General features: G+C 62.8%; 53 protein-coding genes (1 of these 53 running past the window's edge). 21 read left to right on the top strand and 32 right to left on the bottom strand.

Translation table 11 applies throughout. The annotated features are described in order from the left end of the window. Together BM269_RS27170 and BM269_RS27165 are read left to right on the top strand one after the other, a co-directional pair. Positions 1–1,641 carry the 3' portion of a TonB-dependent receptor gene (locus BM269_RS27170; protein ID WP_090445091.1) on the top strand. Its footprint begins 753 nt before the window's first position, so only the last 1,641 of its 2,394 coding nucleotides appear in the window; its start codon lies beyond the left edge, outside the window; the stop codon is at positions 1,639–1,641. Between the two features lie 46 nt (positions 1,642–1,687). Beyond that, the gene (locus BM269_RS27165; RefSeq protein WP_090445088.1) at positions 1,688–3,919 is read left to right on the top strand and encodes an ATP-binding protein; all 2,232 of its coding nucleotides are present in this window, start codon (positions 1,688–1,690) and stop codon (positions 3,917–3,919) included. Positions 3,920–3,926: 7 nt separating this feature from the next. Here the strand turns inward: BM269_RS27165 and proC are convergent, their stop codons facing one another. Beyond that, the gene (gene proC, locus BM269_RS27160; RefSeq protein WP_090445085.1) at positions 3,927–4,763 is read right to left on the bottom strand and encodes a pyrroline-5-carboxylate reductase; all 837 of its coding nucleotides are present in this window, start codon (positions 4,761–4,763) and stop codon (positions 3,927–3,929) included. Positions 4,764–4,767: 4 nt separating this feature from the next. Further along, positions 4,768–5,475, bottom strand: coding sequence for a YggS family pyridoxal phosphate-dependent enzyme (locus BM269_RS27155; protein WP_090445082.1), 708 nt, complete (start codon positions 5,473–5,475; stop codon positions 4,768–4,770). A 57-nt stretch (positions 5,476–5,532) separates the two neighbouring features. Between BM269_RS27155 and BM269_RS27150 the strand changes: the two genes are divergently transcribed. From BM269_RS27150 to BM269_RS27130, 5 genes are read left to right on the top strand one after another with little or no spacing between them, the layout of a single operon-like run. Further along, positions 5,533–6,576 (top strand): type IV pilus twitching motility protein PilT, encoded by a 1,044-nt coding sequence (locus BM269_RS27150; protein WP_090445079.1) that lies wholly within the window; start codon positions 5,533–5,535, stop codon positions 6,574–6,576. Between the two features lie 2 nt (positions 6,577–6,578). Next, positions 6,579–7,715, top strand: a complete 1,137-nt coding sequence (locus tag BM269_RS27145; protein ID WP_090445076.1) for a PilT/PilU family type 4a pilus ATPase — start codon at positions 6,579–6,581, stop codon at positions 7,713–7,715. Continuing rightward, the gene (locus BM269_RS27140) at positions 7,715–8,200 is read left to right on the top strand and encodes a glutathione peroxidase (RefSeq protein WP_090445074.1); all 486 of its coding nucleotides are present in this window, start codon (positions 7,715–7,717) and stop codon (positions 8,198–8,200) included. The genes BM269_RS27145 and BM269_RS27140 overlap by 1 nt, the downstream gene beginning before the upstream one ends. A 15-nt stretch (positions 8,201–8,215) precedes the next feature. After that, positions 8,216–11,284: an MHYT domain-containing protein gene (locus BM269_RS27135; RefSeq protein WP_090445071.1), complete on the top strand. Its 3,069-nt coding sequence runs from the start codon at positions 8,216–8,218 to the stop codon at positions 11,282–11,284. Continuing rightward, complete coding sequence (locus BM269_RS27130; protein ID WP_229204819.1) at positions 11,281–12,264, top strand: response regulator; 984 nt, start codon at positions 11,281–11,283, stop codon at positions 12,262–12,264. The genes BM269_RS27135 and BM269_RS27130 overlap by 4 nt, the downstream gene beginning before the upstream one ends. A 2-nt stretch (positions 12,265–12,266) precedes the next feature. Here BM269_RS27130 and glcF read toward each other — a convergent pair whose 3' ends face one another. Genes glcF through BM269_RS27115 form a run of 3 tightly spaced genes read right to left on the bottom strand, consistent with a single transcriptional unit; the run spans position 12,267 to position 16,039 of the window. Further along, the gene (gene glcF, locus BM269_RS27125; RefSeq protein ID WP_090445065.1) at positions 12,267–13,502 is read right to left on the bottom strand and encodes a glycolate oxidase subunit GlcF; all 1,236 of its coding nucleotides are present in this window, start codon (positions 13,500–13,502) and stop codon (positions 12,267–12,269) included. A gap of 1 nt (position 13,503) precedes the next feature. After that, positions 13,504–14,580 carry a glycolate oxidase subunit GlcE gene (gene glcE, locus BM269_RS27120; protein WP_090445062.1) on the bottom strand — a complete coding sequence of 359 codons (1,077 nt, stop codon included), beginning with the start codon at positions 14,578–14,580 and terminating at the stop codon, positions 13,504–13,506. 1 nt (position 14,581) lies between these two features. Continuing rightward, positions 14,582–16,039, bottom strand: a complete 1,458-nt coding sequence (locus tag BM269_RS27115; RefSeq protein ID WP_090445059.1) for an FAD-linked oxidase C-terminal domain-containing protein — start codon at positions 16,037–16,039, stop codon at positions 14,582–14,584. Positions 16,040–16,141: 102 nt separating this feature from the next. Between BM269_RS27115 and BM269_RS27110 the strand changes: the two genes are divergently transcribed. Beyond that, the gene (locus BM269_RS27110) at positions 16,142–16,696 is read left to right on the top strand and encodes a cob(I)yrinic acid a,c-diamide adenosyltransferase (protein ID WP_090445056.1); all 555 of its coding nucleotides are present in this window, start codon (positions 16,142–16,144) and stop codon (positions 16,694–16,696) included. On the opposite strand, the gene BM269_RS27105 is transcribed toward BM269_RS27110, so the two are convergent. Then, the gene (locus BM269_RS27105; RefSeq protein ID WP_090445053.1) at positions 16,693–17,589 is read right to left on the bottom strand and encodes a LysR family transcriptional regulator; all 897 of its coding nucleotides are present in this window, start codon (positions 17,587–17,589) and stop codon (positions 16,693–16,695) included. The genes BM269_RS27110 and BM269_RS27105 overlap by 4 nt on opposite strands. Positions 17,590–17,690: 101 nt before the next feature. Between BM269_RS27105 and BM269_RS27100 the strand changes: the two genes are divergently transcribed. Continuing rightward, positions 17,691–18,911 carry an SGNH/GDSL hydrolase family protein gene (locus BM269_RS27100; RefSeq protein WP_090445050.1) on the top strand — a complete coding sequence of 407 codons (1,221 nt, stop codon included), beginning with the start codon at positions 17,691–17,693 and terminating at the stop codon, positions 18,909–18,911. Here BM269_RS27100 and BM269_RS27095 read toward each other — a convergent pair. Then, positions 18,897–19,631: a M48 family metalloprotease gene (locus BM269_RS27095; protein WP_090445048.1), complete on the bottom strand. Its 735-nt coding sequence runs from the start codon at positions 19,629–19,631 to the stop codon at positions 18,897–18,899. The genes BM269_RS27100 and BM269_RS27095 overlap by 15 nt on opposite strands. Positions 19,632–19,716: 85 nt before the next feature. Between BM269_RS27095 and BM269_RS27090 the strand changes: the two genes are divergently transcribed. Beyond that, a complete protein-coding gene (locus BM269_RS27090; RefSeq protein WP_139232887.1) occupies positions 19,717–20,799 on the top strand; it encodes an early set domain-containing protein in 1,083 nt (360 codons plus the stop codon). Here BM269_RS27090 and BM269_RS27085 read toward each other — a convergent pair. The 7 genes from BM269_RS27085 to BM269_RS27055 all read right to left on the bottom strand — a co-directional run bounded on the left by BM269_RS27085 (position 20,796) and on the right by BM269_RS27055 (position 28,192). Continuing rightward, positions 20,796–21,185: a glutaredoxin family protein gene (locus BM269_RS27085; RefSeq protein ID WP_229204818.1), complete on the bottom strand. Its 390-nt coding sequence runs from the start codon at positions 21,183–21,185 to the stop codon at positions 20,796–20,798. The genes BM269_RS27090 and BM269_RS27085 overlap by 4 nt on opposite strands. Before the next feature lie 176 nt (positions 21,186–21,361). Then, positions 21,362–23,569 (bottom strand): zinc metalloprotease, encoded by a 2,208-nt coding sequence (locus BM269_RS27080; RefSeq protein WP_090445041.1) that lies wholly within the window; start codon positions 23,567–23,569, stop codon positions 21,362–21,364. Positions 23,570–23,616: 47 nt separating this feature from the next. Beyond that, positions 23,617–23,919: a hypothetical protein gene (locus BM269_RS27075; RefSeq protein WP_090445038.1), complete on the bottom strand. Its 303-nt coding sequence runs from the start codon at positions 23,917–23,919 to the stop codon at positions 23,617–23,619. 126 nt (positions 23,920–24,045) lie between these two features. Then, the gene (locus BM269_RS27070; protein WP_090445035.1) at positions 24,046–25,047 is read right to left on the bottom strand and encodes a hypothetical protein; all 1,002 of its coding nucleotides are present in this window, start codon (positions 25,045–25,047) and stop codon (positions 24,046–24,048) included. Between the two features lie 149 nt (positions 25,048–25,196). Further along, a complete protein-coding gene (dxs, locus tag BM269_RS27065; RefSeq protein ID WP_090445032.1) occupies positions 25,197–27,065 on the bottom strand; it encodes a 1-deoxy-D-xylulose-5-phosphate synthase in 1,869 nt (622 codons plus the stop codon). Next, positions 27,066–27,956: a polyprenyl synthetase family protein gene (locus tag BM269_RS27060; RefSeq protein WP_090445028.1), complete on the bottom strand. Its 891-nt coding sequence runs from the start codon at positions 27,954–27,956 to the stop codon at positions 27,066–27,068. It abuts the gene before it with no gap. Beyond that, positions 27,953–28,192 carry an exodeoxyribonuclease VII small subunit gene (locus tag BM269_RS27055; RefSeq protein WP_090445025.1) on the bottom strand — a complete coding sequence of 80 codons (240 nt, stop codon included), beginning with the start codon at positions 28,190–28,192 and terminating at the stop codon, positions 27,953–27,955. The genes BM269_RS27060 and BM269_RS27055 overlap by 4 nt, the downstream gene beginning before the upstream one ends. A 257-nt stretch (positions 28,193–28,449) precedes the next feature. On the opposite strand from BM269_RS27055, the gene BM269_RS27050 reads away from it, so the two are divergent. The 3 genes from BM269_RS27050 to BM269_RS27040 are packed head-to-tail and all read left to right on the top strand — an operon-like array spanning position 28,450 to position 31,328. Then, the gene (locus BM269_RS27050; RefSeq protein WP_090445022.1) at positions 28,450–29,550 is read left to right on the top strand and encodes an aromatic ring-hydroxylating oxygenase subunit alpha; all 1,101 of its coding nucleotides are present in this window, start codon (positions 28,450–28,452) and stop codon (positions 29,548–29,550) included. Beyond that, on the top strand, positions 29,550–30,464 hold the full coding sequence (locus tag BM269_RS27045) for a DMT family transporter (protein ID WP_090445019.1): 915 nt from the start codon (positions 29,550–29,552) through the stop codon (positions 30,462–30,464). Before BM269_RS27050 ends, BM269_RS27045 begins: the two co-directional genes overlap by 1 nt. 9 nt (positions 30,465–30,473) lie before the next feature. Next, positions 30,474–31,328, top strand: coding sequence for a sulfurtransferase (locus BM269_RS27040; RefSeq protein WP_090445016.1), 855 nt, complete (start codon positions 30,474–30,476; stop codon positions 31,326–31,328). Between the two features lie 134 nt (positions 31,329–31,462). Here the strand turns inward: BM269_RS27040 and BM269_RS27035 are convergent, their stop codons facing one another. Beyond that, complete coding sequence (locus tag BM269_RS27035; RefSeq protein ID WP_090445013.1) at positions 31,463–32,266, bottom strand: glycine-rich domain-containing protein; 804 nt, start codon at positions 32,264–32,266, stop codon at positions 31,463–31,465. A gap of 151 nt (positions 32,267–32,417) precedes the next feature. On the opposite strand from BM269_RS27035, the gene BM269_RS27030 reads away from it, so the two are divergent. After that, the gene (locus tag BM269_RS27030) at positions 32,418–32,603 is read left to right on the top strand and encodes a hypothetical protein (RefSeq protein WP_090445010.1); all 186 of its coding nucleotides are present in this window, start codon (positions 32,418–32,420) and stop codon (positions 32,601–32,603) included. Positions 32,604–32,606: 3 nt separating this feature from the next. On the opposite strand, the gene BM269_RS27025 is transcribed toward BM269_RS27030, so the two are convergent. The 7 genes from BM269_RS27025 to polA all read right to left on the bottom strand — a co-directional run bounded on the left by BM269_RS27025 (position 32,607) and on the right by polA (position 40,650). Beyond that, positions 32,607–33,071 (bottom strand): TssQ family T6SS-associated lipoprotein, encoded by a 465-nt coding sequence (locus BM269_RS27025; RefSeq protein WP_090445007.1) that lies wholly within the window; start codon positions 33,069–33,071, stop codon positions 32,607–32,609. Then, positions 33,068–34,792, bottom strand: a complete 1,725-nt coding sequence (locus BM269_RS27020; protein WP_090445004.1) for a serine/threonine-protein kinase — start codon at positions 34,790–34,792, stop codon at positions 33,068–33,070. Before BM269_RS27020 ends, BM269_RS27025 begins: the two co-directional genes overlap by 4 nt. Next, a complete protein-coding gene (locus BM269_RS27015; protein WP_170860496.1) occupies positions 34,789–35,559 on the bottom strand; it encodes a PP2C family protein-serine/threonine phosphatase in 771 nt (256 codons plus the stop codon). The genes BM269_RS27020 and BM269_RS27015 overlap by 4 nt, the downstream gene beginning before the upstream one ends. 10 nt (positions 35,560–35,569) lie before the next feature. Further along, positions 35,570–36,172 carry a type VI secretion system-associated FHA domain protein TagH gene (gene tagH / locus BM269_RS27010; protein ID WP_090444998.1) on the bottom strand — a complete coding sequence of 201 codons (603 nt, stop codon included), beginning with the start codon at positions 36,170–36,172 and terminating at the stop codon, positions 35,570–35,572. A 55-nt stretch (positions 36,173–36,227) separates the two neighbouring features. Continuing rightward, positions 36,228–36,941 (bottom strand): ZIP family metal transporter, encoded by a 714-nt coding sequence (locus tag BM269_RS27005; RefSeq protein ID WP_229204817.1) that lies wholly within the window; start codon positions 36,939–36,941, stop codon positions 36,228–36,230. Positions 36,942–37,071: 130 nt separating this feature from the next. Then, positions 37,072–37,767 carry a dienelactone hydrolase family protein gene (locus BM269_RS27000; RefSeq protein WP_373994409.1) on the bottom strand — a complete coding sequence of 232 codons (696 nt, stop codon included), beginning with the start codon at positions 37,765–37,767 and terminating at the stop codon, positions 37,072–37,074. Between the two features lie 129 nt (positions 37,768–37,896). Beyond that, entirely contained in the window at positions 37,897–40,650 is a 2,754-nt protein-coding gene (polA, locus tag BM269_RS26995; protein ID WP_090444989.1) for a DNA polymerase I, read from the bottom strand. A gap of 109 nt (positions 40,651–40,759) precedes the next feature. On the opposite strand from polA, the gene BM269_RS26990 reads away from it, so the two are divergent. The 3 genes from BM269_RS26990 to BM269_RS26980 are packed head-to-tail and all read left to right on the top strand — an operon-like array spanning position 40,760 to position 42,947. Continuing rightward, positions 40,760–41,176: a hypothetical protein gene (locus BM269_RS26990; protein ID WP_090444986.1), complete on the top strand. Its 417-nt coding sequence runs from the start codon at positions 40,760–40,762 to the stop codon at positions 41,174–41,176. 37 nt (positions 41,177–41,213) lie between these two features. Continuing rightward, positions 41,214–42,170, top strand: coding sequence for a homoserine kinase (locus BM269_RS26985; protein ID WP_090444983.1), 957 nt, complete (start codon positions 41,214–41,216; stop codon positions 42,168–42,170). Then, the gene (locus tag BM269_RS26980) at positions 42,171–42,947 is read left to right on the top strand and encodes a BPSS1780 family membrane protein (protein ID WP_090444981.1); all 777 of its coding nucleotides are present in this window, start codon (positions 42,171–42,173) and stop codon (positions 42,945–42,947) included. 21 nt (positions 42,948–42,968) lie between these two features. On the opposite strand, the gene BM269_RS26975 is transcribed toward BM269_RS26980, so the two are convergent. The 7 genes from BM269_RS26975 to BM269_RS26940 form a co-directional block, all read right to left on the bottom strand. Further along, positions 42,969–43,436, bottom strand: coding sequence for a DUF4275 family protein (locus BM269_RS26975; RefSeq protein ID WP_090444978.1), 468 nt, complete (start codon positions 43,434–43,436; stop codon positions 42,969–42,971). 352 nt (positions 43,437–43,788) lie between these two features. Then, positions 43,789–44,142 carry a hypothetical protein gene (locus tag BM269_RS26965; protein WP_090444976.1) on the bottom strand — a complete coding sequence of 118 codons (354 nt, stop codon included), beginning with the start codon at positions 44,140–44,142 and terminating at the stop codon, positions 43,789–43,791. Positions 44,143–44,283: 141 nt separating this feature from the next. Beyond that, entirely contained in the window at positions 44,284–45,006 is a 723-nt protein-coding gene (locus tag BM269_RS26960) for a hypothetical protein (protein WP_139232886.1), read from the bottom strand. A gap of 52 nt (positions 45,007–45,058) precedes the next feature. Continuing rightward, a complete protein-coding gene (locus tag BM269_RS26955; protein WP_090444970.1) occupies positions 45,059–45,436 on the bottom strand; it encodes a hypothetical protein in 378 nt (125 codons plus the stop codon). Positions 45,437–45,824: 388 nt separating this feature from the next. After that, positions 45,825–46,091, bottom strand: coding sequence for a hypothetical protein (locus tag BM269_RS29570; protein WP_170860495.1), 267 nt, complete (start codon positions 46,089–46,091; stop codon positions 45,825–45,827). A gap of 114 nt (positions 46,092–46,205) precedes the next feature. Further along, positions 46,206–46,478, bottom strand: a complete 273-nt coding sequence (locus BM269_RS29265; RefSeq protein ID WP_139232885.1) for a hypothetical protein — start codon at positions 46,476–46,478, stop codon at positions 46,206–46,208. Between the two features lie 65 nt (positions 46,479–46,543). Next, a complete protein-coding gene (locus tag BM269_RS26940; RefSeq protein ID WP_090444961.1) occupies positions 46,544–46,876 on the bottom strand; it encodes a hypothetical protein in 333 nt (110 codons plus the stop codon). Positions 46,877–47,308: 432 nt separating this feature from the next. Here BM269_RS26940 and BM269_RS26935 point away from each other — a divergent pair, with 432 nt between their 5' ends. Continuing rightward, positions 47,309–49,615: a UvrD-helicase domain-containing protein gene (locus BM269_RS26935; protein ID WP_090444957.1), complete on the top strand. Its 2,307-nt coding sequence runs from the start codon at positions 47,309–47,311 to the stop codon at positions 49,613–49,615. A gap of 62 nt (positions 49,616–49,677) precedes the next feature. Here BM269_RS26935 and BM269_RS26930 read toward each other — a convergent pair whose 3' ends face one another. Then, complete coding sequence (locus BM269_RS26930; RefSeq protein ID WP_090444953.1) at positions 49,678–50,151, bottom strand: hypothetical protein; 474 nt, start codon at positions 50,149–50,151, stop codon at positions 49,678–49,680. 258 nt (positions 50,152–50,409) lie between these two features. Here BM269_RS26930 and BM269_RS26925 point away from each other — a divergent pair, with 258 nt between their 5' ends. Next, the gene (locus BM269_RS26925) at positions 50,410–51,333 is read left to right on the top strand and encodes a DMT family transporter (RefSeq protein WP_090444950.1); all 924 of its coding nucleotides are present in this window, start codon (positions 50,410–50,412) and stop codon (positions 51,331–51,333) included. A 50-nt stretch (positions 51,334–51,383) separates the two neighbouring features. Here BM269_RS26925 and BM269_RS26920 read toward each other — a convergent pair whose 3' ends face one another. After that, entirely contained in the window at positions 51,384–51,821 is a 438-nt protein-coding gene (locus tag BM269_RS26920) for a hypothetical protein (protein ID WP_090444948.1), read from the bottom strand. A gap of 166 nt (positions 51,822–51,987) precedes the next feature. Next, positions 51,988–52,497 (bottom strand): GNAT family N-acetyltransferase, encoded by a 510-nt coding sequence (locus BM269_RS26915; protein ID WP_090444945.1) that lies wholly within the window; start codon positions 52,495–52,497, stop codon positions 51,988–51,990. A gap of 130 nt (positions 52,498–52,627) precedes the next feature. Between BM269_RS26915 and BM269_RS26910 the strand changes: the two genes are divergently transcribed. Next, positions 52,628–52,936, top strand: a complete 309-nt coding sequence (locus BM269_RS26910) for a DUF7709 family protein (protein ID WP_211482753.1) — start codon at positions 52,628–52,630, stop codon at positions 52,934–52,936. Between the two features lie 79 nt (positions 52,937–53,015). Beyond that, entirely contained in the window at positions 53,016–56,459 is a 3,444-nt protein-coding gene (locus BM269_RS30085) for an EAL domain-containing protein (protein WP_090444939.1), read from the top strand. Positions 56,460–56,603 lie beyond the last annotated feature (144 nt).

Genomic DNA, 56,603 nt, shown 5'->3' with positions numbered 1-56,603 from the left:
CACATGGCGCGCCCCGCGATCGGCCTGGTGGCCGGGGTACCGGTGGCGCCGGCCGATCCATCCACCTACCTCGACCCGCGCACGGCCCCGGTCCGCAACGACGCCATGCACAACGGCGAAACGCGCGACTTCCGCGGCAGCACCCTGCGCATCGAGGTGCCGCTGGGTTGGGCCACGTTCAATTCCACCACAGGCTACCGCCGCTTCGACTCGCGCAACCGCCAGGACAACGACGGCACCAACCTGCTCACGCATTACGTCGATACCGAAAACGCCGAACGCAATAAAAGCTGGCAGCAGGAGTTCCGCCTGTCCGGCAATACCGGCATGGCCGACTGGGTCACGGGCCTGAGCTTCTATCACGAGAAAGCCAGCCAGACCAGCCAGGTCAACACGAATACCAATTCCCTCGACACGATCTTCGGCAACGTGGCCAGCTTCCCCGTTTTCAGCCTGCTGGAAGGCGCGGCGGCCGCTGCTGGCATTCCAGCCGGCCTGCTGGGCAACCCGTGGCAGGAGAACATGCATGTCGAAGGCCGCTACAAGGCCAGCGCGCTGTACGGCGACGTGATCTGGCACCTGGCGCCCAAGCTGAACCTGACCACCGGCGTGCGCTACACGCGCGACGACAAGCGCTTCAGCTGGTATAGCCCGCCGCGCACGGCGGCCCGCCTGGACGACAGCATCACGCGCCTGCAAAACCTCGGCTTCTTCGACGCGCTGGTCGGCATGGGCGCGCTCACGCCCGAGCAACTGATGATGGCCCTGGGCGCCATGACCCAGAACATCGAGTTCACCAGCGCCGGCGCCGGCACGGCGCCGCTGTCCAAAAAGAACAAGTGGAACGACACCAGCCCGCGCGCGGTGCTCGACTACAAGCTCAATGACGACATGATGGTCTACGGGTCCATCGCCAAGGGCTACCAGGCGGGCGGCTTCAACGCGCTGCAGGTGAATGCCACCTACCAGCCGGAAAAGGTCTGGAATGCCGAAATCGGCATGAAAAACTACTACCGCCAGTACAAGCTGCTGGTGAACGCCTCGCTGTACAAGTACAAGTTCAGCAACCTGCAGTCGCTGGCCCTGGTCAATAACGGCTCCGCCATCCCGACCTACCAGGTCACCAGCAGCGACCAGGAAGCGCACGGCCTGGACGTCGAGATGCGCTGGCAGCCGCTGCGCGACCTGCGCTTGAACATGAGCACTGCCTATATCGACCAGACCTACAAGACCTTCACCACCAGCGACGGCATCAAGCTCGATGGCCAGCCGGTCGGCACGCCGAAATCGACCACCGCGCTGGGCGCCGACTACTGGGTGCGCGACGTGGCCGGCGGCGACCTCAATTTCACGCTGCAGCACGCCTACACCAGCGCCACCCGCTGCAATGCCGATGCACTGCAGGGCGCCTGCCTGAGCACGCCGCGCTTCCGCGTGGGCGGCGCCACCCAGCGTACCGACCTGCGCGCCGGCTACGAGGCGGCCAGCCATCGATGGGCACTGGCGTTGTATGCCAACAACCTGTTCGACAAGCGCTACGTGACAAGTATTGGCAATATGACCACGGGTTTACTGGGGACGCCCTATGCGATGGTGAATTCGCCGCGCCAGGTCGGGCTCGAACTTCGCGTAAACATGTGACGAGTTATAGTAAAATCAATCCCTTAGCCAAAACTTTTATGTTGCAATGTTCGTCCCCGCCAAGAGTTCTCCCGCCCAACCGGAACGGCCCGCGCAGTACCACGGGCCGGATGATTTCCTATCCCGGCGGCTGCATGGCCTGAACGAACAGGCTGACAGCCTGCAAATCTGGCGCAACAACCTGCTGAACGGGCTGTGCGCCGTTGCCTTCTTCCTCGGCATGCTGGTCGCGGTGCCCAGCGTCGTGGGCAGCATGAAGATGAACCAATGGCCGCTGATCGTGAGCGACATCGTCGCCCTGTTGTGCGTCGGCGCCTTGTATTTCTGCCGCGCCCCCTCTTTCCGCTTCCGGGCGCTGGCTTTCCTGGCCATCTGCTACCTGCTGGCGGTGGTGCAGCTGTTCTCCGTCGGCCCGCTGGTCCAGCCCTACCTGCTCGCCGTGCCGATCCTGTGCACCGTGCTGCTCGGCATCCGCCCCGCCATGGCGGCCCTGCTCTGGTGCAGCGCCACCTTGTTCGCGGTGGGCTATTTCGCCGGCATCGATCCGGGCTTGGCCAATGTCTTTGTCAGCATGCTGATGCACTGGTCGCTGGTGGCGTTGAATTTCACCCTGGTGGCAGCCGTGCTGGTGGTGTCCTGCGCCTACCTGCTGAACGGGCTGGAAGGCGCGCTGGCGCGCCAGCGCGCGGTGCAGCAGGCGCTGGAACAACAGGTCGCCACCCTGCAGGCGCGCGACCTGGAACTGCGCGAGTCGACCGCGGCCCGCAAGGCAGCGGAAGAATCGAACGAGCAGAAGTCGGAATTCCTGGCCATGATCAGCCACGAGGTGCGCACGCCGCTGGGCGGCGTGATCGGCATGCTGCAGCTGGCCAAGAAAGACCGCACCCTGTCGGCTGAAACGCGCAACAAGCTGCGCATCGGCCTGGGCAACGCCGAAGTGCTGCTGCACATCATTAACGACATCCTCGATTTTTCGCGCCTGGAAGCGGGCAAGATGCCGTTCGAAAGCATCGACTTCGATTTGCCGGCCCTGCTGCGCGATGTGGTGGCACTGCTGGCGGACCGCGCCGAAACCAAGGGCATTTCGCTGGTGGCGGAGATCGACCCGGCCTTGCCGCGCTGGTGGCGCGGCGATCCGGTACGGCTGCGGCAGGTGGTGATGAACCTGGTCGGCAACGGCGTCAAGTTCACCGAACGCGGCGAAGTGCGGATGACGGCCGGGGTGGCGCACAACGGCGGCATCGCGCTGACCGTCAGCGATACCGGCATCGGCATCGAACCGGATGCAATTTCCCGCCTGTTCCGCAAATTCGAGCAGGCCAATGCCGCCACTTCGCGCAAATACGGCGGCGCCGGCCTCGGCCTGGCAATCTGCAAGAACATTGTCGACGCCATGGGCGGCACGATCGAGGTACGCAGCGAGCGCGGCGCCGGCAGCGTATTCGAGGTGCATCTGCCGCTGCAGGCCGGACAGCCTGCAATGGAACGGGTGCTGCAGGCGCGCGCCCCGCATGCCCTGCGCCTGGAGGTCCTGTGCGCGGAAGACGGCAGCACCAACCAGATCATCCTGCGCGAGCTGCTGGGCGAAATGGGCCATGCGGTAACCATCGCCGAAGACGGCGCCGCTGCACTGGCGCGCCTGGCCGAACGCGATTTCGACCTGGTCATCATGGATAGCCGCATGCCGCGCATGGACGGCATTGCCGCCCTGCGCCTGTTGCGCGCCGGCGCGGCCGGCGTGCGCCAGCCTGCGATTCCGGTGATTGCGCTGACCGCGAACGCGGCAGCGGAGGAACGCGAGCGCTTCATGGAAGCGGGCGCCAATGGTTTCCTGCCCAAGCCGATCGACGAAGCGAACCTGCATGCGGAAATCGGCCGCCATGCCGGCTTGCTGCTGCATGCGCCGCGCCGGGACGAACTCGACGCCATGTTCGGAACCGCGGGCGGCAGCGTGCCGCCGGCGCCGGCGCGCGCCCTGAGCCCGGCCGCTTGCGCCGCCTTCAAGCAGGAAGGTCCGCGCCAGCTGGCCGCCATCCGGCAAGGCATCCAGGGCGGCGACATGCCGGCCGTCAGCCTGAACGCGCACAGCCTGCAGGGCAGCGCGGGCTTGTTTGGCGCACGCGAACTCAGTGCCCTGTGCGGCCTGGTCGAAATGCTGGCCGATGCCGGCAAGGTCGAGCGCATCGCAGCGCTGCTGACCGAAGTGGAAAGCGAACTGGCCGCCTTGCTGGCCAGCCTGGACCAGGTTGCCGCCAAGGGCCACCTGGCGCCGGCCTGAGCTTGCCTCAGCCGGCTGCGCCCAGCTGCTCGCCCAGTTCCTTGCCGCGCGCGGCGGCGGCTTTGACGGCGGCGATGATGGCGGCCTTGACGCCGCCCGCTTCCATACTGGACAGCGCAGCATGGGTGGTGCCGCCCTTCGAGGTCACTTTTTCGCGCAGCAGCGGCACCGGGTCGGGCGACTGCAACGCCAACTGGGCCGCGCCGGTGAAGGTGGCCATGGCCAGCTCCCGGCCCTGCTGCGCGCTCAGCCCCAGTTCCTCGGCCGCCTGCTGCATCGCTTCGATGAAATAGAACACATACGCCGGGCCGCTGCCGGAGACCGCGGTCACGGCATCGATCTTGGCCTCATCGTCCAGCCATACCGTGGCGCCGACGGCGCGCAGGATCTGGTCGGCCGCTTCACGCTGCCCGGCGCTGACGCCGGAAGATGCCACCATGCCGGTCACGCCCATGCCGATCAGCGCCGGCGTGTTCGGCATGGTGCGCACGATGGCCCGGTAGCCGCCCAGCCAGCGCGCCAGGTCGGCGGCGCGGATGCCGGCCGCGATCGACAGCACCAGCGGCGCCCGGCCGGCCGCCTGCGCCGCCTGCAGCAGCGGCAGCAATTGCTGCGTCACTTCGTGCATGACCTGCGGCTTCACCGCCAGCACCAGCACTTCGGCGGCGGCCACCGCCTCGCCCGCAGCGGCGGCGACGGTCACGCCGTATTCCTGGCGCAGCTTCTCCAGCGAAGCCGGGTTGGGGTCCACCACGTGGATATTCGCACCCGGGGTCAGTTTGCCGGCCAGCCCTGCGACCAGGGCAGCGGCCATATTCCCGCCGCCGATAAACGCAATCTTCATCTCTTTATCCTTTGCTGTAGTCGCGGGCGCCGAAAATGGCGCTGCCGACGCGCACGATGGTCGCGCCTTCGTGGATGGCGGCACGCATATCGGCCGACATGCCCATCGACAGCGTGTCAAGCGCAATGCCTGCGGCGCGCAATTGTTGGTGCAGTTCAGCCAGCACGCGGAAAGCCGCGCGCTGCTGGTCGAAATCGTCTTGCGGCTCGGGGATGGACATCAGGCCGCGCAAGACCAGGCGCGGCAGCGCGGCCACGGTGCGGGCCAGCGCTGCGGCGTCGGCGGGCAGCACGCCGCTTTTGCTGGCTTCCCCGCTGGTATTGACCTGGATGCAGACCTGCATGGGGTGCAGGCCCTGCGGGCGCTGCTCGCTCAGGCGCTGCGCGACCTTTTCACGTTCAATCGTGTGCACCCAATCGAAGTTTTCAGCTATAAGACGCGTCTTATTGCTCTGGATTGGTCCAATAAAATGCCACTCCAACGGCGTGCAGCCGCGCATCCGGGCCAATTCGTGGATCTTGTCCACACCTTCCTGCACATAGTTTTCACCGAAAGCACGCTGCCCCGCCAGCACCGCCTCGAAAACTGCCTGTGCCGGGAAGGTCTTGGAAACGGCCAGGAGCTGCACTTCGTTGGGCGTACGCTGCGCTTCGCGTGCGGCAACGTTAATTGCTTCAGTAACAACTTGCAAGTTGTGGGCTATTGTGGACATAATCGAATGAGACAGTGCCAAGCTTTTTTGGCTATTGAAAAAGCACAGGGATTATAAATGGACATTTCCGAACTTCTCGCATTCTCCGTCAAAAACAAGGCATCCGACTTGCACCTGTCGGCAGGGTTGCCGCCGATGATCCGCGTGCACGGCGACGTGCGCCGCATCAACCTGCCGCCGCTGGAGCACAAAGACGTGCACGGCATGATCTATGACATCATGAACGACGGCCAGCGCAAGGCATACGAAGAGATGCTGGAATGCGACTTTTCGTTCGCCATTCCGGGCCTGGCGCGTTTCCGCGTCAACGCCTACAACCAGGAGCGCGGCGCCGCAGCCGTGCTGCGTACCATTCCTTCCAAGATCCTCTCCCTGGAAGAACTGAATGCGCCGCGCATCTTTTCCGAATTCGCGCTCAAGCCGCGCGGCCTGGTGCTGGTCACCGGTCCGACCGGCTCCGGCAAGTCGACCACGCTGGCAGCGATGGTCAACCACCTCAACGAAAACGAGTACGGTCACATCCTGACCATCGAGGACCCGATCGAATTCGTGCACGAATCGAAGAAGTGCCTGATCAACCAGCGCGAAGTGGGCCCGCACACGCTGTCGTTCAACAACGCGCTGCGCTCGGCGCTGCGGGAAGACCCGGACGCGATCCTGGTGGGCGAATTGCGCGACCTGGAAACCATCCGCCTGGCGCTGTCGGCGGCGGAAACCGGCCACCTGGTGTTCGGCACCCTGCACACCTCCTCGGCCGCGAAAACCATCGACCGTATCATCGACGTGTTCCCGGCGGAAGAAAAAGAAATGGTGCGCGCCATGTTGTCCGAATCGCTGCAGGCCGTCATTTCCCAGACCCTGCTGAAGACCAAGGACGGTTCCGGCCGCGTCGCCGCCCATGAAATCATGATCGGCACCCCGGCCATCCGCAACCTGATCCGCGAAGCCAAGATCGCCCAGATGTACTCCGCGATCCAGACCGGCAACAACGTCGGCATGCAGACGCTGGACCAGAACCTGACGGACCTGATCCGTCGCAACCAGATCTCGCCGGCCGTCGCACGCGCCGCCGCCAAGATCCCAGACAACTTCCCAGGGTAATCATGGAACGCGACCAGGCATCAAAATTCATGTTCGACTTGCTGCGCCTGATGGTCAGCAAGAAGGGCTCCGACTTATTCATCACTGCCGGCTTTCCGCCGGCCATCAAGATCGACGGCAAGATGACGCCCGTGTCGGCGCAGGCGCTGACGCCGGCCCATACGTCCGACCTGGCCCGTGCGATCATGAACGACAAGCAGACCGCTTCGTTCGAGCAGACCAAGGAAGCCAACTTCGCGATCAGCCCGGGCGACCTGGGGCGTTTCCGCGTCTCCGCCTTCGTGCAGATGAGCTCCGTGGGCATGGTGCTGCGTACCATTAACAGCTCGATTCCCGAGTTCGACGAACTGGGCCTGCCGCCGGTGCTGAAGGACGTGATCATGTCCAAGCGCGGCCTGGTGATCATGGTCGGCGCCACCGGTTCCGGCAAGTCGACCACGCTGGCGGCCATGGTGGGCCACCGCAACGCCAACAGCTACGGCCACATCATCACCATCGAAGACCCGGTCGAATTCGTGCACCCGCACCGCAACTGCATCATCACGCAGCGCGAAGTGGGGGTCGATACCGAGGACTGGGAAATCGCCCTGAAGAACACCCTGCGCCAGGCGCCGGACGTGATCCAGATCGGCGAGATCCGCGACCGCCAGACCATGGACCACGCCATCGCCTTCGCCGAAACCGGCCACCTGGCGCTGGCCACGCTGCACGCCAACAGCTCCAACCAGGCGCTGGACCGTATCATCAACTTCTTCCCGGAAGAGCGCCGCCAGCAGCTGCTGATGGACTTGTCGCTGAACCTGAAGGGCATGATCTCGCAGCGCCTGATCCCGAAAAAGGATTCCAAGGGCCGTGCCGTGGCGGTGGAAATCATGCTGAACTCGCCGCTGATCGCGGACCTGATCTTCAAGGGCCAGGTGCACGAGATCAAGGAACTGATGAAGCGCTCGCGCGAACTGGGCATGCAAACCTTCGACCAGGCGCTGTTCGACCTGTACGAAGCCGGCCAGATCACCTATGAAGATGCGCTGCGCAACGCGGACTCGGTGAACGACCTGCGCCTGGCCATCAAACTGGAATCGAAGGAAGCGAAAACCCGCGACCTGGCGGCCGGCACCGAGCACCTGGGAATCATCTGATGACCTCGGTTTACGACTTCAGCGCCGACAGCCTGTCAGGCCAGCAGGTGGACCTGAAGCAGTACCAGGGCAAGGTGCTGCTGATCGTGAACACTGCCAGCAAATGCGGTTTCACGCCGCAGTACCAGGGGCTGGAGGAACTGCACCGGCAGTTCGCCGGCCAGCCCTTCGAGGTGCTGGGCTTCCCCTGCAACCAGTTCGGCCAGCAGGAACCTGGCAACGCCGGGGAAATCGGCGCCTTCTGCGAGACGAACTACGGCGTCACCTTCCCGCTGTTCGCCAAGATCGACGTCAACGGCGACAATGCGCATCCGCTGTACCAGCACCTGAAAAAGAATGCGCCGGGCCTGCTCGGCACGGAAGCCATCAAGTGGAACTTCACCAAATTCCTGGTGCGCAAGGACGGCAGCATCCATGACCGCTATGCGCCCACCACCAAGCCTGCCGAGCTGGCGGACGACATCCGGAAGCTGATAGCGCAATAAGGAAGGGGCGCCGTCATGGGCGAGATCAAGCACTACTTGATCCAGCTGTTCTCACCGCCTGCCGACCCGGCGCTACTCACCTACGGGATTTACACCCCCTCGCTGGTCATCCTGTCGGTGCTGGTGGCGGGTTTTTCCTCCGCCATGGGCTTGCAGATGGCCGGCCAGGCAGCACGCAGCAGCAAGCGCATGCTGCGCCTGGCCGCACTGATGACCGGCAGCATGGCCCTTGGCAGCGGCGTATGGGCCATGCACTTCATCGGCATGCTGGCCTTTAACCTGTGCACGCCGGTTTCCTACGATCCCGCCACCACCCTGCTGTCGATGCTGCCCAGCGTCGCCGCCTCCACCGTCGCCCTGTCGCTGCTGAGCCGCCACCGCATCGGCTTGCGCAGCCTGCTGGTGGGCGGCGCGCTGGTCGGCGCCGGCATCGGCGCCATGCACTACACCGGCATGGCCGCCATGCGCTCGGCATTGCAATTGCGTTATGACCCCTGGATGTTCGGCCTGTCCATCGTGGTGGCCGTCGCACTGGCCACCCTGGCGCTGTGGGTGCGCTTCGGCTTGCAGGGCCTGCAGGGTGTACGGCGGCAGCTGGGCGAAAGCGGCACCACCGCCCTGGCGGGGCTGATCATGGGTTGCGCCATTGCGGGCATGCACTACACCGGCATGGCGGCGGCGCGCTTCGTCGGCCGCGTGCCGCTCGATCCGGCCAGCGGCATTGCCAATGCCGGCTTCCTGGCGCTGGCAGTGACCCTGACCACGGCGCTGCTGACGGCGCTGGTGGTGTTCGCCAACGGCATGCTGCGCTACCGCGCCCTGTTCCATCACGTGAGCGACCTGGAACAGGCGCTGCGCGCCAGCGAAGAGCAATTGCGCTCGCTGGTGGCCAATATCCCCGGCATTACCTTCCGCTGCCGGAATGCGCCGGGCTGGCCGCTGGTGTTCGTCAGCGATGCCATTGAAAGCATGACCGGCTATCCCCCTTCCGACTTTCTCGGCGATCCGCCCAAGCGCCTGTTCGGGGAACTGGTGCACCCGGACGACTTCCCTGCGGTCGTGCAGGGAGCCCGCCGCGCCGTCGAACAGCGCCGCGCCTTCACGCTGGAATACCGCATCGTCCATCGCGACGGCAGCATCCACTGGTTCTGGGGCAACGGCAATGTGGTGCTGGGCCCGAGCGGCGAAGTCGAGCTGCTGGACGGCGTGGTGCTCGACATCAGCAACCGCCGCCTGATGGAGCAGGATTTGCGCTTCGCCAAGGAGCGCGCCGAGGGCGCCGCCGCGGCGCGCGCCGCCTTCCTGGCCAATATGAGCCACGAGATCCGCACGCCGATGAATTCCATCCTCGGCTTTACCGACGTGCTGCTGCACGGCGAACTGACCGCCGTGCAGCGGCGCCACCTCGACACCGTGCGCAATGCCGGCCGTTCGCTGCTGCGCCTGTTGAACGCCATCCTCGACACGGCCAAGCTGGACAAGGGCGCGGTGGAACTCGAGCTGCACGATTTCAGCCTGCTGGCCATGAGCGACGAGTTGTCATCGACCATGGGCAATGCGGCCAAGGCCAAGGGCTTGTCGATGGCGCTGCACTACGACCCTGCCCTGCCGAACTGGATCCACGGCGACGAACTGCGCGTGCGGCAGGTGCTGACCAACCTGCTGGACAACGCCATCAAGTTCACCAGCCAGGGCAGCGTGGCGCTGACCGCCAGCGCCGCACGCGACGGCGAACGGCGCATGGTGCATTTCGCCATCAGCGATACCGGCATTGGCATCGCGCCCGACCGCATGGGCGCCATCTTCGAGCCCTTCGTGCAGGCCGACGCGTCGATGAACCGCCGCTTCGGCGGCACCGGCCTGGGCACCACCATCTGCAAGCAACTGGTGGAGCTGATGGACGGGCGCCTGTGGGCCGACAGTACGCCCGGCAAGGGCAGCACCTTCCACGTGATGCTGCCGCTGCTGGCCGCGCGCGACGAGGCGGTGCGCAGCGCGGTCGCGCCGATCCTGCTGCCGCCGCTGCACCTGCTGGCAGCCGACGACGTGCCGCAGAACCTGGAAGTGCTGATGCTGCTGCTGGCAAAGCTGGGCCATACCGTGACCGGCGCCAGCGACGGCGCCATGGCGGCGCAACTGGCCTCGGAGGCGCAGTTCGACGCCATCCTGATGGACGTGCAGATGCCGGGCATGGACGGTCTGGAAGCCACGCGCCGCATCCGCGCCGACGAAGCGGCCAGCGGCCGCCCACGCACCCCGGTGATCGCCATGACAGCCAGCGTACTGGAACGCGACCGCGACGCCACGCGCGCGGCAGGCATGGATGGCTTCACCACCAAGCCGGTCGACGTGGCCGTACTGACGCAGGAACTGGCGCGCGTCCTGGGCATGCCTGCCGGTTCCCCGCAACTGGCGCCGGCCGCCGTTCCGGTGCGCGGCATGGTGCTGAATGCGGACAAGGGTCTGGCGCGCTGGGCCGGCCAGCACCAAGCCTACCAGCGCGCATTGCGCCGCTTCGCACAGGATTATGAAAGCGCAGAGCAGGAGCTGAGGTCCGCCTTGGCAGCCGGCCACCACGCAGCCTGTGCCGCGCTGGCCCACCGGCTGCGTGGCGCCGCCGCCAACCTTGGCATGGAACAATTGGCGGATGCCTTGTGGCGTCTGGAAAGCGGCTTGCAGGCACAGGACAGCCGCGCTGCATTGCCGGATTTGCTGGAACAGGCTGCGCAGCGCTTGACGCAAGCATTGGCAGCCGTGTGGACGCTGGACGATGTGCATGCCGAAGCCGCCGCTGCCGCCGATACCGCCGACGAAGACGCGGCGCGCCGCACCAGCGCCCCGGCCGCGCCGCTCGACCTCGCGCGCGTACGGGCGCTGGGCAATACCATGCTGCATTCGCTGGAGCGCGGCAGCTTCGACCAGCAGGAACTGGCAGCGCTGTCGGACGTGCTGCGCGGCTGCGCCGCCGAACAACAGCTGCAGGCTTTGCAGCGCGCACTGGACGATTTCGATGTCGCGGCCGCGCGCGATGCGCTGCAGGCGCTGCTCGACGAATGCCTGGACATGCAAAGGAAAACCCCATGACCCGACAAGCCAGCGTGCTTGCCGTCGACGACGAATCGACCAACCTGCAACTGCTGCGCCAGATCCTGCAGGACCAGTACCGGCTGCTGTTCGCCAAGGATGGCGCGCGGGCCATCGAACTGGCGGTCAACGAAAAACCCGACCTGATCCTGCTTGACGTGATGATGCCGGAGATGACGGGCTACGACGTGTGCCGGGTACTGAAAGCCAATCCCGCCACCAATGGCATTCCCGTGATTTTCGTCACCGCGCTGACCGATTCGACCGATGAAGTGGATGGCTTCGAGGCCGGCGCGGTGGACTTCATCAGCAAGCCGGTCAGCCCGGCCGTGGTGAAAGCCCGCGTCAAGCTGCACCTGTCCATGGTGCGCATGGAGGAGCTGCGCGCCAGCCGGCTGGCCATCGTGCAGCGGCTTGGCCTGGCGGCGGAATACAAGGACAACGAAACCGGCCTGCACGTGATCCGCATGAGCCATTACGCGCGTCTGCTCGGCACCGCCGCCGGATTCGACGAGCAGGAAGCGGACGACTTGTTCATGGCGGCGCCGATGCACGATATCGGCAAGATCGGCATCCCCGACAAGATCCTGCAAAAGCCGGGCCGCCTGACGCCGGAGGAATACCTGATCATGCAGACCCACCCCGGCATCGGGGCCCACATCATCGGCCAGCACGAAGGCGGCATGCTGGCCATGGCGCACGACGTGGCGCTGTCCCACCATGAAAAGTGGGACGGCAGCGGTTATCCCAACCGCCTGGCCGGCGAAGACATTCCCCTGGCGGGCCGCATCGTGGCGGTAGCCGACGTATTCGATGCGCTGACGTCCGTGCGGCCCTACAAGGCGGCGTGGGCGCTGGAAGAGGCGTGCGCCTGGATGCGCGACCAGCGCGGCCGGCATTTCGAGCCGCGCCTGGTGGACCTGTTCCTTGACCAGTTGCCCGAAGTGACGCGCATCATGGACAAGTGGGCCGAGCGCTGACGCTAACCGTGCAAGGCGCGGTCGACCAGTTCGATCCAGTGTTCGACCGGCGTTTGCGTGCCGGACTGCAGGTGGCCGATACAGCCGATATTGGCCGAGACAATCCGCTGCGCACCGGTGTCCGCCAGGTTGGCAAGCTTGCGGTCGCGCAGTTGCTGCGACAGTTCCGGTTGCAGCAGCGAGTAAGTGCCCGCCGAGCCGCAGCACAGGTGGGCGTCACGGCACATCGTTACTTCCACGCCGATCGCGCGCAGCAGGGCTTCCACCTTGCCGCGAATCTGCTGGCCGTGTTGCAGCGTGCAGGGCGGGTGCCACGCGACCGGTGTGCTTACTGCCTGGCGCGCGCCCGTGCGTTGCACCAGTTCGGCCTCGAACGCCGGCAGGATTTCGCTCAGGTCGCGCGTCAGCCCCGAAATGCGCGCCGCCTTGGCGGCATAGGCGCTTTCGTGCGCCAGCCAGTGGCCATATTCCTTGACCGTGACGCCGCAGCCGGAAGCGGTCATCACAATCGCCTCCACCTGCGCCTGCTCCACATAGGGCCACCAGGCATCGATATTGCGCCGCATATCGCCCAGCGCCGCGTCCTGGTCGTTCAGGTGGAAGCGCAGCGCGCCGCAGCAACCGGCGCCGGGCGCGGCGACCAGCTGGACGCCCAGGGTGTCCAGCACACGCGCGGTAGCGGCGTTGATATTGGGCGCCAGGCCAGGCTGCACGCAGCCTTCCAGCACCAGCATCTTGCGGGCATGCCCGGAGGCCGGCCATACCGTCGCCGGGCTGCGCGCCGGCAGCTTGTCCTGCAACGGCTTGCTGAGCAAGGGCTTGAGCAACTGTCCCGCGCGCAGGGCAGGCTCGAACAGCCAGCGGCGCGGCAAGGCTTCCTTCAGCACGTAACGCCGGATCCGGTCCGGCAGCCTGCGCGGTACGCGTTGCTCGACCACCTTGCGGCCGATGTCGGCCAGGCGGCCGTATTGCACGCCCGACGGGCAGGTGCTTTCGCAGCTGCGGCAAGTCAGGCAGCGATCCAGGTGAAGCTGGGTGCTGGCCGTGACGGGCGCCCCCTCCAGCACCTGCTTGATCAGGTAGATGCGGCCGCGCGGTCCATCCAGCTCATCGCCCAGCAGCTGGTAGGTCGGGCAAGTGGCGGTGCAGAAGCCGCAATGCACGCAGGCGCGCAGGATCGCTTCCGCCTCGTCGCCGTCCGGCGTGCCTTTGATGAAATCTGCCAGGTTCGTTTGCATATCAGTACATGCGGCCGCGGTTGAAAATGCCGGCCGGGTCGAAAGCGGCCTTCAAGCGCTCGTGAATGCGCGCAATGGCCGGCGCCAAGGGATGGAAGGCGCCCACGCCCGCCCCCAAATCCTCGCTCTCCACCCGGTAGCGGGTAGCGTGGCCACCCGCAGCAGCCGCGACGCGCCGGATATCATCGGCCACGCCGCGATCGACGCGCAGCCAGCGCTGCGCGCCGCCCCACTCGATCAACTGCTCGCCGCGCATGACCAGCGCGCTGGCGGCACCCGGTACCGAGAGGCGCCACAGCTCCGCCGCTCCCGCCTCCGCACTGGAGAAGAACTCGCCGCGCTGGTCGCGCAAGGCGTTCCAGAACGCGTCGCCGCCAGCCAATGCTTCGCCACCCATGCCGGCCTGCGCCGCCCTGACCGCCGCCTGCGCGCCGGACAGTCGCACGGTCAGCACGCCGGCATGCCAGCAAGTTCCCGACACCGGCAAAGGCCGCCCCGCCCACTCGTTCATCATGCGCAGCGCCCCGATTTCGTCCACCTCGAAGCGGATGCTCGCCTCGCAGAACGGCACCGGCAGCACCTTCAGCGACACTTGGGTAATCAACCCCAGCGTGCCCAGCGAACCGGCCAGCAGGCGCGAAACATCATAGCCGGCCACGTTCTTCATCACCTGGCCGCCGAAGGACAGCAATTCGCCGCGGCCATCCATCAGCTGCGCGCCAAGCACGAAGTCGCGCAGCGCCCCGGCGCTGGCACGGCGTGGACCGGACAAGCCGCTGGCCACCACGCCGCCAATGGTCGAACCGGGCCCAAAGCGCGGCGGCTCGAACGCCAGCATCTGCCCATGCTTCGCCAGCAGGGCTTCGATCTGCGCCAGCGGCGTGCCGCAGCGCGCCGTGATCACCAGTTCGGTCGGTTCATAGTCAACCACTCCCGCGTAAGCGCGCGTATCGAAGACCTCGCCCACCACGTTCTGGCCATACCAATCCTTGCTGCCGCCGCCACGCAGCAACAGCCGGGTGCCATCGGCGCTGGCCGCTTGTATGCGGGCGCGGAATTGTTCGAGGATCGCATCCATGTCAGAACCTCGGCAAGCCGGCATGCGGCAAACGCCCCGCACGCACGTGCATCTTGCCGAATTCCGCGCAGCGGTTCAGCGTGGGAATGGCCTTGTCCGGATTCAGCAGCGACCAGGGATCGAAAGCCCGTTTCACCGCAAAGAAGGCCGCCAGTTCGGCATCGCTGAACTGCGCGCACATCGAATCGATCTTCTCGATGCCCACGCCATGCTCGCCGGTGATGGTGCCGCCCACTTCCACGCACAGCGCCAGGATATCGGCGCCGAAAGCCTCGGCGCGCTGCAGTTCGTCGGGCCGGTTGGCATCGAACAGGATCAGCGGGTGCAGGTTGCCGTCGCCCGCATGGAACACGTTGGCGCATCGCAGGCCATATTTTGCTTCCATCTGTTCAATGCCCAGCAGCACCCGGGCCAGTTGCTTGCGCGGGATGGTGCCGTCCATGCAGTAGTAGTCGGGCGAGATGCGCCCCGCTGCAGGAAAGGCGTTCTTGCGGCCGGACCAGAACTTCAGGCGTTCCGCCTCGCTGCTCGAGACCAGTACCGCGCTGGCGCCGGCCGCTTGCAGCACGGCCGTCATGCGGGCGATTTCCTCTTCAACCTCGTCCACCGTGCCGTCGGCTTCGCACAGCAGGATGGCTGCTGCTTCGGTATCGTAGCCGGCACGCACGAAGGGCTCCACCATGCGCGAGGAAGTGCGGTCCATCATCTCCAAACCGGCCGGGATGATACCGGCCGCGATCACGTCGGCCACCGCGCTGCAGCTCGCCACAACGTCATCGAAGGACGCCATGATCACGCGCGCGCTGGCGGGCTTGGGCACCAGCTTGACGGTGACCTCGGTGACGATGCCCAGCATCCCCTCGGAGCCGACGAAGGCGGCCAGCAGGTCCAGGCCCGGCGCGTCGAGACCCTCCCCGCCCAGCTCCAGCACGTCGCCCTCGATGGTAGCCACGCGCACGCGCAGCACGTTGTGTACCGTCAGCCCGTATTTCAGGCAATGCACTCCGCCCGAATTTTCCGCCACATTGCCGCCGATGGTGCAGGCGATCTGCGACGAGGGATCCGGGGCGTAATACAGGCCGTAAGGTTCCGCCGCTTCCGAAATAGCAAGGTTGCGCACGCCCGGCTGCACCACCGCCGTGCGCGAATAGGCATCCACGCGCTCGATCCGGTTCATGCGCGCGGTCGACAGCACCAGTCCCTCGGCAATCGGCATGGCGCCGCCGGACAGGCCGGTGCCCGCGCCGCGCGGCACGATCGGCACCTTGAATTCGCGGCAGATCTTCAGCACCGCCAACACCTGCGCTTCGTCAGCCGGCAAGGCAACCGCCATGGGAAGCTGGCGGTAGGCCGACAGGCCGTCGCATTCGTAGGGACGGGTATCCTCCTGTTCCGACAGCACGCTGGATGGCGGCAGGGCCGCGCGCAGGGCGGCAACGAAGGCTATGCTGTTATTCATTAATCCATTGTAAGTTCAAATCCTGCAACGACGCGGAAATCCCCTCCCAACCATTGGTAATTTGTCGTATCCTGCCACCGTTATCGACAAAGTGAGGCTGCAATGGGTAATCGACTCTCGAAAATCGCCACCCGCACCGGCGACAAGGGCACCACCGGCCTGGGCGACGGCTCGCGCGTGGACAAGGACAATGTGCGCATCCAGGCCATCGGCGAAGTGGATGAGCTGAACTCCAACCTGGGAGTGCTGCTGGCCGAGCCGCTGCCCGACGAAATGCGCGATGAACTGGTCTCGATCCAGCACGACCTGTTCGACCTGGGCGGAGAACTGTGCATCCCGGGCTACCAGATGATCAAGGAAGAACACGTCGAGCGCCTCGATGCGCTGCTGGCGAAGTACAACGCCACGCTGCCGGCGCTGACGGAGTTCATCCTGCCGGCCGGTTCACGCGCCGCCGCCGTGTCGCACGTTTGCCGCACCGTGTGCCGCCGCGCCGAGCGCGCCATCGTCACGTTGGGCAAGGTGGAAACCATCAACGACTTCCCGCGCCAATACGTGAACCGCCTGTCGGACCTGATGTTCGTGCTGGCACGTGTGCTGAACCGCTTTGCCGGCGGCAGCGACGTGCTGTGGCACCACGACCGCAAGCGCGGCTAAAACCCTGCCTGCGCGGCAAAGCGCTGCTGCAGGTAATCGAGCATGAGCCGCACCCGGTGCGGCAGGTAGCGGCGGCTGGGGTACAGCAGGTTCAGTTCCTGCGCCGTCCCCTGCCAGTCGCGCAGCACCCGGCGCAGCTTGCGCTGGGCCAGCAGGTCGTGCACCAGCCACTCGGGGCACAAACCGATGCCCGCGCCCGCGGCCAGCGTGTCGCGGATGACCAGCGCGTTGTTGACGCGATAGCGGCCATGCGTAGCCACCGTCACGCTTTGTTCTCCATCCGATAGTTCAAGTTTGTCGCCTGTGCTCAGCCAGGCGAAGCGGATGTATTCGTGCCCGGCCAGTTGCGCGGGCGTTTGCGGCGTGCCTTGCGCCTTCAAATAGGCCGGGGCGGCGACCAGCAAGCGTGGCGAGGCACCCACGCGGCGCGCAACCACGTTCGGCGGCAAGTCGCTGCCGAGGCGCACCGCGATGTCGACGCCCTCCTCCACCATGTCCACCATGCGGTCGTTCAGGATCAGCTCCACTTCGACGCCGGGATAGAGCCGCAGGAAATCCTGCACGTAGGCGTTGAGGCAGAACTGCCCCAATGCTACCGGCGCGTTGATGCGCAGCAGGCCACTGGCAGCGGCCGTTTCGCCGCGCACCTCGGCCACCGCGTCGGCATATTCTTCGAGCATGCCGCCGGCGCGTTCGTAAAAGCGGCGGCCCGGCATGGTGGGCGCCAGGCTGGCGGTGTTGCGCTCGAGCAGGCGCACACCCAGTTCGTCCTCCAGCGCTGCGACGATCTTGCTGATATTGGATTGGGTGGTGTGCTGTTCACGGGCGACGGCCGACAGGCTGCCCAGTTCGACGGCGCGCACAAAGCATTGGAGGGAGCGTAAGGTGTCCATAGTCATTCCATTTTGGACTTAACTATAGTCGATTTAGCCAACTACCAGTCGCATTCAGAATAAATGAGAATGTTTCCACCGCACTTACCTGGAGAACCCTCATGAAACGCCTGACTTTTTCCCTGGCAGCCCTGCTGGCCGCAACCGCCGTCCACGCAACCGAGTGGCACACCACCTGGTATGCCGCACCGATGCCCGCCTGGGGCGCCGAATTCGGCCTGCCCACCATGATGCCGCCTGCACTGGAGGCCCAGACCGTGCGCGAAGTCGTCCGCACCAGTATCGGCGGCGAGCAGGTCCGCATCACCTACTCCAACCGCTATGGCAGCGCGCCGCTCGTGATCGGCGAAGTTCGACTGGCACCGACCCGCGACGAGTCGTCGCGCGCCGCCTCGTCGCTGCAGGAAGGCGCAGGGGTGCGGCTGACCTTTGACGGCAAGCGCGGCGTGACGATCGCGCCGGGACAATCGGCCACCAGTGACGCCGCGGCCCTGCCGGTGGCCGCCCGCCAGCGCCTCTCGGTGTCGACCTGGCTGCCGCAGCGTGCGCCGGTAACCACCTTCCATTGGGGCACGCAGCAGACAGCATTTGCAGCGCCAGGCAAGCAGGTCGCCGCCACCGCGCTGTCGAACGCTCAAGCGCTGACAGGCCGCGCCTTCCTGAGTGCCGTGCAAGTCTCCGGCGCGGCGCAACGCACTGTGGTGGCTTTGGGCGATTCGATCACCGACGGCAACGGATCCACGCCCGACCGCAACCTGCGCTGGCCCGACCAGTTGGCCGGGCACGCCGACGGCGTCGCCGTGGTCAATGCGGGCATTTCCGGCGCGCGCCTGCTGTCGGACGGCATGGGCGAGAAAGCGGCAGCGCGTTTCGAGCAGGACGTGCTGGCGCAGCCCGGGGTGGATACGGTGATCGTCCTGCTGGGCATCAACGACATCGGCTGGCCCGGCAGCGCCTTCGCCCCGCAGGAAGCGCCGGCCACCGCCGACGCCATGATCGCCGGCTACCGCAAGCTGATTGCCACAGCGCGTACACGCCAGGTCCGGATCATCGGCGGCACCCTGCTGCCATTTGAAGGCGCCCTGCAAGGCACACCCTACGCCGGCCATTTTTCGCCGGCCAAGGACAGTGTGCGCCGCGCAGTGAACGACTGGATCCGCCGTAGCGGCGAGTTCGATGCCACCATCGATTTCGACCAACTGCTGCGCGACCCGGCTCGCCCATCCCGCCTGCGGCCCGAATTCGACTCAGGCGACCACCTGCACCCCAGCGACGCCGGCTACGCGGAAATGGCACGCGCCGCAACGCTAATCGTCAAGTAAGCGCGACATGCCTTTGGCGAGGCTGAGACGTGTGGTACCGCTGGGATGGCTGGCGAGTATGGTGGTGGCGCTGGAGTCCGCGGCAAGTTTGCGATAGAAGGTCAACATGGCCGAACAAGGCCAGCCTGCGCGATAGGCGATCAGCATGCCAAGTTGGTCGGCCTCCCGTTCCTGGATCGCGGAGAGTCTGGACAGGCGAAATTGCAGGGGAACGTCGGAAGCGAGCCGCTCCGCCACCACGTCAAGCGGCAAGTCGCGCCGACTGTCGAGCAAAGCTTCCGACAATGTCTCGCGCTCATGTTCGGCCACGATGTGCGCAATTTCATGCGCCAGCAGGATCGCCAGTTCACCATCGTCCAGCCGCAGACGCCCGGCAAACAAGCTGCCGAGCAACAGCTTGCCGCCCGCCTGGCTTTCAGCTTCGACGGCAGGATCGTCGGTGACATGCACTTCCCACGACCATCCCTTGGCGTCGGGCTTGAGCGCTACTGCGGCGCGGACCAGTCCTTCAGCGATGCGCCGGGCACGGAACAGGAGGGCCTTGTCGCGGTCAAGCCGCCCCGCTGCAGCGAGCGACACCGTCTGCTCGATATATTGGTCCCCTGCGCGCTGCTCCACTTCTTCGGCCGGAAAGCGCAGTTCTTGCCAGCGGCCCGAATCCGGAACTTGCGCACAGACTTGTGTGGCGGCTACCAACAATGCAAGCAAACGAAAGCGCATGCCACGCCCCCATAATGGAATAAACTATTTATACCAATCTAGTCGACGCCCGGCATGGGTACAAGAAGTTTGCTAGACTGCGCAGATGCGAAAAATTCAACAATACGTCTTTGCCATCGTTGTGGCCCTTGCGGCCGGTGGTGCAACAGCCCAGGACACGACGCCAAGCGTCGAGGTTCAGGACGTGAAAAACCCGGACATGAAATCCTACCGCGCGGTCGTGGCGGGACTGGATGCCTTCGAGCAGCATCATGCGCTGGCGCCGTCAGTGCCGGAATTGCGCTTCCGGCTGGTGGCGCACGAAGGACAGGAGCAACTGGCAGGCGATCCCCTCTACCTGCGCATCCTCGGCAACGGCGATCCGATCCCGCTCCCGATCGCGCAAGACGGCACATTCGCCGTGCCGCGCGTTCAAGCGGCAATCGACGACGATGCCGACCTGATCCTGAACCGCAAGAAGGGCGTGCTGAAAGGTTATCCCGACATCCGCACTCCCGGTTTGCCGGAAAATGTCCGCCGCCTGGGCGACTTGCGCCTGGAATGCCAGGTGATGATCGCCATCGCCAAGAAGGAAATGGGCTTGATGATGAAGTTATTCGTCAACACGGTAACGATGACGAGCAACTGGTGCGACATGAGCTTCGACAAGAAAAAAGTCAGGTTCTCTTTCCGCAGCCAACACCCGCTGGAAAGTGCGGACATTGTGGATGGCGAGCGCCGCGAAAGGCTGGAGACCAGCGACTTCAGCTTCCGCTCGCCGGTTGGCGAAAGCGATTGGTCGAACGAGGCGCGCATCGAGTTGCACTACGCGCCGGAACTGACGCTGGAAGAGAAAGCCAATCCCTGGCTGCAAACGCTGTTCGTGGTCGGTTCGATGTCCGATTGGGCGTCGCGCAATCCGCTGCGCAAGGTTGAGGATGGCGTCTACGCTGCGGAACTGGAACTGGGCAAGGGTGCCCACTCATTCAAGGTCGGCACGCGCGGCTTGACGGCAATCAGCCTTGGCGCTCCGGCACCGGAACAGCAAGTCGCGGATGGGGTGGCCGTGCCACTGGCAAAACAAGGCAAGCGCCTGCGGCTCAAGGTGGAGGCCCCGGGCCGCTACGCATTCACACTCGATGCACGCGACAAAGAAGCGCCAACCTTGCGCGTGGCCCGACTGCCCTAACGCGGGCCGCCGTTGGCCTTCAACGCCGCAGTGATAACACCGGCGTTGAAGCCTTCGATACGACGCTCGCCGATCAGCAACAGCGGAACGCCGCTGCCGCCCAGCTTCTTGAATTCTTCGCGCGCCTGGCCCGGCTTGCCGACATCCAGGTCGGCATACGCGATGCCTTGCTCCTTGAAGTAAGCACGCGCCTTGGCGCAGTAAGGACAAGTCTCGGTGCCATACAACACCACCCGTGCCTTATGCTGCGCAAGGTAGGCGGAGTAATCGCCCTGCACAAAATCCTTCTTGAACAGGGCGGGCACTTTTGCCACCGCCACGCCGACCGCAAGGCCGGCTGCCAGGATCAGGGCATACATGCCCAGGGTCTTCAAATGCTTGATCATCGATGTCTTCAGGGCGGTTACGATTGACGTTCAACGTTAGCGGAAGCAACTTTGTTGCTCAAGCAAAAACATGTATGCCGAAGCAATATTGCAACACTATTAATATGCTAGGCAAAAAAAACGGCGCCGCAGCGCCAGGGCCGTCACCGGCCTTGGCGCTGCGGCGCACCGATTGTTTAATTCCCTCCGCGCAGTTCGCGCTCGCGCAGCCGGATGCTTTCCAGCACCGGCTGAATCACCTTCCGTTGCTGCAAGGTTTGCAGCAAGGTCGATTGGGCGTCGGCAGCTTCGTCCTGGCGTCCCTGGTCTTCCAGCGCATCGCTGAAACGATCGACGTAATAGTGATAGTCGAAGTGTGACAGCGTTTCCGCAGCTAATTGCGGCCTGGCCAGCAGCGCTTCCTTGAACAAACGCGCGCCAGTGCCAAAGTCGGCGCGCTGCACCAGCAAGGTGGCCTGGGCATCGCGCGCCGACAGCAGTTGGCCGTCGGGCAGCCTGGACATGTCGAGCGATTTGCCTTCCCGTACCAGCGGCGATGCCAGCGCCACTTTTGCATGCAGCGCCGAGCGCGACTCGGGCAGCCGCTCAACCAGGGTGTTCAAGGTATCCAGGCCGGAATCCAGCACGCGGCTGCCGTCGAAGCTGAGGATGCGTCCCACCTCGTCGGAGAACAAGTCCTGTGCCAGATACTCTTCTTCATAGCTGCGTGGCGGCGAAATCCGCAATTGCAGCGGTGGCGAGACGATGTCCTCCGCCTCCAGGTGCAGGCAGAGCTGGACCATGTAGCGGCCCGGTTCGGAAATGTCCCAACCATTGCGGCCTGCCGAAATGAACAGCGACTGGTACGTCGCCTGGCCCGCCTGCAGCACGCGCTTTTTCTCTTCCCAGCAGCGGTTGGCGAAAGGATGGAAGCTGCGCGCTTCCTTGCCATCCTTCTTGATGATCACGGTCATGTGCTCGAGCTCTTCCAGGATTTTGTCCTCGATGAGCTGCGGTTGGGTGCTGGTGTTGGTGAGCTTCAAATCCAGTGTGATCGGTTCCAGGAATTCGAAGCGGGCCTCGGCACGGTTGACGCGCGCCTCCAGCTTGAAGCTCGGCTCAGGCAGCACGCGCGCCTGCTCGAAACCATGGTGGTCGAACCACGCTGCATTGCCCATCTGGACCAGGCGCGCGGGCGCATGGCGCAGGAACAGCAATTCCGCGTCGCTGAAGCGGAACTGGAAGTTGCTGAAGAAGGCAGTCTGGCCACCGGACACGCTATACGGATAGTTCATGAAGCTGCGCGCTTCCGGCTCATTCGCCAGGCCGGGAATCCAGGGCACGCCCAGTGCTTTTTGCCAGGAGTGCGCCAGGTTGAAGGCATGGCCCATTTCATGGGTAGCGGTCCAGAACACCATGCGGTTGATCCAGGCCGCCGGGTTGAGGTCGCCGGCCGGCGGCACCGCAATAAAGGAATTGGTGAAGATGGCCGTGCCCTGCCTGTGATTAGGGCCGATATCGTCGAACATGATGCCGCCCAGGCTGCTGCCCTGTTCGTGCTGGGCGGCGAAGAAGGTCCACAAGGCCCACTGCGACTTGTTGGCGAACTTGGACCAGTAGACTTGCATGGCGTCGTGCATTTCCTGGTCGCTCCATAACCCGTTGGCACCGGCACCGGCCAGCGGCACAATGCTGGGCGCGGGCGAGGTGCTGACGTCGAAGCCGGCGCGCTGGTAGACCTTTTGCAGGGTCAGCGTTTCATTCGGCAGGCTGGCCGGCCGGTTGGGGTGGGCGTGGGTCTGGATGGCAAACACCGGCTTGGCATCGGCGGTGCAGTCAAACTCGAACTGGACCGGGTGGAAGTATGGCGACTCGTACTGGAAGCCGCGTACGCGCTTGGCCGCGCCGCCCCCGGTAAAGATGGCCACGGCTTTGCGCAGGCCGGGGAAGATGCTGGTCGTGACCAGGATTTCGACGTTGGTGTAGGGGAAGGCAGCCGCATTGCCATCCTTGTACCAGATCGACCCCAGGTACTGGTGGGGATTGGGGCCGGGTTTCAGTTTGGCGATCCAATGCGTCTGCTGGCTCAACAGGCGCGTGATGGTGCCGCTGGCCGTCATTTGCGGATAGCGCCCATCAATGTCGAGGCACAGTCTTTCAGAAGTCAGCGGGAACACGATGTCCAGCTGATCGGTCGGGCCGCTGTCGTCCAGCGCCAGCTTGCCGGCAATGGCCGGCAGCGGCACCGCGGTATTCCACAAGTACAGGCCGCTCGCTGTCACCAGCAGCGGCGGGATCGGCAGGATCGGCAAGTCCAGCGCTTCGATACTCTCTTGCTCGACCGGGTCCGCCAGGCTGGCGGACGCCTGCTGCATGATGCCGGCCGGGGTGTCTTGAACACGCATGATGTCTCCTTTCAGAAAATACTGGCCGCCGCGGGCCAGCGCGCGCGCTACACGTAACCGAACGGTGCTTGCGAAATCCTGAATTGGATAGCCTTGCCGGGTTCGACATGAATGCCGGCCCATAAGGTTTGTATAAGGTTGATTTCGGTACTCGCCTGTTGCCCTGAATCGGGTAATGCGACTTCCAGCACGGCTTTGCCATCGGCGGCTTGGGTTGTGCCGGCGGCGGCAAAGCCTGTTTGCATGCGTGTGGTCACGTGGTCCAGGCTCAAGATCTCCACGCCATTCAAACGCGCGACAACACGATCGTCATCGAAGCCTTCTTGCAATTCGAGGTGCAAGGTTTGCATGGCCTGCTCTGTCTTTCAACCTGGGACTTGCCCAGTATAGGCAAGCGCCAGGCCGATAAATACGCGCATTGTCACATGATGCGCGCAAGCGACTCAGCCAATCGCACGAAGCCTGTGCGGCGGGCATCACCACTGTTTGTAGGTCAAGATCCGCTGGCGATGACGCCTTTGAAAATCCTGCATGACAGTCTGGTGGAAGTCCCGGTTATTGGTGGCGGGATTGATCCAGTTCTCGAAGCGGTAGGGCCGGAATGGCGCATCGGGGAAAGCCTCGCGGTTCCCGCCCGGGGCGGACCACTCGACGCTGGCCCCGGTCATCGTATTCACGGTTAGAAAATTGTCGACATTGCCCGCAGCTGTGCCGTGGGTGAAGTAGACCTTGTTGCGGTAGGCGGGATTGGAAAACATCAGCCAGAATTCGTGTCCGGTGAAGGTGACGCGGTTGATACCCTCATACAGCAGGCCGAGCAAGGGATCCAGGGGCTGCAATGGCTCCGCTGTGAACGCCATGCAGCCGAAGTTGCCTTCAAAGTTATAGTAAGTCTGGCAGACCCGGTTCTGCCCGACCATCGTCGGCGTCAGGTCCATTTTGATGCGCAGCGCCGCGTACATCAGGATGCCTTCGCGCTCGCCATTGCTGACCAGCGTATAGCCCGTGCGCGCACGTGGATCTCGAGCGCCGATCCGGCCCGGATCCATCGCGTAAGTCAAGAAGGCAATCATTGCCGCCGCGTCGGCCGGTAACTGGTACAGGTTCTCGTCGCCCGCGGTCCAGGGAAGGCCGCATCGCGCGAGGACCAAAGCTCGCCTGAATCGTTGTGCCTCATTCAAGCCCATGTCGTGGTTGTCATCAGCGATCTTGAAGTGGAACCAGGACAACTCATCTCCGGCGGCGGCTCCTGCGATCCGTTGCTTCAATCGTTCTGTTGTCGACAGCACAAAAGTGAAGCGCGTATCCATCACGCCGCCGCGGAACGGGTCATTGATGGGTTGCGCGTTTTGCAGGCAGACGGCCGGCACGTCGATCGTGCGCCTGGTACGGTCGATTTCCACGGGAACGGCGCTGGCGGCGACGCAGATTCCCGCCATGCATACAAACGACAGGCAGCTCTTCATCAGATGGCGCATTGCAGGACTCCTCATTGGCAGTGGATGAATCGGATGTGTTGCCGATTCATGTTACTGACCGGGCGTCCCGGGAACATGTCATTATCTGGCCTACCGCAAATGAAAACGGCGCCTTCTCCGGCGCCGTTTGTGTGTCAACTGTTGGTATGTCAGCCGTTGTTGACCACCAGCCGCGGCTCGTCGCCAAAGCGCGCCTTGATCGAGGCGGCGATGCCGGCGGCATCCAGGCCCACCAGCGCCAGCAGCTTGGCCGGGTCGCCGTGGTCGATGAACTTGTCCGGCAGGCCAAGCATCTGGATCGGCTTGGTGATGCCCGCCGCCGACAGCGCTTCCGCCACGGCAGCGCCGGCGCCGCCCATGATGCAGCCCTCTTCCACCGTCACCAGGAAATCGTGGTCGGCGGCAAGCTGCTTGACCAGTTCCACATCCAACGGTTTCACGAAGCGCATGTTCGCCACCGTGGCGTTCAGCAGGTCGGCCGCGCCCATTGCCGGCGCCACCATGGAACCGAACGCCAGGATGGCGATCTTCTGGCCTTTGCGGCGGATCTCGCCTTTGCCGATCGGCAGCGTGGTCAACTCCTGGGCGATGGTCGCGCCGATGCCGGCGCCGCGCGGGTAGCGCACGGCCGCAGGACCAGGATAGTGGTAGCCGGTCGACAGCATCTGGCGGCATTCGTTCTCGTCGGACGGCGCCATCACCACCATGTTCGGGATGCAGCGCAGGTAAGCCAGGTCGTAGTTGCCGGCGTGGGTGGCGCCGTCGGCGCCCACCAAGCCTGCGCGGTCCAGTGCAAAGGTCACGTCCAGGTCTTGCAGCGCCACGTCGTGGATCAACTGGTCGTAGCCGCGTTGCAGGAAGGTCGAGTAGATCGCCACGACCGGCTTCAGGCCTTCACAGGCCAGGCCGGCGCCGAAGGTCACGGCATGCTGCTCGGCGATGCCGACGTCGAAGTAGCGGTCCGGGTATTCTTTATCGAAGCGCACCATGCCCGAGCCTTCGCGCATGGCAGGGGTAATGCCGACCAGGCGCTTGTCGGCCTTGGCCATGTCGCACAGCCAGTCGCCGAACACTTCGGTATAGGTCTTCTTGGAAGGCGCCAGCGCTGGCTTGATGCCTTCCGCCGGGTTGAACTTGCCGGTGCCGTGGTACAGGATAGGCTCGGCCTCGGCCAGCTTGTAGCCCTGGCCCTTCTTGGTCACCACGTGCAGGAACTGCGGGCCCTTGAGCTGCTTGATGTTCTGCAGGGTCGGGATCAGCGAGTCGAGGTCGTGGCCGTCGATCGGGCCGATGTAGTTGAAGCCCAGTTCTTCAAACATGGTGGCCGGAACCACCATGCCTTTTGCGTGTTCTTCCAGGCGCTTGGCCACTTCCAGCAGCGGGCCGGGCAGCACGGACTTGCCGACGTTCTTGGCGGCGGCATAGAACTGGCCCGACATCAGGCGTGCCAGGTAGCGGTTCAGGGCGCCGACCGGCGGCGAGATCGACATGTCGTTGTCGTTCAGGATCACCAGCAGGTTGCAGTCTTTTTCCACACCGGCGTTGTTCAGCGCTTCAAACGCCATGCCGGCGGTCATCGAGCCGTCGCCGATCACGGCGATCGCGTGGCGGTGCTCGCCCTTGATCTTGGCGCCCAGGGCCATGCCCAGCGCAGCGGAGATCGACGTCGAAGAGTGCGCGGTGCCGAAAGTGTCGTACTCGGACTCCACGCGGCGCGGGAAGCCGGAAATGCCGTTCAACTGGCGCAGCGTGTTGAACTGGTCGCGGCGGCCGGTCAGGATCTTGTGCGAATAGGTCTGGTGGCCCACGTCCCACACGATGCGGTCTTGCGGCGTGTTGAACACGTAGTGCAGCGCAACGGTCAGTTCCACCGTGCCCAGGTTGGACGACAGGTGGCCGCCGGTCTTGGACACGGAATCGAGCAGGAAGCTGCGCAGTTCCTCGGCCAGTGGCGTGAGCTGGTGGCGGCCCAGCTTGCGCAGCTCGGCCGGGTTATTGATGGTTTCAAGCAGTTTCATTTATGCCTTCCTCTGCACGATCAGGTCTGCGAGTTCACGCAGGCGCAGAGCTTGTTCTCCGAACGGCGCCAGCGCAGCGTGCGCTTGCTGCCGCAATTTTTCCGCCAGGGCGATCGATGGTTCCAGGCCGAGGATGGATACGTAAGTCGGCTTGTTGTCCGCCGCATCCTTGCCCGCCGTCTTGCCCAGCGTGGCCGAATCGGCCGTCGCGTCGAGCACATCGTCCACCACCTGGAAAGCCAGGCCGATGGCGCGCGAATAATCGTGCAGCGCCGCCAGCTCGGCTTCCGTCAAATCCTTGCCGGCCATCGCCCCCAGCACCACGGACGCGCGCAGCAGCGCACCGGTCTTCAGCTGGTGCATGCGTTCCAGCTGCTCCAGGGTCAGGCTGATGCCCACGCTATCGAGGTCGATCGCCTGGCCGCCGCACATGCCGGCCGAACCGGCGGCATCGGCCAGCAGGCGCAGCATGCCGACCAGGCGTGGCGGCGGCACCGAATCGACGCCGGCCAGCACGCCGAAGGCTTGCGCCTGCAGCGCATCGCCCACCAGCAGTGCGGTGGCTTCGTCATACGCCACGTGCACGGTCGGCTTGCCGCGGCGCAGCGCGTCGTCGTCCATGCAGGGCATGTCGTCATGCACCAGCGAATAAGCGTGGATCATTTCCAAGGCGGCGGCGGCGCGGCTCAGGGCTTGCGCGTCGGCGCCGGACAGCGCACCGGCCGCATGCACCAGCAGCGGACGCACGCGCTTGCCGCCATCGAGCACGGCGTAACGCATGGCGGCATGCAGCTTGGCGGGAACCACCTCTTCGGCAGGCAGGTAGGACGACAGGTCCTGCTCCATGCCGGCCTGGATGGTCTTCATCCAGTCCTGGAACGATGCGGTCATTGGCTTGCCTCCTCGCCTTCGGCGAAAGGCTTGAGCATATCGCCTTCCAGCACTTTGACCTGGGCTTCGACCTTGTCGAGCTGTCCGGCACAGAATTTCACCAGTTCGGAACCGCGGGCATAGGCTGCCACCGAAGCTTCCAGCGGCAGTTGGCCGGCTTCCATCTGGCTGACCAGCTGGGCCAGTTCGGCCATCGCTTCCTCGAAGGTGGCGGGCGCATTCATTTTCTTGGGCATGGCATATAACTTGAGTGTAGCCCGCTATTTTAGAACAAACTGCTGTTTCCGGTCTAAAAAGCGCCCTCTAAAGCGGTGAAAACGTTGCAATTCCTTTCATATTGCTTGCCGCGCGCCCGTGCCGAGAAAGTTCAGCGAAGATAGCCTATTTGGCGCTATAATCTCCGGTTCTGTCCGAAATACCGTTTTTATTATCTGAATTCAGGTCTTTACGGATCTTTCTCTTCTTGGTTTGGTTTTAATTAAGGGGGGTTTGGATGTCCGATCTGGGTAGCCACGCCAAGCTGGCGCGTTCGAACGCGCAACTTCCGGTCAACGTCTATTTTGACGAAACGCTGCTGCAGCGTGAAATGCAGGAACTGTTCAAGAAAGGCCCGCGTTACGTCGGCCACGAGCTGATGGTGCCGAATATCGGCGACTTTGCCACGCTGGCGGCTGAAAATGAAGGCCGCATGCTGGTGCGCAATGCCAATGGTATCGAATTGCTGTCCAACGTCTGCCGCCACCGCCAGGCGTTGATGTTCAATGGCCGCGGCAATGCCGACACGATTGTCTGCCCGCTGCACCGCTGGACCTACGACCTGAAGGGCGAGCTGATTGGCGCACCGCACTTCCCGGACACCCCGTGCCTGAACCTGCCGAAGGCCAAGCTGCAAAACTGGAACGGCCTGCTGTTCGAGCAAAACGGCTACAACGTGATGGAAAAGCTGGGCACCCTGTCCGTGACCAAGGACCTGGATTTCAGCGGCTACATGCTGGACCACGTGGAAGTGCACCACTGCGACTACAACTGGAAGACCTTCATCGAGGTCTACCTGGAGGATTACCACGTCGAGCCGTTCCACCCGGGCCTGGGCAGCTTCGTCACCTGCGACGACCTGCGCTGGGAATTCGGCCAGGATTACAGCGTGCAGACGGTAGGCGTGAACCGCGGCTTGAAGAAGTCCGGCTCCGACACCTACCAGAAATGGCACGAGCAGCTGCTCAAGTTCCGCAACGGCGAACCGCCGAAGCATGGCGCGATCTGGCTCACCCTGTACCCGAACATCATGGTCGAATGGTACCCGCACGTGCTGGTGGTTTCGACCCTGTGGCCGGAAGGCCCGAACCGCACCCGCAACGTGGTGGAGTTCTACTATCCGGAAGAAATCGTGCTGTTCGAGCGCGAATTCATTGAAGCCGAACGCGCAGCCTATATGGAAACCTGCGTTGAGGACGATGAAATCGGCGCCCGCATGGATGCCGGCCGCAGGATCCTGATGGAGCGCGGCGAGACCGACGCCGGCCCCTATCAATCTCCGATGGAAGACGGCATGCAGCACTTCCATGAGTGGTACCGGAGCAAACTGGACTTCTGATGCAATCACTCTGGATGCTAGTTGCCAGTTTCCTGTTCGCCGCCATGGGGGTGTGCGTGAAACTGGCATCCGATGAATTCAGCGTTTCCGAAATGGTGATGTACCGCGGGATCATCGGCATGGTGATCCTGTTCACCATGCTGCGCCTGCAAGGCGGCACCCTCAAGACCACCATGCCGCTGGCGCATTTGTGGCGCGGCGCGGTCGGCGTAGTCTCCCTTTGGATGTGGTACTACACCATCGCCAAACTCCCCCTGGCTACAGCCATGACGCTCAATTACATGGCGCCGATCTGGATCGCCGTGTGGCTGTTCGGCCATGGCTGGTGGCACCAGAAGAACCGCGTTGAATGGCCGCTGATCGCGGCAGTCGGCATGAGCTTTGTCGGCGTCACCTGCCTGCTGCAACCGGCTTTCGACGCCAACCAGTTGAGCCCCGCGCTGATGGCACTCGGTTCGTCCGTGCTGTCGGCCATGGCCTATATGCAGGTGCGCAAGCTGGGCCTGGCCGGCGAACCCGAATCGCGCGTGGTGTTCTTCTTCAGCGTGACCAATTTCTTCGCCGGCTTCACCGGCCATGTGCTGGAAAGCGGCTGGAACTGGCATCCACTGGACAATGCGCACAGCGTGTTCCTGATGCTGGGCATCGGCCTGTGCGCCACCGCCGCGCAAGTGGCCATGACGCGCGCCTACCGCCTCGGCAAGACACTGGTGGTGGCCAACCTGCAGTACACCGGCATTGTCTTTTCCAGCATCTGGGGTGTGCTGCTGTTCAGTGACAGCTTCGGCTGGCTGAGCTGGGTGGGCATGGCGATCATCCTGCTGTCCGGTGTGGCCGCGACGTTCTACAATACGCGCAGCACGGAACGTGGCAAAGCCATTTCCGACACCGACCCGATTGCCAGCGAAGTATAAGGACCACGCATGTTCACGACCCTGATCGACGCCAACACCCTTTCGCAGCACTTGTCCGACCCGCAGTGGGTTATCCTCGATTGCCGCCACGACCTGATGAATCCGGACTTCGGCCGCAATGCCTTTGCCGAAGGCCATATCCAGAACGCGCAATTCGCCAATATCGACACCGACCTGTCCGGCCCGAAAAAGAGCGACGACGGTGTTTTCCGCGGCCGTCATCCGCTGCCGCAGCGCGCGGCGCTGCTGGAAACCCTGCGCCGCTGGGGTGTCGGCGAAGGCACGCAAGTCGTCGCCTACGACGCACACGGCGGCATGTATGCAGCGCGCCTGTGGTGGCTGCTGCGCTGGCTGGGGCATGGCACGGTAGCGGTGCTGGATGGCGGCCTGGCCGCATGGAGTGGCGCCGGCCAGGCGCTGGTGACTTCCGTCGCCGAACGCCCGCGCGGCGATCTCGCCGATCAGCCCGCACTGGTGCGCACCGTGTCGGCAGGCGACCTGCTTGAAAACCTGGAGGCGAAACGCCTGCAAGTGGTCGACGCCCGCGCCAACGACCGCTTCCGCGGCGAGAACGAAACCATTGACCCGGTGGGCGGCCATATTCCTGGCGCGCGCAACCGCTTCTTCAAAGACAACCTGCAGGCCGACGGCCGCTTCAAGGATGCAGCGACGCTGCAGCAGGAACTGGCGCCAATCACCGGCACGCCAGCGAGCGCCGTGATGCAATGCGGCTCCGGCGTCACCGCCTGCCACAACCTGCTCGCGCTGGAAGTCGCCGGCCTGCCAGGCGCCGCGCTGTACCCCGGCTCCTGGTCCGAATGGTGCGCCGACAGCAACCGCCCCGTCGCCACCGGCCCCGCCTGATTTCTTCTAGTACAGCCCAGCCCGTGTCCCACCATGGGGTCACACCCGAATCGGGACACGGGCTCATCCGCGCTAGTGGCCGAGCCCGCGTCTCATTTCGGGTGTGACCCCATGGTGGGACACGGGCTCGGGCGTTAATCGCCGCCGCCGCAACTGCTGCCGCAACTGCTTCCACAACTACTGCCGCCGCTGTCGCAGCTGGAGCTGGAGGAGTCGCCGCTGCAGTCGACCGAGCTGCCGCAGCCGGAGCCGCAACTGCTGCCGCTGCTGCTATCGCTGCTGCTGGCGGCTTGCTGGCGGGCGCGCTGTTCGAAGTCGTTGAACTGCGCGGTCGTGATCAGGCCGGCGGTCAACAGGCCGGCGGCCGCCATTTGCGGTGGACAGTTGATGCTTGAATCGAAACGCCCCAGCGCGTCGAGCTGGCTGTAGCCCGGCTGGCCGCGCTTCACCGAGTAGCCGAAGCCGAACGGCATCTTTAGCTTCTTGTCCAATAGGAAGAGGGACGGCAGTCGCGGCCCTTCAGGGTTCAGGCCTTCGGCCCGGCGCGCCCGTACCAGGCACACCGCCAGCGCTTGATCCAGGTTGCCGCCCAGCGCGCTGCCGTCCAAATGCGGCACCACCCGGCCGAAGTGCCGGCGACAGAACGCTTCCAGCTTGAGCGGGGATAACCGCAGCCAGGCGTGCCACACCGAGTCGGCTGCCTTGGATGGCAAGGCGCAGGGCTGCTTGTCCTGCGCGGCGCAGGCGAAGAAGTCGAACAGGCCGAGCGTGGCGCGCGCAAAAAAAACGGCATCTGTCGGGATGCCGTGGTATTCGAGACGTGCGCTGCTTTTCCAGTAATTGTATAGGCCGGGAGGTAATTCCTTGAGGGCCTTGGCGTGCCGCGAGCGCTGCATCAAGCGCCGCGCGTACCAGGTATTCAACAATGTCCAAATCATGATGCCAGCCTAAGAAAAGATTGTGACAAGTGTATTACAACGTGGCGCGCTTGCCGCATCGGCCCGCTTTTCGTTGGAAATTTGGGTGGGAAAGTGTGACTATGTTCTTGGGAGTTCGCCGGGATAACGGTCTTGTTGCGAGAGCAAACATATGAAAATCAGAACAGAACTGGCGGCCGTGGAATTCGAAACCCAGGACATCGTCCAGATTGCCATGCGCATCAATGGGGAAGCGGGCAGCATTCATGCCTGGATCTTCCTGAAGCAGAATGGCTTCCGGGATGACGAGATCATGAACTTGTTGCGTCACACCCCGTCATTGCGCGTCGTTCACTAGCACTTACTTTTTTTTTGCAGCTTCTTTACGGGCGCGCTCGAAAGACGGCGTCCACAAAGGATGGCCTTTTTCGCCCGCGCTCAGGTCGAAGGACTTGTCCAGCTTGAAGGCCTTGACGAACTGCTGGCGGCACAGCGTGGTGCGGTTGGTAACGCAGTAGCTGAAGGCCGTGTATTTCAGCGCCTCCAATTGCAGCGGCTTGTCGGCGTTGGCCAGTTCCGGCGCGCCGAGTTGCTTGATGGCGCCGTTGAAATTGCCGGCCTTGTACATCTCGATACCGGCGTTCAGTGCCTTGCGCGCGTCCGACACTTCGGGTTCCGCTGGCGCAGGCGGCGGGCTCGGTTTCTTGACCGGCGCCGGGGCGGTTTCCTTGGCAGTAGGGGCGGCCGGCTTGTCTTGCAACGGGCCGAAGGATTCGCAGCCGGCCAGCAACAGTGTGGCGGCGATCAGGAAAATCTTATTCTTCATTGTCCAAAGTCATGCTTGATGGTGACCGGCTTCCTGGCGTCCACATTGATTTTCTGGACATAGGCCGGGAAGTTGGGGTTTTCGAGGCGTACTTCATGTTCGCCCAGCGGCAGCGTCAGTTTTTTCAAAGGCGGGGTGATGCCTTTCTGGACGCCATCGACGTAAATTGTAGCCCACGGCTGCACAGCGATGCTGAGCGTGCCCGTGGTGGGCGCGGAAGCTGCGGCTGCTGCGGCGGTGGGCGCGGCTTGTTCCACTGGCGCGGCGACGGGTACCGCGCCTGCCGATGCGGATGCGTTGGCGCTGCTGCCGGCAACGGCAGCCAGCGGATCCGCGTCAGGCACGCTGGCGGCAGCCACCGCGCTTGCCGGTTCAGCGGCGGCGGGGGCTTCGCCGCTTGCGCTGCCGGCCACTACCACCTGTGCACTGGCCACTTCCGGCGCGGCCGGCTTGACCGGGCTGCCGTCGGCAAACCACGAAATGCCAATGACCAGCAAGGCCAGGGCGCAAAGGCCGCCGGCGATCATATTGGTCGATGGGCGCGAGCTGCCTGCCACGGGCGCCGCCTGTTTGCCCGCCTTGCTGCTGGTCTTGTTGCGGCTGGAGCGCCGGCCCGAATCAAACGGCGAGCTTGCGCTCGGGCTCGAACTGGCGCTGGCCTCAGCGGAACCCGGCGCGCCCTTCTCGGCGCTGCGGGCGGAGCGCGAGCGGCTGCGGCGCGCGGCGCCGTCCGAAGCTGCGCTGGCGGCACTGGCCTCTGCCGCTTCGGCTGGGGCGTCGGCGGCGGCAGGCGCGCTGCTGCTGTCGGCTGCCGGAGCGGCGGCAGCCGCGGCGGCATCAAAGCCGAGCAGTGCGGAAAATTCGGCGATCGATTGCGGACGGATTTCCGGGCGCACGGCCATGCCGCGGTCGATCGCTTCGAGGAACTGGTTGCTGTAGCCTTCGCGCCCGCTGATCGCCAGCGGCTCGATCGGGTCGTTCAGCATGCGCGCCACCGCTGCCGGCGGCGCCTTGCCGGTGATCGCGGCGTACATCACGGCCGACAGCGAATAGATATCGGTCCAGGGTCCCTGGCGCATCGATTCGTCATCGGCGTATTGCTCGACCGGCGCAAAGCCCGGCTTCAGGATCACGGTCAGCGACTGCGCCATGTCCTGCACGATCTGGCGCGCGGCGCCGAAGTCGAGCAGCACGGGCTGGCCATCCGGCTGGATCATGATGTTTTCAGGCGATACGTCGCGGTGCAGGATCTGGGCCGCGTACAGCGCTTCCAGGGCGCCCAGCACCGGCTGCAGCAGGCGCTTGAGCCATGCTTCGTTCACCAGCTCCGGGTTGTCGCGCACCACCGACTTGAAGGTGCGGCCTTCGTAGTAGCGCATGGCCATGTAAGCCGTGCCATGCGATTCCCAGAAGCGGTACACCTTGACCAGCGCCGGGTGGTCGAATTGGGCCAGCAGGCGCGCTTCGTTGATGAAGCTGCGCAGGCCGGCGCCGAATGCTTCCGCATGGCGCTTGGAGCGCACGGTCACCGTATTGTCGTTGGCGCGCGCGGCCAGGGCCGACGGCATGTACTCCTTGATTGCCACCGTGCGTTGCAGCGAATGGTCGAAGGCGAGGTAGACGATGCCGAAACCGCCCTCCCCGATCACTTCGCGGATCTCGAATTCCGCGACGCGGGTGCCGATTGGCAGGCTGTTAGGCAGTTCGACTGCTTTGTTCATGGAGCTTCACCAATAAAGATCGCCTGCGCGCTGTAATTATCGCGGGCCTTGTGCACCAGGCCCGCGCGCTCGTCGGCCAGGGCGCAGATGGCGCTCAGCCATTCCTGCGCGCTGCCTGCTTTTGCCAGCAGCAATTCCATCTGTGGCTCGGCCACCCATTCCCACAGGCCGTCGGTGCAGATCAGGATCGCATCGCCGGCGCGCAGCGCCATCGGCGGCATCACGGACGGCTGCACTTCATTGTCGGTACCAATCGCAGCATACAACACATTGCGCTTGGGATGGCTGCGCGGATCGGCGCCTGCGGCCAGGCCGGCATCGATCATCTGCTGCACCATGCTGTGGTCGCGCGTTGCATGCAACAGGCGCCCACGGCGGAACAGGTAAATGCGGGTGTCGCCCATGTGGGCCCAGGTCGCCTGGGAGCCGGCACGGTCCACCAGCGCCAGCGCCACGGTGGCGCTCATGCCCTGCAGGGTTGGGCGTTGCTTCTTGCTGCGTGCTACCGCGATCGCCGCTTCAGCCACCATGGCCGGCGTGGCGTCGGCGCTGAAATCGGGGTGCTCGCTGAAATTGGCCAAGACCGATTGCACCACCGTCTGCGACGCGACTTCGCCACCCTCGTGGCCGCCCGCGCCGTCGGAGACGACGAAGCAAGCCAGTTCACCGCGCTCGGCACGGCCAATGGCATCCTGGTTGGATGCACGTCCGCCAACGGAGGTAACCTCCGCGACGCTGAGCGCAATGCGCTGGGGCATATCGGCCATCGCTGACTCCTTATTCCATCTCGTCCTGGTGGCGCTCATAAGCGCTCAGGAAAGCGTCGCCCAAGGTGGCGTTGAAGTCGGCAGCAGTGGCCTTGACCAGGGCCGCGTGGCTGGCGCGGTAGCTATCCCACAAGGCTGCCTTGCGCGCCAACGGCAGCATCGTGCCCAGCACGCCGCGCTTCTGTTTCTCCTCGACCGTCTGCGGCGAGACGCGCGCCAGCGCTTCCGCGACGGCGCCTTCCATGCCGGCTTTCACGCATTTCTGGTGGGCCGACAGGTCGGCGAAGGCATCTTCCAATGCTTCCACCGGGCCCATAAAGCCGGGCATCTTCTTGCGCAGCATCTGGGTCTTGGCGGCCTGGCTGTCGGGCAGGAATTTCAGCGGATTGTTGTTGCGCACGACGACGACGGTGGCATCGGCGTGGATATTGCGCTTGAGCTCAGCGCGATTCAGCAGCAGGCTATGCGCGCCGCTAATCGATGTGCCGACCAGTTTTCCCAGCATTTCCATGAATTCCGGCGTCAGTTGCCAGTTAGGTTGCACCCCCGCGCCGCGCTGGAAAGCGGCCATCAGGGCATCTGCAGTGTGGTGTTCGGTCGAATTTTCAAGCATGGGGCAATCTCCTATCCCCGTAAGCGTAGCAAAAATGATGCCAATGCGTAATAGTTCAATGCGTATCGTGCGCGATGGAAGTAAGGAATAGCACAATTACAACACCAAGTGCAATTAAGAAAACCTGCGGAATGGTTTCGCGCATGGTGGCGCGGCGCTGCATTTGGGGCATCAGGTCGCTGACCGCGATGTAGATGAAGCCCGAGGAGGCAAACACCAGCACGTAGGGGATCAGGTTGGTGGCCTGATCCAGGGTGTAGTAGCCGAGCACGCCGCCGGCGACGGACAGCAGGCTGCACAGCAGGTTGTAGACATAAGCACGGGTGCGCGAGAAACCGGCATTGAGCAGCACGATGAAATCGCCGATTTCCTGCGGAATTTCATGGGCGATGATGGCGACGCCAGTGACGATGCCGAGCTGCGGGTTGGCCAGGAACGCCGCCGCGATCAGGATGCCGTCGGTGAAATTGTGCATGCCATCGCCCAGCAGGATCATCCAGCCGGCGCGGCCGGCTTCTGCCTTGTCGTGGCCATGGTGGTGATGGTGGCCGTCGTGTTCGTGGTGGTGCGAATGGCGCAGGATTGCCAGTTTTTCAAGCAGGAAGAAGGCCAGCAGGCCGGCCAGCAGCGCGCCGAACAGGTGGCGCGGGTCGGTACCCGACTCAAACGCTTCCGGCAGCGCGTGCAGCAGCGAAGTGGACAGCATGATGCCGACCGACAGGCTGACCATTTTCTCGACCACCTTCGACAGCAGGGCGAACGAAAACACCGCCGCTGCCGTAATACTGGCAACGCCGGCAATCGTAGTGGCCAGCAGGATGGAGGTCAGGACGGGGTCGATGGTGCTTCCTTCGCGTGCAAACCGGGCATTTTACCGCCCTGCCGCATTTTTCGCTAACTTAAGCCACACCATGGGCTTTGAACCAGGCCATGGCCCGCTGCCAGCCGTCCTGTGCGTCGTCCAGACGGTATTCGGGCCGGTAGTCGGCATGGAAGCCATGGGGCGCCTCGGGGTAGACGTGGATCGTCGACTGGCTGCCGCCCCGGGCCAGCGCGGCACGCATCCGCTCCACCGTCTCGAGCGGGATCAGCTCGTCCTTGCCGCCATACAGCCCCAGCACCGGCACGGCCAGGTCCGGCGCGATATCGACCGGCAGCGTGGGCCAGTTGCTGGTGCGTTCGGCCACCAGGCGGCCATACCAGGCCACGCCGGCCTTGACTTGCGGATTATGGTGGCTGTACAGCCAGGTGATGCGGCCGCCGTAGCAAAAACCGGTGACACCAAGCCGCTCAACGTCCGCGCCGTAAGTGCGCGCCCACTCCACTACCGCATCCAGGTCCCTCATCACCTGCGCATCCGGTGTTTTGCGGACAATATTTGCCATCAGGGCCGGGATCGCTTGTTCGCGGCTGGCATCGCCCTGGCGCACGAACAGGTCCGGCGCCAGCGCCAGGTAGCCCGCCTTGGCGAAACGGCGCACGACCTCGGCGATGTGCTCGTGTACACCAAAGATCTCGGAAATCACCAGAATCACCGGCAGCGCAGTCCCGCCTTGCGGGTGGGCGAGGAAAACCGGCACTGATTGGCCGTCCACCGTGACATGAATTGTGGCGTCAACTTGTGAATCTTTTATTGTTGTCATTTCAAGTAAGTTGACAAGGTTTGTCGGGGATGGCTGCCAAAAATTGTCAGCACTGACAATTTTTGGCATCGGTCGCCAACTTTAGTGAGCTTCCTCCCAATTGCAGCCAACTCCGACTTCCGCCACCAACGGCACCCTGAGTTCCGCCACGCCTGCCATCAGCTTCGGCAGCATGTCCTTGACTAGGGCCAGTTCAGCATCCGGCACCTCCAGCACCAGTTCGTCGTGCACCTGCATGATCATCTTGCTGGCCAGGTCTTCGCGCTCGAGCCAGTCCTGCACCGCGATCATGGCCAGCTTGATCAAGTCCGCCGCCGTGCCCTGCATCGGGGCATTGATCGCCGCGCGCTCGGCGCCCTGGCGGCGCGGGCCGTTCGGGGAATTGATCTCGGGCAGCCACAAGCGGCGGCCGAACACGGTCTGCACAAAGCCCTGCGCCTTGGCTTCGGCACGGGTTTCGTCCATATAGCGCTTGACGCCGGAGAAGCGGGCGAAATAGCGGTCGATGTAGTTCTGCGCAGCGGTGCGGTCGATGACCAGGTTGGCGGCCAGGCCAAAGGCGCTCATGCCGTAGATCAGGCCGAAGTTGATCACTTTGGCGTAGCGGCGCTGCTCCGGCTGCACCTCCGCCGGCGCCACGCCGAAGATTTCCGCCGCGGTGGCGCGGTGAATGTCTTCGCCTTCATGGAAGGCGCGCAGCATCGCCTCGTCGCCCGAGATATGCGCCATGATGCGCAGCTCGATCTGCGAATAGTCGGCCGACACGATATGCGCGCCAGGCGGCGCGATAAACGCTTCGCGGATGCGGCGGCCTTCGGCAGTTCGCACCGGGATGTTCTGCAGGTTCGGGTCGTTCGACGCCAGGCGGCCGGTGATCGCCACGGCTTGCGCGTAATTGGTGTGCACGCGGCCGGTGGCCCTGTTGATCATCTTCGGCAGCTTGTCGGTATAGGTCGACTTGAGCTTGGCCATGCCGCGGTATTCCAGCAGCACTTTCGGCAGCGGATAATCTTCGGCCAGCTTTTGCAGCACTTCTTCGTCGGTGGACGGCGCGCCGCTCGGGGTTTTCTTCACCACCGGCAATTCGAGCTTGGTGAAGAAGATTTCGCCGATCTGCTTCGGCGAGCCGAGGTTGAACGGCTGTCCGGCCAGCTCATAGGCCTTCTGCTCCAGTTCGAGGATGCGCGCCCCAAGCTCATTGGACTGAGTCGCCAGCAGGCCGGCGTCGATCAGCACGCCATTACGCTCGATCTTTTGCAGCACCACGGCGGTCGGCAGCTCGATGGTGTTGTAGATGCGGGTCAGGCCTTCATCACCGGAGACCTGGCCGTGCATGGCCAGGTGCAGGCGCAGCGTGATGTCGGCATCTTCCGCCGCGTACTCGGTGGCGCGGCCGATCTCGACCTGGTCGAAGCCGATCTGGCTGGCGCCCTTGCCGCATACCTCTTCGTAAGCGACGGTCTTGTGATTCAGGTGGCGCAACGCCAGGCTATCCATGTCATGGGTGCGGTGCGATTCGAACACGTACGACTGCAACAGCGTGTCATGCACGATACCGCGCAGGGTCACGCCATGGTTGGCGAAGATGTGCGCGTCGTACTTCAGGTTCTGGCCCAGCTTCGGCTTGGTGGCGTCTTCCAGCCATGGCTTCAGCTTGGACAGCACCCAATCGCGCTGCAGTTGCTGTGGCGCGTCCGGATAACGGTGCGCCAGCGGGATGTAGCAAGCGATGCCCGGCTCGGTTGAGAGCGAAATGCCCACCATCTCGGCCAACATCGGTTCCAGCGAAGTGGTTTCGGTATCGAGCGCGGTCAGTTCGGCAGCGTCGATGCGCGCGATCCATGCTTCCAGTTGTTCTTCGGTCAGCACGGTTTCGTAGCTGATGGTGGCCGGCGGCGCGGCAAACAGGTCGGCCGTGGCGCCTGGCGCCGGCGCTGCGGCGCCCGCGCTGCCCGGCGCCGGTGCGGCCGGGGTCAGGCCGGACAGCTCGCGCAGCAGCGTCTTGAAACCGTATTTGGTGAAGAAGGCAACCAGCTGCTCACGGTCTTCGTCCTTGGCGCCCAGCGATTCGGAAATCGACATCATGTGCGCCGACAGGTCGCAATCGGTCTTCACGGTAATCAGCTCGCGGCCTTTCGGCAGCCATTCCAGCGCCGAGCGCAGGTTGCCGCCCACCACGCCGCCGATCTTGTCGGCGTTTTCCATGATGCCGGCCAGACTGTCGTACTCCTGCAGCCATTTCAACGCGGTTTTCGGACCGCACTTGGCCACGCCCGGCACGTTGTCGACGGTATCGCCGATCAGGGTCAGGTAATCGATGATGCGGTTCGGCGGCACGCCAAACTTGGCCAGTACACCCGCCTCGTCCAGCTTCTCGTTGGTCATGGTGTTGATCAGCATGACTTTCGGCGTCACCAGCTGGGCCAGGTCCTTGTCGCCGGTGGAAATCACCACCTCCAGGCCAGCCTGCTCGGCCTGCACCGACAGGGTACCGATCACGTCGTCCGCCTCCACCCCTTCCACCATCAGGATCGGCCAGCCCATCGCGCGCACCGCCTCGTGGATCGGCTCGATCTGCAGACGCAAGTCGTCCGGCATCGGCGCGCGGGTCGCCTTATAGTCGGGATACATATCGTCGCGGAAGGTCTTGCCTTTGGCGTCGAACACACAGGCAATATAGGCCGCCGGGAAATCGGCGCGCAGGCGGCGCAGCATATTAACCATGCCGTGCATGGCGCCGGTGGGATGGCCTTCGGCGCTGCGCAGGTCGGGCAGGGCGTGGAAGGCACGGTACAGGTAGCTGGAACCATCGACCAGCAACAGGGTCTTTTGCATAGCGGGAGGGTGGTGTAAATCTCAATATTCCATTATCGCAGAGTTTTACAACGGGACAGGAGGGCATTTGATACAATGGTTAAACCAATAAATTGAACGAAATCCCATCATGCGCGCCTCAACTTCCTGGCTTGCCCTCCCCCTTGCCCTGCTGGCTACCGGCGCCCTGGCGCAATCCGCCCCGCCCCAGCCGCAGCAACTGGAGCGCATCGAGGAAGTGGACAACCCGGTGACCGTCACGGCCAAGCCGAGCACGGAAACCAGGATTGTGGAAAAGCGTGAAGGTGGCCGCGTGACCGAAGCCAAGGTCAAGAGCGGCGGAAGCACGTATACCGTCAAGCCGAATACCCCGGCTGGCAGCGCACTGCCCGGCGATGCCGCCGGCTCGGCCAACCGTGGCCCGCAGTGGACTGTGCTGGAGTTCGACCTCCTCAGCAAAAAGAAAAAACGCTCTGCCGAGGAAGCGGATAAGGAAGACGGCCCGCCGCCTCCACCGCCAGCCCAGCCGGCCGCGCCAACGAAGTAAGCGCGCGCCTCCGTACGAACACTTAACCTGGTTTCTCATGGCAGTTTTTACCCCGGTCTCACTGGAAGATGTCGGCCATTGGATCAAGCAATTCCCCCTTGGCAAAGCCGTCGCGCTGAAAGGTATCGCTTCCGGCATCGAGAACAGCAATTTTTTCCTGACTACCGAGCGCGGCGAGTTCGTGCTCACGATTTTTGAAAACCTCACCTTCGAACAGCTGCCGTTCTACCTGCGGCTGATGCGCCACCTCGCCGAACACGGCGTGCTGGTACCGGCGCCTGTGCCCAACGACCAGGGTGAACTCTGCGTGCCGCTGCACGGCAAGCCGGCCGCCATCGTCTCCAAGCTGGAAGGCAAGCCGCAAATGGCGCCCCAGCCGGTGCACTGCGGCGCCGTTGGCGCCATGCTGGCGCGCATGCACCTGGCCGGCCAAGACTTCACCCTGCAGCAGCCCAACTTGCGCGGCCTGCCATGGTGGCGCGAAGCCACCGCCGCCGTGCTGCCGCACCTGGCGCTGGAACAAGCCCACCTGCTGCACGACGAAATGAAATTCCAGGAAGCGCTGCACGCTTCCGACGACTATCACACCCTGCAGCGCGGCCCGGTACACGCCGACTTGTTCCGCGATAACGTGATGTTCGACGGCGAGCGCCTGACCGGCTTCTTCGACTTCTATTTCGCCGGCTGCGACAGTTGGCTGTTCGACGTGGCGGTGACTGTCAACGACTGGTGCATCGACCTGGCCACCGGCGCGCTCGACGAAGCACGCGTGCGCGCCATGCTGGATGCCTACCACTCGGTGCGGCCATTCACCGCCACCGAGCACTCGCTGTGGCCTGCCCTGCTGCGCGCCGGCGCATTGCGCTTCTGGATATCGCGCCTGTACGACTTTTATTTGCCGCGCGCCGCCGAAATGCTGACGCCGCACGACCCCACCCACTTTGAGCGCATCCTGCGCACACGCATTGCCGTTCCGGCTCCGGAGTTGTATTAAATGAGTAACGTACCCGCCAGCGCAGGCCTCGCCTGGATCCGCGAAGGCTTTGCCATCTTCCGCAAACAGCCCGGCGGGCTGATGCTGTTGATGCTGGCCTACCTGGTGGCGGGCGTCATACTCGGGATTATTCCCTTGCTGGGCCAATGGCTGCCGATGATCCTGGCGCCGGTCTTCACCGCCGTTTTCGTGCAAGCCTGCGCCGCAGCCGACCGCAAGCAAAGCCTGACGCCGGAAATGCTGCGCCCGATCTTCCAGAAGCCGGTTTTCCCGCGCCTGGCGGGACTGGGCGCGCTGTTCGTGCTGGTGCTTGCGCTGTTGGCCATGCTGTTCGCGTCCGTGGTCGGCATGGACACCATGCGCCAAATGGCGGAGCAGCAGGTAAAGCCGGATGCGGCAGCGGCGGCAGCCGCTGCCAACGGCAACTTCGGATGGGCCATGTTCGTGATCTTCCTGCTCTCGCTGCCGCTCAGCATGGCGATGCTGTTTGCCGCGCCGCTGATTTTCTGGCAGCAGATGCGCGTTGGCAAAGCCCTGTTCTACAGCTTCTTTGCGGTCTGGCGTGCACTGCGCGCCTTCCTGGTGTATTTCCTGTGCTGGGTGGCGATCGTGATGTTGCTGACCAATGTGGTGCTGCTTCTGCTTGGCAAAACCCTACTGGGCATGGCCGTGCTGCAATCGTCGCTGATGGTGATCGTGATGGTTATCCAGTGCTCGGTCTATGCCGCTTATAAAGCCATTTTCAGCGAGCCTGAACTGCCGGGGACTGGCGCGTAAGGTTCCCTTTGGCATCTGGCCTTAGGCCCATCCTTTCCGACGCGCTGCCTCGGCCTGGCGCCGCTTCTCCACCTTGAACTGATTTTCAGCGTCCAGCTTTACAAAGTCAGGATGGCGCGCAAAGTACGGGCCCAGCCAGCCATCTTCATGCGTGAATGCCATGGTCCACGCGAGGTTTGGCGGGAACACATAATAATCACTAAGGGACGAAGACCCTGGGAGCAAATCGGTGACAAAGGCCAGTTTGCGATCGTTCGAAAGAACGACGAACTCCATGCCGGCCTGCTGCTCGTACTGCCGCTTTGCTGCGGCGCCGGCAGAACTTGGGTAACGGCCGCTGCTGAATACGTGCCAAAGGTATGCCTTTGTGTTGGTACCTTGCCGGTTCTTGCCAAATACCGCAAGCCAGTCGTCGGCAAGCTGACTCGCCTCCGCCTCTGAGAACTGGCGAACTACACGGCCAGGATGAATCACTGCCTCATTCCGCATACGCCCTCCCGGCTAGCTGCAGATGTCGCGGCGATGACACCACAATCCCTCCAAGCTCATAAGCTCCTCCCTGTTCAGCAGGACTCCAGCCTTGACGTAAGGCTTCTCGAATTGCGCGCTCAACGACGCTCGGCGAAATCACTCCGGTCGCCGCCGACATCCAATTATCAGGGCGCGGAGTATCAACTTGAACCACGAGCGTAGAACGGCCACCGGCTTCCAGTACTACGACAAAGGTCATATTTGATTGTGCAAGCGCCTGCGCATAGGTAGGGCTCGATCGAACCGCCCATCGGTATGACTTGGAGTCTACGACAATGCGGCGGCTTCCCTTTTTTGCAATCGCCATCGATTAGGTATGAAACTCGTGAATGACCTCAATGAGGCCCACGATGTTTTCATTCAACTCCTCCAATTCCTCAGCGGGCACCCACCATTCGGTACGGTTGCCGCCACCAACCTTCTGGATCGGATAACGGTCCATAAACTCAGCCTTCACTTCAAATCGCATTACGAAGCCGGCACCGCATTCACGCACATTCCATTCCTTCGAAATTTGAACGGCATAGGCCTCGTTTGTGACCGGGTAGAAAATGGGCTGTTCGGGAAGCCTGGGCGGCCAACGTTTGAAGCCTGACGCTTGCACGAGCTCGAGCTCGAGCTCCTTGGGGCCCGTGGGGCGAAAGAGGGTAATTGTCTTTTCCATGCGTGTCAGTTGCAAAAAATTGCTCGCGAGCGGATTTTCGATAGCGCCTGGTATTCAGGCGATTGTTCGATTATAAGGCTGCTCACAACTGGTCGAGCAAGGCCCTGAGTTCCATTCGAGCGAGCGTCAGGATAAGGTCCGTCATCCCAGGGTCCGATCCAACATCTGATCAATCTCGGTTATCGGAAAGCGCACATCACCGATCACTACGTAGCGGTGCGCGCAATCGACCTGCACCGATATCCCAAGAGGCAATCGATCTCCAGGAAATCGTCTCAAATCAAGGCGCACCGTCGTATCGGACTCCCACATCGCACGATCCATCGACCAGTTCGAGTCAGCCAGTTCCAGGATCACATCCTGGGTTCTCGCGTCAATTATCGAAGGCGAGTAGACCCAAAGCGAGTTACGCGCCTCCCATGGATCGACCAACACCTTATAGGACCCGGATGGAGAACTCGATTGAAAACCCGCAGTCATACCAAGTGGACTAGCGTTAAGGTTTGCAGCGTTCGATCCCACCTTTTCCTCTTGATGGGTAAGCTTTATTCGCAATCTCTCAGAGATCCGCTCCGTGATCCAGTTCGCTGGCCCATACGCGACAGCCTCCACCAGAAGCGCGTCGTGTTTTGCGTCTGCCCAGGTCACCGAAATTTCAAGTTGAATCACCTCACCATCGACAGATAATTCCTCGATCTGAGGTTTATGGCCGACCAGTTCTCGAAGCTGATCTTTCGGAAGCCCTGACCAGTATTCGAGGGCACGAGCCAAAGCTGGATAAACTTTTCCGGAATGCATATCGACGCTTGATGATTGATAATAATTGCAGAATTCCGCTGCGTGCGGTCCTCCAGTTGACGGCAAGTTGCCATCCGTACGCGCGGATAGGGACAATCGACGGATTGCCTTACCGGGCCTACGGAACGAAACCGCTTACATCCTCAAGGGTGACAAACGCTCCCGCTTCAACCCCGGTAACAATCAATTCCAGGTTGATATAGGCGCCATCTGCAACTGGCACAAGGCATTCGACCGCGGCACACAAATTACAATCGTTCGGGGCGAAGAACTTTACGTCAACTTCGACCGCAGTCACTGCCCGCGTCCGATTTGGCGATCCAACTGCATTCCGGAAATCGGCTTCGATCGCAGCGGGAATCGCACGATCAAATGCGACTGCGTATCCGAACCGTTCGGCCAAACCGGAGAAGTCTTGGCGCAAAAGCATAGCCGACGCTTCTTTTCCAAGCGCAACAAGAGACATCTCGTCGATCTGCGTAGAAACGAGTTTCATTCAGTGTGCATCGTGTTTTTTAGCGGCAGCAGGAGCCTGTTCGAACTGGCGTTCAGCGAAATTGCTTATATTCGTATAGCCTATCCGTTGGCCGGGATTCCATAAGCGCAAAGGTTAACGAGGTTGTGCGCAATCACTCTTTCGTCGGTTATCAGAGGCGTGAACTGAGTTCAACTTGCCGAAGATTATCAAAGCAATTCTAGCAAATCACGATGCATCCGCGACAGGCTAGGTCGTTGTCAACAACAAAATAAGTCCAAGAACGCCAATCCATCCACGTCGCCATTAATTTTTTCCTCGTGATATTCCTCAAACCTGAGCCGCTCAACGTGCAGGATAACCGGCGGCCGGAGCACGCAGCGAGGATGCCGTCCGGTTGATTAATTTGTTAGCCATTTGACTGTTCTTCCAAGGCCAAGAAAGCTGATATCTCCGCGTCGCTCGGGTGCCAGAACGCACCACGCGATTCAAAGAGCTGAATTAGTCCAAGGAGCAGCAACGGATCTTCAGCAAACAGCTCGCAACGCGGGTTCACGGCTTTGTACCGCCGAAGGCCAGTGAGCTCGCGAGTGACCTCGTACCCAAGCGCACGGGCAACCGCCAATGCCGGCGCCAACGTATTTCCAGCGGCAGATACGATGATACGTTCTGTCATAAGCGGGCTAACCTGCCAAGCTAACCGACACGACAAGCGCGAAGCGATTGGCGTGTCCAGCGAACGTAGTGAGCAAGATTGAGCGCAAGGTTGGGCTAGAAAGGCATTTTGATTTCATTTTTGGATTCTAGCGACATGCGTTCCTCCGAGTGGAAAGATGTGGTACCCGCAGTGTTCGGTGAAAACACCGACCTCATCAAGCTTAGGCTCCTCGATGACAAGCGCATGTTCGAACTTGGCCTCCGAATCGTCTTCGAATTTCAAAGAGACGTAGTGCGATACTGGGAAATCATCTGCGGCCAGTTCTGTTCTTTCGTCATCAGAGAATTGGCGAATCCAAAGTGTAAGGCGCGTTTTCCAGCGATCCGGCAGGTCAGCGTGCTTCATAGATGGCCCAACGTGGTGCTAACCGGCGCGCGCAAGCGCGTCCGGTTGAGCTAGAGTTTAGGTGCTTAGTGCGCCGCACCGAGCAAGTGTTTGCGAATGTTTTCATTGACGATTGCTCGGAACAGCAGTCCTTCGGAATGCTTTTGAACGACCGGATCAGGATCAGCCTTCATTGAATCTGAAAGTACCGTACGCGAGTCATCTTTCGCCGCCAGTGCAACGAGCTCCAGCGCTTCTATCCGTATTGAAGAGTCTTCGACATCGTAGGCGATGTCAACCAATTGGTCATACTCACCAGGAAGATGCTGGAGCAAAGCTTCTTGGCGCTCAACGTAGCCTTCTTCGGTTCGCGTTTTCGAAAGAACCGTAAGTGCCGAGATGAGATCTGGATTAAACATATGACTGGCTGATCCTAACGTGTGAATTCAGCGGGCGCCGTAGGCGATCCGCTGGAATGAAATGTTGTGCAACGCGCGTGAACTTGCCACGAAGGTGTTGCCGACAATGCGTCCGCGCCAGCGCCCGCACGAACGGCAGCATACCGCAACTGCTCGCCCTTGCCGCAAAACGCAGAATCGCCACCAGCCCAGGCGCCACCGCAAGCCGCACGGCCAGATTTGGCGGCGGCCCAATAGCGAAACGAAGTGGCGAAGGAAAACATCGTGTTCAAATCAAAGCGGGGCACAACGTAAATTCGACGTCATATTGACGTTTTAATAAACTTCATTATGACGCCTAATGCCGAGGCAATCAATCTCCAATGACCCAACCAACGAGCCGCCACGCCCGCTCTCCCGGCCCTCCAGGCGCTCCGCCGGTATAATGGCGGGATGCAAAATCTCCTCCACAACCTCAATCCCGAACAACTCGCAGCAGTCACCCTGCCACCGCAAAATGCCCTGATCCTGGCCGGTGCCGGATCGGGTAAAACGCGCGTGCTGACCACCCGTATCGCGTGGCTGATCCAGACTGGCCAGGTCTCCCCTGCCGGCGTGCTGGCGGTGACCTTTACCAATAAAGCGGCCAAGGAAATGCTCACCCGCCTGAGCGCCATGTTACCGATTAATACACGCGGCATGTGGATCGGTACCTTCCACGGCCTGTGCAACCGCTTGCTGCGCACCCACTTCAAGGATGCCGCGCTGCCGCAGACCTTTCAAATCCTCGACTCGCAAGACCAACTGTCGATGATCAAGCGCCTGCTGAAAGCGAACAATATCGACGATGAGAAGTTCCCGCCGAAGCAGGTGATGTACTTCATCAACAACAACAAAGACCAGGGCTTGCGCGCCTCGCAGGTGGAGGCCTACGACGCGCTGGAGCGCAAGCTGGTCGAGTTGTACCAGCTTTATGACGACCAGTGCCAGCGCGAGGGCGTGGTGGATTTCGCCGAACTGCTGCTGCGCACCTACGAGCTGTTGTCCCGCAACGAGCCGTTGCGCCAGCACTACCAGCAGCGATTCCGCCACATCCTGGTCGACGAGTTCCAGGATACGAATAACCTGCAGTACGCCTGGTTGAAGCTGATGGCGGGACACGCCTCGCCGATCGGTGGGGCACTGTTCGCCGTGGGCGACGATGACCAGAGCATCTACGCTTTCCGCGGCGCCAACGTGGGCAATATGCAGGCCTTCGAAAGCGAGTTCCAGGTCAAGAACCTGATCAAGCTGGAACAGAACTACCGCTCGCATGGCCACATCCTGGATTCCGCCAACCTGCTGATCGCGAACAACAGTCGCCGCTTGGGCAAGAACCTGCGCACCGACGCCGGCCACGGCGAGCAGGTGCGCGTGTATGAAGCCAGCTCGGACCTGCAGGAAGCGCAGTGGATCATCGATGAGGCCAAATCGCTGATCGCCGAAGGCGCCCTGCGCCGCGAGATCGCCATCCTGTACCGTTCCAATGCACAGTCGCGCGTGATCGAACATGCGCTGTTCTCGGCCGGCATGCCATATCACGTGTACGGCGGCCTGCGCTACTTCCAGCGCGCCGAGGTCAAGCACGCTATCGCCTACCTGCAGTTGATGGACAACCCGCACAATGATTCGGCCTTCCTGCGCGTGGTGAACTTCCCGGCGCGCGGCATCGGTGCGCGCTCGATCGAACAATTGCAAAATGCGGCGGCCACCTACAACTGCTCACTGTATGCCGCCGTGCCTTACATGATCGGCAAGGCTGGCAGCTCGCTTGCCGCCTTCACCAAGCTGATTGAAGGCGTGCGTTTCGAGACCCAGCAACTAGCGCTTCCGGAACTGGTGAAGATCACGCTGGATTCTTCCGGCCTGCTGCAGCATTACCAGAACGAGAAGGAAGGCGCCGACCGCGTCGAGAACTTGGAGCAGATGGTCAGCGCGGCAACGCAGTTCGTGTCGGAAGAAGGCTTCGGCCAGGGCGCGCCTGCGCACCTCGGCCCGCAGGCTTCGGCCTCCGCTGGCGCCCAGGTGGTGGTTGCCGATGGCGTGGAGATCATCGATGCCGATGCACCGTTGGCAACTGTGATGTCGCCGCTGTCGGCATTCCTGTCGCACGCTTCGCTTGAAGCTGGCGACAACCAGGCGCAGGAAGGCCAGGATGCACTGCAGCTGATGACAGTGCACTCGGCCAAGGGCCTGGAATTCGACAACGTCTTCATCACCGGCCTGGAAGAAGGCCTGTTCCCGCACGAGAGCAGCTCGAAGGAAGAAGGCGGGGTGGAGGAAGAGCGCCGTCTGATGTACGTTGCGATCACGCGTGCGCGCAAGAGGCTGTACATGTCGTTCTGCCAGACCCGCATGTTGCACGGCCAGACGCGCTACAACATGAAGTCGCGCTTCTTCGACGAATTGCCGGAAGAATCGCTGAAGTGGCTCACGGCGCGGGTGCAGAACAACTGGTTCTCCACCGGTTCACGCAAATCGGCATGGGATGAAATGCCGTCCGTGCCAAGTGCCGACAATCGCCTGGCAGCGCGCATGAACGAACGCTCCGGCGCTTCCGGCGGCTGGCGCATCGGCGAGTCGGTCGCCCACGCCAAGTTCGGTGAAGGTGTGATCGTCAACCTCGAAGGCAGCGGAGCCAACTGCCGGGCGCAAATCAATTTCGGCTCCTTCGGCATGAAGGTACTCGACCTCTCGGTGGCCAAGCTGGAACGGATTTGATCCAGCATCGGGCGGAAACATCTACATTTCCGCCCGATCGCTGCGCCGGTTCGGCGCGTCTTTCACTTACATTGCTGCTTGGTCATCGAGATCGCATTCAGGTCGGTCGCAGTGAAGGCTGTGGGGATAGTCGGATCAGGTACGGCCACCATCGCCGTACGGAGGTTGGCAATGGCATCCAGATGGCCTTGTTCTCCATTCCTGAATAGCTGCTGCGCTTGCGAGGTTGCGCCGTACATCCCATTACACAGAAGCGCCTTCCGGAAAATCTGCAAGACGGTTCGCCTTGCACCGAAGGTCGTTGAGCGATCTGCTGCCGTGCCGGGCGCGTGATTGATGTTTGCGTAGGCGTTCTCGCATTGTGTCCCGAGGATGGGATATGCATCCTTGATGCCCTGGCACGAGGCCACGGTGGCTGGCGGGGCCGCGAGTGCAACGGTCGGCATGAAAGCAACCAACACTAGCGACATCACGATCGACGCCAGGTTGACGACGAAGTATTTCGGTTGAGCTGCAATTTGGCGCAGGGTTTTCATAGGAATCCCTTTCGAAAGTAGTGGTTGTGGAAAGTGCCCGAGGTGATTTATCCACCCGGTTCAAATTGTGGCTGGTGCCGTCCGTAGGTTTCTGACACTGCCTGACTCAGAGCAGAACGAGGTCGTTGAAGGCAGATCATGCCCGCACGGCATCTGCAAATTTGCATAACTCATAAGCAATTATTTGGAATTTTCATGCAATAAAGCATGGCCTAAAGTGGGCGCCATCGTCACCCACATTCTTAATGGAGGCCATGCATGGAAACCCTTCTGATCCCCGCTTCACTTCTTGCCGGCGGCCTGCTTGCGGTGCAGGCGGGCGCCAATGCCCAACTGTCGAAAGCCACGGGCAGCCCCTTTGCCGCAACCACGCTGCAATTATCGGTAGGTACGCTTGCTTTGCTGGTGCTCGCCCTGTTCACTGGAACGCTGACCGCGGTTGCAGCCTTGCCCCATGTGCCTTGGTGGCATGCGGTCGGCGGAGTGGCGAGCGCCTTTTATGTCGTTTCGACGATCCTGCTGTTTCCACGCCTCGGAGCGATCGTTTCGGTAGGCCTTTTCATCGCGGGCCAGATGCTGGCTTCATTTGCGCTCGACGTCACGGGATTGGCTGGCGGTTCGCCGCGTAGCATCGATGCGCCGCTTGCCGTCGGAATGCTGGCGATCCTGGCGGGTGCCGCGATCATCGTGAAGGGGCAGTCCGGCCAGCAATCGCAGCCAGTCGCCGGCAAGGCCGGCTGGATCGTTCTCGCACTTCTGGCCGGAGCGGTTCTTCCGGTACAGGGTGTGGTGAATGGGTTGTTGCGGCATGATCTCGGTGCGCCATTCGTCGTGGGCGCCGTGAGCTTCCTCGTCGCTACGCTGTCGATGGCCGCGGCGCTGCTGTTCTCCGCCGCGGTTCTGCGTACACCGGCGCCTACGCTGCAAGGCCTGCCGGCCATGCCTTGGTGGGGGTGGCTGGGCGGCTTTGCCGGCGCGATCTACGTGACCACTGTGTTCACCGCGATTCCGGTCATCGGCGCGTCGGCGGCAGTCGGGCTGACAGTGGCTGGCCAGCAAGTGGCGTCTGTCTTCGTCGACCGGCATGGCTGGTTCCGGCTGCCTAAACGCGATGTCTCGGCACTGCGGCTTGCCGGCGTCGTGCTGCTGTTAGCTGGTGTGGCGGTCATCAAGCTGCTGTGAAACGTGATGCGCATCGCGGTCGGTACTTTCCCGTGCTGGCCAGATCCAGGTCAAGCCAAGCGCCGCCAACCCCACCATGTATAGTGATATTCCCGCTCCTCGACTTTGAAGGCTGATCCGCAAATGCTGCATGAACAACGATAGAAGTCGATCCAGTTACCGTCAAGGTAGGTGATTCCGTCGATGCTTACGTTCCCTGCAGCTTGCTCGTCTTTCGGGTCAAACATCATGTACTCGGGATAAAGGCGGCACAGGCACCCTTCACCGTCCCGGTGATAACGCAACTTCCGAAGCGCAAACTGCAGATGTTTGTCGTTAGGGATCAACATTCCCCCAAGCTCCAGATTCTTGGTACTGGACGTAATCTCGTCGAGAATCGATGCGAGTGCATCCAGTTCGGCGGTGTCGCGAAGCTTGATGATCGCGCATGCGATCGACCAGACCCTGGTCGCGTCACCAGAAAGGATATCGTTTATCAGTTTAGTCATTCTGTACGCTTCTTATTCGCGGGTAGTTTTGCTTTCTCCGTACCTTCATCGGGAATGAGATCTAAAACATCGTGCAGTTCCAAAGTTTGTAGATCCAACTTGATGATTGCCAGGCGGCGGACACGAACTTCATAACGAAGGTATGACTGAAGTCTATGGCCGCTAATCAGGTATTCACCAACACCTTGGTCATGGGGATCTCATCGTACATCACACCGTCGACGATCAGCGCGGCCGGTTCGTAACCCCAGGCATTGAAGCCCAATGATTCATATAGTTTTTGTGCGGGCTCGTTACCGGCAGTGACGGCGAGGCTCACATGGGTTACACCTTGCAGAGAAGCGGCGCAGTCCAGCGCGCATTCCATCAGCTGGCGGGCGGCGCCTTTGCCGCGATGTGCGGTGGCCACGTACACGCCACGGATATGTGCGCGGTGCCGCTGCTTCGGACTGCTATCGCGGTCCACACGCGCGATTGCAATCAGCGCCTCGCCATCGAACACGCCAAGATAGTCGCGTCCCGATCCCGGCGACAGGCGTCGAGCGATTTCACTCAGCGGTGTGGTGGACTCTTCTTCAAGGCTCGCAGTGAATGCAGTTGGCGCTTCGCGCAGGCCTTCCAGGCGCAGGGAATGGTAGACGGCGGCGTCGCCGGGTGTCAAAAGTCTGGTATGCATGGTGCCAGCATTGTACTGAATGATGGGTTTTCGCCACATGTTGTCGCGAAACCGCCAAGGTGGCGGGAGGGGCCTTGAAGGTGCGCTTGAACGTGCGAATATGCGCCTCACTCACACGAAAGGAGCAACGATGAATACGCAAAATAATCTCGCCGCTATCAACCAAAAGATCCTCGCCGACGGCGAATCCCTACCGCTGGTGCAGCTAAAGGATGGCAGCAAGGTCCAAACCGGCACCGTCGCCACGATGTTGCGCAATATCGACCTCTACAACTCTGGCGAGCGTGGCGATATTGAACAGCAACTGGAGGCCGCCATCCCAACGGTGGCCAAGGTCGGATTGTTCGACCTGTTCCCACCGGAAGAGTGGATTGCAGGCAGCAACCAAGGCCGCCGCCTGGTCGGCACCCTCGCTGCGCAGTATCTTGCCTTTAAGTAGTTGATATCTGTGGGGATTTTTTTCTGCTAGATTGAGGAGAGCGCTGTCCACACTGCAATACATACCGATAAGGGTCGCAATGTTCGACTACCTGATCCTCGTTCTCGGCGCGCCCGACAGCAGTGTGCTTTACCTTGGCCATTACGATCCCGTGCTGGTCATCCTGTCCGTGGCCGTCGCCATCTTCGCTTCCTATGCTGCGCTGCTGGTGGCGCAGTTGCTGCCTTCCGCAGCGAGTCCGGCACGCCGCGCAGGGTGGCTGGCGGCGGGCGGCGGCTGCCTTGGCCTGGGCATCTGGGCCATGCATTTCGTCGGCATGCTGGCCTTCACCCTGCCCTGCACGAACAGTTACGACGCCGGCCTCACGCTGCTGTCCACCGTACCCGGCATGCTGGCCAGTGGACTGGCTCTGCACGTGATCAGCCAGGGCCCGCCAAACACGCCGCGGCTGTGGATAGCCGGTACGCTGCTGGGTGCGGGCATCGGCGCCATGCACTACACCGGCATGGCCGCCATGCAATTCGACGGCATGATCAAGTATGACCTGCGCCTGTTCCTGTTATCGATTGCGGTGGCGGTAGCGATGGCGACACTGGCGCTGTGGCTCAAGTTCCGGCTGGCGCGCCTGAAAGGACGCTGGGCCTCCCCGCTGTGGAGTTCCGTGGTGATGGGCTTGGCCGTGGCGTGCATGCACTACACCGCGATGGCCGCCGCCTATTTTGTGCGCGACAACCGCGGCGGCAACGCAGCGGCGAACGCCGCCGAATCGGCGCATATCAGCCCCAGCATCCTGGCAGCTTCGGTCCTGGTGTTTACCAGCCTGCTGATCGTGGTCACCATCGTCGCCACGTATGTCGGTAAGCGCCGCCTGTTCACCTTTGAGCGCTCCTATCGTCTCGTGGCCACATTGATCATCGGCTGGAGCCTGATCGCCTGGCTGGGCGCCAGCTATCTCCAGCATCGCATGTCCGAAGACCTGTATCAGCACGAGCTGCAGGTGGCGCAGGTCCAGGCGGACAATGTGGCCAGCAGCATCGAGGAAAGCACGGCACGCCTGCGCGGCTTTGCATTGATGCTGGCGCGCGATGCGGGTATCCGCAGCATTGCAATACAGGGCGCCGCGGACCAGTCATCCAACGAACGGCTGGCGCAAACTGCACGCGCACTGAAGGTGGACAGCATGTTTGTACTCGACGCCAACGGCACCTGCATCGCTACCAGCAACCTGGCCGAAGCCGACTTCTATGTAGGCCGCAATTTCGCCAACCGCGACTACTACATCCAGTCGCACGCCAGCGAAGAGGGGCAACAGTATGGCGTCGGGCGCGACGGGCTATCGGGCGCCCTGTACTATGCCCATGCAGTGCGCGATGGCGGAAGATTCCTTGGCGTTGCCGTGGTCAAGCTGAATGCCGGCGCATTGGCCGCCATGGCCGGACCCTCGCAAGCCTGGGTAAGCGACCCCAATGGCGTGATCATCCACTCTGCCAACGCTGCCCTGCGCCACCAAGCCCTGCCTTCCGCCCGCGTGAACCGGCTGGACCCAGGGCAGCGCCGCCAGCGGTATGGACGCGAGACATTCGCCAGCATCGCACTGGAACCCTGGGACGCCGCAATGCCGGCCGTTTCCCGCATTGCCAACGCGCGCGTGCCCAGCGTGCTGGCAACCCGGCCGCTATCCGACGGCAGCTTATCGGTCACCGTTCCCCGGCCTTTACCTGCCCTGCTACACCAGGGCACGCGCCGCTTCTGGCTGTTCATGCTGATCGAATTTGCCGGCAGCATGCTGGTGGCTGCCGCCACTGCGACCGCGCTCTACCTGCGCGAGAAACAGAAGGCCGACGCCGACCTGCGCGTCGCCGCCACCGCCTTCGAATCGCTGGAAGGCATGGCCATCACCGATGCAGACCATATGATCCTGCGCGTGAACCGGGCCTACACCGACATCACCGGCTTTTCCGAGCGCGATGCCCTGGACCGCGAATTGCTGGTGTGCGACGAACCCGCCCTGCAACAGCGCATCTGGGATGGCGTGGCGGCGCACGGTGCGTGGCAGGGCGAGGTATGGCAACTACGCAAGGGCGGCGCGCGCTTCCCATGCTGGCTGGTGGTCACGGCCGTGCGCGATGCCGCCGGCGAAATCACCCACCATGTGTGCGCGCTGACCGACATCACCGAACGCAAGGCTTCGGAGCAGGAAATCCGCAACCTGGCGCTATTCGATTTCCTGACCCAGTTGCCGAACCGGCGCTGCCTGATGGATCGCTTGCAGCACGCGCTGGCGTCCAGCGCGCGTACCGGCCAGTGCGGTGCCCTACTGTTCATCGACCTGGACAACTTCAAGGACCTCAACGACACGCTGGGCCATAACGTGGGCGACATGCTGTTGCAGCAGGCCGCGCGCCGCTTCGTCGGCTGCGTGCGCGAGAGCGACACCGTGGCGCGCCTGGGCGGCGACGAATTCGTGATCATGCTGGAGAACCTGTCCGACGATACCGAACTGGCAGCCGAGCAGGCGCGTGCCATCGGCGCCAAGCTGCTGGCACGCCAGAACGAGCCGTACGTCATGGGCCCGCACCAGCATAGCTGCACTTCCAGCGTCGGCATCACGGTGTTCCGCGGCGAACAGGAAAGCCTGGAAGACCTTCTCAAGCAGACCGACCTCGCGATGTACCAGGCCAAGGCAGCCGGCCGCAACACCATGTGCTTCTTCGACCCCGCCATGCAGACCGTGGTCAGCGCGCGTGCCGCACTCGATGCGGACCTGCGCCAAGGCCTGTCGCTGCAGCAGTTCATCCTGCACTACCAGCCGCAAGTCGACGCCGAAGGCCGCATCACCGGCGCAGAAGCGCTGCTGCGCTGGCAGCACCCGATTCGCGGCCTGGTGCCGCCGATGCAGTTCATTGCAGCGGCCGAAGCGTCGAGCCTGATCCTGCCGCTTGGCGGTTGGGTGCTGGAGCAAGCATGCACCCAGTTAGTGGCCTGGTCGCGCCACCCGGCGACAGCCGCGCTGGAATTGGCGGTGAACGTCAGCCCGCGCCAGTTCTACCAGGCCGATTTCGTCGAGCAGGTGATGGGCGCGCTGCTGCGCAGCGGCGCTTCGCCGCGCTTGCTGAAGCTGGAACTGACCGAAGGCTTGCTGCTGGACGACGTGGAAGCCTCGATCGGCAAGATGGCGCTGCTGAAGGCAGCCGGCATCGGCATCTCGCTGGACGATTTCGGCACCGGCTATTCCTCGCTGGCCTACCTGAAACGCCTGCCGCTCTGCCAATTGAAGATCGACCGCTCGTTCGTGCGCGACATCCTGCACAACGCCGACGACGCCGCCATCACCAAGACCATCCTGACGCTAGCCGACAGCATGGGGTTGTCTGCGATTGCGGAAGGCGTCGAATCGCTCGAGCAGAAGAACTACCTGGCACGCCAGGGCTGCCGCGCCTTCCAGGGCTACCTGTTCGGCACGCCCTTGCCGGTAGCCGACTTCGAAGCCCTACTCCTGCCGGAACAGCTCGTCAGTGCCTAGAGGTTTGAAAGTCGGGGTCAGCTCTGGCTTCTCGAGGAACTTAATGTCCGATTGCCAGAGCTCGTATATTGAATCTGCACCTTTAGAAAAAGATATTAGGATTCTGAAGGCGGCGGGGCAAGGTCTCACCGAACAGAGTGGAAG

The sequence above is a fragment of the Duganella sp. CF458 genome (assembly GCF_900113115.1).
Classification (GTDB): domain Bacteria; phylum Pseudomonadota; class Gammaproteobacteria; order Burkholderiales; family Burkholderiaceae_D; genus Rugamonas.
Note: the sequence above shows the minus strand (reverse complement) of the source record. Positions and strands in the feature narration are given on the sequence as shown.

Bases quoted from the DNA above. Each gene is read 5' to 3' on its own strand.
- BM269_RS27165 (WP_090445088.1), top strand. From the start codon at position 1,688: ATGTTCGTCCCCGCCAAGAGTTCTCCCGCCCAACCGGAACGGCCCGCG.
- proC (WP_090445085.1), bottom strand. From the start codon at position 4,763: ATGAAGATTGCGTTTATCGGCGGCGGGAATATGGCCGCTGCCCTGGTC.
- BM269_RS27155 (WP_090445082.1), bottom strand. From the start codon at position 5,475: ATGTCCACAATAGCCCACAACTTGCAAGTTGTTACTGAAGCAATTAAC.
- BM269_RS27150 (WP_090445079.1), top strand. From the start codon at position 5,533: ATGGACATTTCCGAACTTCTCGCATTCTCCGTCAAAAACAAGGCATCC.
- BM269_RS27145 (WP_090445076.1), top strand. From the start codon at position 6,579: ATGGAACGCGACCAGGCATCAAAATTCATGTTCGACTTGCTGCGCCTG.
- BM269_RS27140 (WP_090445074.1), top strand. From the start codon at position 7,715: ATGACCTCGGTTTACGACTTCAGCGCCGACAGCCTGTCAGGCCAGCAG.
- BM269_RS27135 (WP_090445071.1), top strand. From the start codon at position 8,216: ATGGGCGAGATCAAGCACTACTTGATCCAGCTGTTCTCACCGCCTGCC.
- BM269_RS27130 (WP_229204819.1), top strand. From the start codon at position 11,281: ATGACCCGACAAGCCAGCGTGCTTGCCGTCGACGACGAATCGACCAAC.
- glcF (WP_090445065.1), bottom strand. From the start codon at position 13,502: ATGCAAACGAACCTGGCAGATTTCATCAAAGGCACGCCGGACGGCGAC.
- glcE (WP_090445062.1), bottom strand. From the start codon at position 14,580: ATGGATGCGATCCTCGAACAATTCCGCGCCCGCATACAAGCGGCCAGC.
- BM269_RS27115 (WP_090445059.1), bottom strand. From the start codon at position 16,039: ATGAATAACAGCATAGCCTTCGTTGCCGCCCTGCGCGCGGCCCTGCCG.
- BM269_RS27110 (WP_090445056.1), top strand. From the start codon at position 16,142: ATGGGTAATCGACTCTCGAAAATCGCCACCCGCACCGGCGACAAGGGC.
- BM269_RS27105 (WP_090445053.1), bottom strand. From the start codon at position 17,589: ATGGACACCTTACGCTCCCTCCAATGCTTTGTGCGCGCCGTCGAACTG.
- BM269_RS27100 (WP_090445050.1), top strand. From the start codon at position 17,691: ATGAAACGCCTGACTTTTTCCCTGGCAGCCCTGCTGGCCGCAACCGCC.
- BM269_RS27095 (WP_090445048.1), bottom strand. From the start codon at position 19,631: ATGCGCTTTCGTTTGCTTGCATTGTTGGTAGCCGCCACACAAGTCTGT.
- BM269_RS27090 (WP_139232887.1), top strand. From the start codon at position 19,717: ATGCGAAAAATTCAACAATACGTCTTTGCCATCGTTGTGGCCCTTGCG.
- BM269_RS27085 (WP_229204818.1), bottom strand. From the start codon at position 21,185: ATGATCAAGCATTTGAAGACCCTGGGCATGTATGCCCTGATCCTGGCA.
- BM269_RS27080 (WP_090445041.1), bottom strand. From the start codon at position 23,569: ATGCGTGTTCAAGACACCCCGGCCGGCATCATGCAGCAGGCGTCCGCC.
- BM269_RS27075 (WP_090445038.1), bottom strand. From the start codon at position 23,919: ATGCAAACCTTGCACCTCGAATTGCAAGAAGGCTTCGATGACGATCGT.
- BM269_RS27070 (WP_090445035.1), bottom strand. From the start codon at position 25,047: ATGCGCCATCTGATGAAGAGCTGCCTGTCGTTTGTATGCATGGCGGGA.
- dxs (WP_090445032.1), bottom strand. From the start codon at position 27,065: ATGAAACTGCTTGAAACCATCAATAACCCGGCCGAGCTGCGCAAGCTG.
- BM269_RS27060 (WP_090445028.1), bottom strand. From the start codon at position 27,956: ATGACCGCATCGTTCCAGGACTGGATGAAGACCATCCAGGCCGGCATG.
- BM269_RS27055 (WP_090445025.1), bottom strand. From the start codon at position 28,192: ATGCCCAAGAAAATGAATGCGCCCGCCACCTTCGAGGAAGCGATGGCC.
- BM269_RS27050 (WP_090445022.1), top strand. From the start codon at position 28,450: ATGTCCGATCTGGGTAGCCACGCCAAGCTGGCGCGTTCGAACGCGCAA.
- BM269_RS27045 (WP_090445019.1), top strand. From the start codon at position 29,550: ATGCAATCACTCTGGATGCTAGTTGCCAGTTTCCTGTTCGCCGCCATG.
- BM269_RS27040 (WP_090445016.1), top strand. From the start codon at position 30,474: ATGTTCACGACCCTGATCGACGCCAACACCCTTTCGCAGCACTTGTCC.
- BM269_RS27035 (WP_090445013.1), bottom strand. From the start codon at position 32,266: ATGATTTGGACATTGTTGAATACCTGGTACGCGCGGCGCTTGATGCAG.
- BM269_RS27030 (WP_090445010.1), top strand. From the start codon at position 32,418: ATGAAAATCAGAACAGAACTGGCGGCCGTGGAATTCGAAACCCAGGAC.
- BM269_RS27025 (WP_090445007.1), bottom strand. From the start codon at position 33,071: ATGAAGAATAAGATTTTCCTGATCGCCGCCACACTGTTGCTGGCCGGC.
- BM269_RS27020 (WP_090445004.1), bottom strand. From the start codon at position 34,792: ATGAACAAAGCAGTCGAACTGCCTAACAGCCTGCCAATCGGCACCCGC.
- BM269_RS27015 (WP_170860496.1), bottom strand. From the start codon at position 35,559: ATGGCCGATATGCCCCAGCGCATTGCGCTCAGCGTCGCGGAGGTTACC.
- tagH (WP_090444998.1), bottom strand. From the start codon at position 36,172: ATGCTTGAAAATTCGACCGAACACCACACTGCAGATGCCCTGATGGCC.
- polA (WP_090444989.1), bottom strand. From the start codon at position 40,650: ATGCAAAAGACCCTGTTGCTGGTCGATGGTTCCAGCTACCTGTACCGT.
- BM269_RS26990 (WP_090444986.1), top strand. From the start codon at position 40,760: ATGCGCGCCTCAACTTCCTGGCTTGCCCTCCCCCTTGCCCTGCTGGCT.
- BM269_RS26985 (WP_090444983.1), top strand. From the start codon at position 41,214: ATGGCAGTTTTTACCCCGGTCTCACTGGAAGATGTCGGCCATTGGATC.
- BM269_RS26980 (WP_090444981.1), top strand. From the start codon at position 42,171: ATGAGTAACGTACCCGCCAGCGCAGGCCTCGCCTGGATCCGCGAAGGC.
- BM269_RS26975 (WP_090444978.1), bottom strand. From the start codon at position 43,436: ATGCGGAATGAGGCAGTGATTCATCCTGGCCGTGTAGTTCGCCAGTTC.
- BM269_RS26965 (WP_090444976.1), bottom strand. From the start codon at position 44,142: ATGGAAAAGACAATTACCCTCTTTCGCCCCACGGGCCCCAAGGAGCTC.
- BM269_RS26955 (WP_090444970.1), bottom strand. From the start codon at position 45,436: ATGAAACTCGTTTCTACGCAGATCGACGAGATGTCTCTTGTTGCGCTT.
- BM269_RS29570 (WP_170860495.1), bottom strand. From the start codon at position 46,091: ATGACAGAACGTATCATCGTATCTGCCGCTGGAAATACGTTGGCGCCG.
- BM269_RS29265 (WP_139232885.1), bottom strand. From the start codon at position 46,478: ATGAAGCACGCTGACCTGCCGGATCGCTGGAAAACGCGCCTTACACTT.
- BM269_RS26940 (WP_090444961.1), bottom strand. From the start codon at position 46,876: ATGTTTAATCCAGATCTCATCTCGGCACTTACGGTTCTTTCGAAAACG.
- BM269_RS26935 (WP_090444957.1), top strand. From the start codon at position 47,309: ATGCAAAATCTCCTCCACAACCTCAATCCCGAACAACTCGCAGCAGTC.
- BM269_RS26930 (WP_090444953.1), bottom strand. From the start codon at position 50,151: ATGAAAACCCTGCGCCAAATTGCAGCTCAACCGAAATACTTCGTCGTC.
- BM269_RS26925 (WP_090444950.1), top strand. From the start codon at position 50,410: ATGGAAACCCTTCTGATCCCCGCTTCACTTCTTGCCGGCGGCCTGCTT.
- BM269_RS26920 (WP_090444948.1), bottom strand. From the start codon at position 51,821: ATGACTAAACTGATAAACGATATCCTTTCTGGTGACGCGACCAGGGTC.
- BM269_RS26915 (WP_090444945.1), bottom strand. From the start codon at position 52,497: ATGCATACCAGACTTTTGACACCCGGCGACGCCGCCGTCTACCATTCC.
- BM269_RS26910 (WP_211482753.1), top strand. From the start codon at position 52,628: ATGAATACGCAAAATAATCTCGCCGCTATCAACCAAAAGATCCTCGCC.
- BM269_RS30085 (WP_090444939.1), top strand. From the start codon at position 53,016: ATGTTCGACTACCTGATCCTCGTTCTCGGCGCGCCCGACAGCAGTGTG.